This is a genomic window from Stenotrophomonas sp. YJH_SMC_133 (assembly GCF_059370655.1).
The window spans coordinates 339,181-395,922 of sequence record NZ_JCAFTW010000001.1; the positions used below are offsets into that span (position 1 = coordinate 339,181).

Below are 56,742 nucleotides of genomic sequence, written 5' to 3' on the forward strand. Positions count from 1 at the left end.
GCAGGCGCTCGCCATCGTCGTGCAACCACTGCTGGCGGCCCAGCGCCTGCAGCCTGGCATCAATGGCGTCGTGCAGTGCGAACAGGTGCTCGACATCGTCGGCGGCGTACTGCAGCTGCGACTCGGACAGCGGGCGGCGCATCCAGTCCGAGCGGGTCTCGCCCTTGGCCAGCGCCACTCCGGTGATCTCCGCCACCAGCTTCTGGTAGCCCATGCCGCCGCCGATGCCGGCCAGCGACGCCCCGATCTGGGTGTCGAACAGCGGTCGCGGCAGCACGCCGCAGGCCCACTTGAAGGCAACCAGGTCTTCGCTGGCGCTGTGCATTACCTTGGTGATGGATTCATCGGCCAGCCAATGCGCAAGCGCCTCGGTCATGCCGGGAATCAGCGGGTCGATGAGCAGGATGTCCTGCCCGACCGCCATCTGCACCAGGGCCAGCTGCGGCCAGAAGGTGCGTTCACGGATGAATTCGGTGTCCAGGCCGATGCGGGTCGGGCGCTGCTGGAAGTACGCATCCAGCTCGGCGGGGGTGGTGATCCAGGTTGCCACGGGTCAGGGCCTACTACTCGGGTTTGCTCAGGCAGGGGAGAATAGCCTAACGTCGGTCCGCGTCTGTGCCGAAGGAGGCTCTGCTTGCGTTTTCCGTTGTCGCCCGTGTTGTGCACCGCCCTGGCCGTGGCCCTGGCCGGCTGCACGCCGTCGCCGTCCGCGCCGGCGGAACGGGCCGCCAGCGAAGAGGCGCGCGCGGCCGAGGGCGCCGACACCGGCGCCAATGCCAGTTCGCAGGCCGGGCAGGGCAGCGTGACCATCGCCGGTGAAGATGCCGCCGAGGACGTACAGCAGTGGACGCCGCCACGGGTGGACCGCCAGGGCCGCAGCCTTGCCCAGTTGCGGCGCGCCGCCGAGCAGGCGTTCGCTGAAGGCCGGCTCTATGAAGATGCGGATGCCGCCATTCCGCTGTGGCTGGCGGTGCAGGAAGAAGACCCGGATGACCGCCAGGCCCGGCTGGGCCTGCAGCGTGCCCGCCAGCGACTGCAGCAGCTGGCCGATGCCCTGCTGGTGCGGCCGCTGAAGCAGCGCGAGGCGCTGGCCGAGGCCAGCCGCCAGGCACTGGTGTTGCTGACCCTGTCGCCGAAGGACGAGCAGGTGCGTGCGCTGCAGGCGCGGGCGGAGCTTGCGCAACGGGTGGTGGCCTACAACCGTGCTGGCGAGGAGGACCTGCGCTCGGACCGTATCGGTGAGGATGGCGACGGTGCCATCGGCAACTTCCGTGAAGCGCTGGCGCTGGATGAAGACAACAGCCGCGCACGGCAGGGCCTGGCCGCAGCCGAGAGCGGGTTGATCCGCCGTGCCGAACAGGCTGCTCGGGCGCGCGATTTTGCCAGTGCGGGTACCTGGCTGGCCGAAGCCAGCAAAGTGCGCGATTCGTCACCGACGATCGCCGATGCCTTCGAACGCATCGAGCAGATCCGCGCCGCCACGCTGCTGCAGCTGCGTGATGACGGACTGCGTGACCTTGCCACGCCACAAGGCCTGAAGCCGGCGCGCGAGAAGCTGGCCGAGGCGCTTCGCATCGCTCTGCCGGGTGATGCAGTGGTGGGACAGCTTCGCGAGCGCATCGACCTGGCCACCCATTACGGGAGCTTCCGGCCGGGACAGGTGTTCAGTGATGCGATGCGCGATGGGGGGCGCGGACCGCAGATGGTGGTGGTGCCCCACGGTGGCTTCCAGATGGGTGCAGGCGATGCCGAGCCGGGCTCGAGTGATGCCGAGCGTCCGTCGCACTACGTGCGCTTCGATCGCGGCTTTGCCATGGCGATCACCGAGATCACCGTCAGCGATTTCGAGCGCTACGTGAAAGCCTCCAATGCGCGCCCGCGCGCGACCCGGCGTGGCCATTCGGTGGTCTACGACGAACGCAGCGGCAATTTCATCCGCCGCAGCGGCGTGGACTGGCGTTCCGACTACGACGGCGGTCGCGCGCTGGGCAACTCGCCGGTGATGCACGTCAGTGTGCGTGATGCCGAGAATTATGCAGCGTGGCTGTCCGAGCAGACTGGCCGCAGCTACCGGCTGCCCAGCGAAGCCGAGTTCGAGTACGCGCTGCGCGCTGGCAGCAGTGGCCGCTATCCGTGGGGCGATGCCGGCGTGCCGCCGCCAGGCAGCGGCAACTTCACCGGCAGCAAGGACGTTTCGCCTTCGGGACGGCACTGGCACAACGCGTTTATCGGGTACGGCGATGGCTGGTGGGGGCCGGCGCCGGTGGCCAGCTTCCAGGCCAATGCCTTCGGTCTGCACGACATGGGCGGCAACCTCAGCGAATGGGTGGCCGACTGCTGGCATGCCAGCTACCGCCGCGCACCGTCCGATGGCGTCGCCTGGTTCAACCCGGGCTGCCGGTCGCGGGTGATCCGCGGTGGCAACTGGGCCAATGCCCCCGAGCAGACCCGCGCGGCCTGGCGGCAATCCCAGGATTCGGATACCACCAACGCCCGCATCGGCTTCCGCCTGGTGCGCGGCATCTGAGCGGCACCCGGCTTCACCCGCTGCGGGCAGCGGCGCACTAAGATTGCGCCGTGCCCGCCAGCCGGCGGGGCCAGCAGGAAGTCCCCCGATGCGCAACGATCCCTTCTCCCGCTCGTCGCAAGGCCCACAGCGGCGTGGCCTGTTCGGCAACATCCGCTGGTGGGTGCTGCTGCTGGCCGCCGGCTATGCGCTGTTCTACTGGTTCTCCAACCGCACGGTCGATCCGTACACCGGCGAGAAGGTGATGATCGACAGCAGCCTGGACGCGCGCCAGGAAACCGCGCTGGGGCTGCAGGCCTACCAGCAGATCCTGTCGCAGGAACGGCCGATGGACCCCAATGCACCGATCGCGCGCGACGTGCGCGATATCGCCCAGCGCCTGATTGCCAAGGTCGATGTGGTGGAGACCGCGCTGGCCCAGGAGCACGGCGTGCAGCCGGCGCATTTCGCGCGGGATTTCCAGTGGGAAGTGAATGTGATTCCGTCCGACCAGGCCAATGCGTTCTGCCTGCCGGGCGGCAAGATGGCGGTCTACACCGGGTTGGTGCCGGTAGCACGCACCCGCGATGCGATGGCGGTGGTGATGGGGCATGAGATCGCCCATGCGCTGCTGCGCCATGGTGCACAGCGCATGGCCCAGCAGAAGCTGACCCAGATCGGGCAGGTGGCCGGCGCCGCCAGCGGCATGGATGCGCAGCAGCAACAGATGATGATGTCGGCGATGGGCTATGGGTATCTGCTGCCGTATGCGCGCAGCCACGAGACACAGGCGGATGAAGTGGGGCTGATGCTGGCCGCAGCGGCGTGCTTCGATCCCCGCGAGGCGGTGCCGCTGTGGCAGCGCATGGGCCAGGCCAGCGGCGGCCAGTCGCCACCGGAGTTTGCCTCCACCCACCCGAACCCGGGCACCCGCATCCAGAACCTGCAGGCGCTGATGCCGAAGGCGCTCGAGTACCGGCAGAAATTCTGCGAGCAGGCAAAGTAAGGGGGGCGGCAGGGCTTGCAGCCCTGCACCCGCGGTAGTGCCGGCCGCTGGCCGGCAGCAGCAACAGCAACAGCGTGCATTCCGTGGGATGGCGGGGTGGGTCCGGTTGCGGGAGGCGCCGCAAGTACGTCCGTGTAGGCTTGGCCGCGGCATCCATGCCGCGGACACTCCCGCAACCGGACCCACCCCGCCTTCGACAGATTCTCGCGATCTGTCGGAATGGCGTGGGGTCAGATCCGTTTTCCTACGGAAAACGGATCTGACCCCGAATTGATTCGATATCTGACAGAGATTCATCCACGCATGGCGTGGATCTACCGACCGTCATCGGGAAACTGTCGAGGGTGGGGCGGTGTGGCTGTGCAGGACCGTTGGCGCCATGGATGGCGCCATCGAGCCCCCAGGGATGGGTTTACGGCGTGTCCTGCACAGCCACACCGCCCCGCCAAACCATCAGCAATCCAGAGCCGCTTTGGCTGTTGCTTCGGCCGTTGCTTGAAGCCTCTGCAGGTGCAGGGCGCAGCCCTGCCGAACACCCCTCTACTTGACCTGCACGTCGATCACGCCGTCGCCAACGCGGGCCTGCAGCGCGTCACCGGGCTGCACCTGGTCGACCTTTCGTACCAGCGTGCCATCGTCAGTGCGGGTCAGGATGCTGTAGCCACGGGCCACGGTGGCCAACGGGCTCACCGCTTCCAGTGAACGCGCCAGTCCGCGCAGTCGCAGTGCATCGCGCTCCAGCAGACGCTGCATCGCTGCCTGCGGCCGCCCGCGCAGGGCAGCCAGGCGGCGCTGCATCGCGTCGAGCTGGCGTTGCGGATGGTGCCCGCGCAGTACCGCGGCCGCATGGCGCAGGCGTGCGGCACGGCGCTCCTGCTGCTGGTTGAAGACCGCATGCAGGCGCCGGCCCAGATCGAGCTGGCGGCGGCGCAACAGGTCCAGCCGCGCCTGCGGGCTCTGTGCGTTCAGGCGCAGCAGGGCGCGGTCGGCACGCTGCATCGCCTGCTGCATCGCATGCCGTTGCAGCTGCACCATGCGCGCGGCCGTACGGCGCAGGCGCAGGGCCAGTTCGCGCTGGTCCGGTACCAGCAGCTCGGCTGCCACCGACGGCGTTGGTGCGCGCAGGTCGGCGGCAAAATCGCTGAGGCTGAAGTCGGTTTCATGGCCCACCGCCGACACTACCGGGGTGCGGCTGGCGGCGATCGCGCGGGCCAGTGCTTCATCGTTGAAGGCCCACAGGTCTTCCAGTGAACCGCCGCCACGGGTCAGCAGGATCACGTCGTAGCGGCCACTGGCATCGGCGGCCTGCAGCAGGCGGGTGATCTGCGCCGCGGCGCTGCTGCCCTGCACCAGGGTCGGCAGCAGGTCGACCTCCAACAGCGGGAAGCGGCGGCCGAGCACGCTCAGCACGTCGCGCACGGCGGCGCCGGTGGGCGAGGTGATCACCGCCAGGCGCTGCACGTGCGCCGGCAGCGGCCGTTTGCGTGCCGGGTCGAACAGGCCTTCGGCCTCCAGGCGTGCCTTCAGCTCTTCGAACGCGCGGCGCAGCGCGCCTTCGCCGGCTTCCTCCATGTGGTCCAGCACCATCTGGTACTCGCCACGGGCGTCGTACAGGGTCACCTTGCCGCGCACCAGCACGCGCATGCCTTCGCGCGGCACGAACTTCAGGTACTGCGCCTTCATCCGGAACATTGCCGCGCGCAGCTGCGCACGCGCATCCTTCAGGGTGAAATACAGATGCCCGGAGGCGGGACGCGCCACGCTGCCCAGTTCGGCCTCGACCCAGATCGCCGGGAAGCTGCCTTCCAGCAGGTCGCGGGCCAGGGTGTTGAGCTGGCTGGGGGTGAGGATGTCGTTGTTGCGTGGCTGCATGGGAACGGCGTGCTGCGGGCGGAACGGGGGCTCAGGATCGCACGTCAGCGCACCGTGTGCTGGCCCAGCGCCCACTGCACGTGTTCACGCACCAGCGGCGAGGGATCATCGACGCGGGTATGCAACGCGGCCAACGCTTCGGCCGAGGACGGTGCATTGCCCAGTGCCACGGCGATGTTGCGCAGCCAGCGTTCATGGCCGCTGCGCCGGATCGGGCTGCCTTCGGTACGGCGCAGGAATTCAGCTTCGTCCCAGGCAAACAGCTGGTCCAGACGGGCAGTGTCGAGGTTGTTGCGAGCGCGGAAATCGGCTTCGTCGGTACGCTTGGCGAACTTGTTCCAGGGGCAGACCAGCTGGCAGTCGTCACAGCCGTAGATGCGGTTGCCGATCAACGGCCGCATGTCTTCGGGGATGGCACCGTCGTGCTCGATGGTCAGGTAGGAAATACAGCGCCGCGCGTCCAGCCGCTGCGGGCCGGTGATGGCCTGGGTCGGGCAGACATCGATGCAGCGCGTGCAGGTGCCGCAGTGTGCCGTGGCCGGTGCATCGATCGGCAGCGGGATATCGATGTAGATCTCGCCGATGAAGAACCAGGAGCCGCCACGGCGGTCGATCAGGCAGGTGTGCTTGCCGATCCAGCCCAGGCCGGCATTGCGCGCCAGTGCGCGTTCCAGCACGGGCGCCGAATCGACGAACACGCGGTAGCCCAGCGGTGCCACTTCATCGTTGATCTGCGTGGCCAGCTTCTGCAGGCGGTTGCGCATCAGCTTGTGGTAGTCGCGGCCCAAGGCGTATCGGGCCACGTAGGCGCGGCCCGGGTCGGCCAGGGTTGCCCAGGCTTCGGTGTCGTCCTTGTGGCTGTAGTCCATGCCCACCGAGATCACCCGTACGGTGCCGGGCAGCAGCTCGGCCGGGCGCGCACGCAGGGTGCCGTGGCGCGCCATCCAGTCCATCGTGCCGTACAGGCCCTGGCCCAGCCAGTCGGCCAGGTGCGCCTCGTCCTCGCCCAGCTCGATGCCGGCGATACCGCAGCGCTGGAAGCCATGCGCACGCGCCAGTTCGCGTATGCGCTGCACGGCCTGGGCCGGATCGACAGGGACGGGGGCGGGGGACATGTGCACCAGTATAAAATCCCTGCATGGCCAACCTTGCCGATCTTTTCGATTCCGCTGCCGCGCGTGCGCTTGATGCGCAGGCCTCGGCGCTGGCCGCCGAGGGTGGTTGGGGCCTGATGGCGCAGGCCGGCCAGGCCGCCTGGCAGTGCCTGCTGCAGCATTGGCCGCAGGCGCAGCGGATCGGCGTGGTGGTCGGAGCAGGCAACAACGGCGGCGACGGCCTGGTGCTGGCCCGCCATGCACGGAAGGCCGGGCGCGCGGTGACGGTGATCGCCTTGCCGGGCAAGCCACCGGCGACGTCGCTGGCACAGCGTGCAGCATCGGAATTCACGTCCGACGGCGGCACCATCACCGATTTCGACGGCGCGCTGCCCGAGGCCGATTTCTGGGTTGATGCCCTGTTCGGTCTGGGCTTCGATCGCGCGCCGGAAGGCGTGGCGCAGGCGCTGATCGCCGCCCTCAACGCGCAGACGGCACCGGTTCTGGCGCTGGACGTCCCCAGTGGCGTCGATGCCGACCGGGGCGCCGTACCGGGCGAGGCGGTGAAGGCTGCTTTGACCCTGCAGTTCATCGTGCCGCATCGCGGGCTGTATACCGGCGATGCGCTGGATCATTGCGGGCGGAAGGCGTTGGCGCCGCTGCAGCTACCCACGGCCGCATGGCAGGGCGTGTCACCCGCCGCAGAGCACTGGACCCAGGCTCGCTTGCGGGCACTGCTGCCGCCGCGTCGTGCCAATACCCACAAGGGCGAATCCGGGCACGTGCTGTGCGTCGGCGGCAACCATGGCAGCGGTGGGGCCATCGCGATGGCGGCCGAAGCGGCACTGCGTGCCGGCGCGGGACTGTTGAGCCTGGCCACCCGGCGCGATCACGTCGGCCCGTTGCTGGCCCGGCTTCCCGAGGCGATGACCCATGCGCTTGAAGATGGCGATGTGCTGCCGGCGCTGCTGGACAAGGCCAGGGTGGTGGCGATCGGCCCCGGCCTGGGCCAGGACGAATGGGCACGCGCACTGTTTGCGCAGGTGCTGGACAGCGGCAAACCGCTGGTGGTTGATGCCGATGCGCTGAATCTGCTGGCGCAGGATCCGCGCGCGCTGCCGGAGGCGATCCTTACGCCACATCCGGGCGAGGCCGCGCGCCTGCTCGACTGCAGTACCGCTGACATCCAGGCCGATCGCTACCGCTGTGCGCAGGCGTTGGCCGAGCGCTTCCACGCCGTGGTGGTGCTGAAGGGCGCGGGCAGCATCGTGACGGCGCCCGGGCAGGTGCCACGGCTGATTGCTGCAGGCAACCCCGGCATGGCCGTGGGGGGCATGGGCGACCTGCTCACCGGCATCATTGCCAGCCTGCGCGCGCAGGGCCTGGCCGCCTTCGACGCTGCCGCCACTGGCGCACTGCTGCACGCGCTCGCCGGCGACGCTGCGGCCGCCGACGGCGCGCGCGGCATGCTTCCCACTGATCTGCTGGTGCCGCTGCGGCAACTGGCCAACCCGGAACGCTCTTCATGACTGAATTCTTCCTTGCCGACAGCGATGCCACCGAACTGCTCGGGCAGTGGCTGGCGGCGACCCGACCGCCGCAGGCGCTGATCGAACTGCGCGGCGACCTGGGCGCCGGCAAATCCACCACCGCACGCGCACTGCTGCGCGCGCTGGGCGTGCAGGGCGCCATCCGCAGCCCCACTTACACCCTGGTCGAGCGCTATCCGCTGGCCACCGGTGGCGAGGCCTGGCACCTGGACCTGTACCGGATCGGCCAGGCCGGCGAACTCGATTTCCTGGGCCTGGACGAGGGCAGCGCGGTGTTGTGGCTGGTGGAATGGCCGGAACGCGGCGCTGGCGCGCTGCCGCCGACCGACCTGGTGGTGGCGTTGGAGATCGAGGGGCAGGGGCGCCGCGTCCGTCTCACCGGAGCCAGCGACGTCGGACATGAGTGGCTGAAGCGGCTTCCCCAAGGGGGCGACTTGCAGGCCATTTCTGTCGGCTGACGAGAACAAAGACCGGCAGGTTACGGATTATTAAGGAAAAAGGTGTTGCATTCCGTTCAGCGCGGTGATTGAATCCTGAGCCATGCGCCCGGGGAACCGTCTCATCGCTATCTGTGCCGCCGTCGGACTGGGTCTGGCGAGCGTCAGTGCGTGGGCCGGTGAAGTCCGCCAGGTCCTGCTGAATACCGGCGCCACTGGCACCCGTGCCGAGATCTCGCTGGTCGGCAGTGGCGGCTACAAGACGCTTTCTCTGGCCGGTCCGAACCGTCTGGTCGTCGACTTCCCTGACTCCAGCGCCATACGCAACCTGAAGATGCCGGCTGCGCAGGGCGTGGTCACGGCGGTGCGTACCGGACAGCCGGTGCCGGGGACCTTCCGTGTCGTTTTCGACCTCGCTGAATCGGTGGCGCCGTTCCGCCCGCAGATGCAGCGGGAGGGCAATGAATCCAAGCTGGTGATCGAATGGCCGGGCGATGGCCCGGCCGTGGCCGCCAGCCGTCCGGCAGCGACACCGGCGGTGCAGCCGCAGGCACCGGTGGCGACGCCCGGGCCGACCCCGGCTGAAAGCGCACAGTCGCGTTCCGATGCCGCACGTGCGACCGCACTGCTGACCGCGCAGGTGCGGCAGCAGGCCAGTGCCACTGCCGCCGCACCGGCCACGCCGACCCCGGCGCCGTCCACCGCGCCGGCCCAGGTTGCGGCGGCCGGTACCGTGGCCAGCAGCTCACCTTCTTCCTCGCCGGCCGCGATCCTGGCCGGCCAGCGCACCGCCGCCGTGGTGACCACGCCGCCGGCTACCGTGCCTGCACCGGCGCCGACGCCGGTGGAACCGCCGCGCCCGGCCATGCCCAGCGATGCCTCGCGCATCCGCATGCAGGCCGGCATGCGTCATCTGGTGGTCGCCATCGATCCCGGCCATGGTGGCCAGGATCCCGGCGCGATCGGCCCGACCGGCAAGCGCGAAAAGGATGTCACCCTGGCGGTGGCGCGTGAGCTGGCCCGCCAGGTCAATGCGACGCCGGGCCTGAAGGCCTATCTGACCCGCGACAGCGACGTGTTCATCCCGCTGCCGATGCGTGCGCAGAAGGCACGTGCAAACAAGGCCGACATCTTCATTTCGATCCATGCCGACGCGGCCGAAAACCGTTCGGCCACTGGTTCGTCGGTATACGTGCTGTCGACCAAGGGCGCCTCTTCGCAGCGCGCCCGCTGGCTGGCGGACAAGGAAAACGCGGCCGACCTGGTGGGTGGCGTGCGCCTGCAGCAGACCGAAGGCACGCTTGCCAACGTGCTGCTGGACCTTGCCCAGAGCGGTTACATGAAGGCATCTGAAGATGCCGCCGGCCACGTGCTGGGCGGCCTGAAGCGGATCGGCAACAACCACAAGCCGAACATCGAACGTGCGAACTTCGCCGTGCTGCGCACCTCGGACATGCCGGCGATGCTGGTGGAAACCGCGTTCATCTCCAACCCGGACGAAGAGCGCCGCCTGATCGACCCGGCCTACCAGCGCAAGATCGCCGGCGCCGTGCTCGATGGCGTGCACACCTTCTTCAGCCGCCAGCCACCGCCGGGCACGCTGTACGCAGCCCGTGCCCAGGCCGAGATCGACGCTGCCGGGACCATGGCCGGCGGCAGCAAGTAACCCGCCGAAGGCAGGTTACTGCTTTCTGTAGCGTCGACTGTCAGTCGACTACGCGCGCAGCGCGGGGTTTTCGCCGCCCGGCGGAGGGCAGTCGACTGACAGTCGACTCTACACGGGGCGGCTCCGCTATCATCAACCCATGAAGTCTGCTGCCCATCCTCTCCCATGAGCGCGCCCGGACCGCGCCCGATCCGGCCGTTGCCGGAAATCCTGATCAACCAGATCGCCGCCGGCGAAGTGGTCGAACGTCCTGCGTCAGTGGTCAAGGAGCTGGTCGAGAACGCGATCGATGCCGGTGCCAGCCGCGTTGATATCGATCTTGAAGAGGGTGGTGTCCGCCTGATCCGCATCCGCGACAATGGCAGTGGCATCGCGCCGGAACAGCTGCCGCTGGCGGTCTCGCGCCACGCCACCAGCAAGATCGCCGATCTGGACGACCTCGAATCGGTGGCCACGCTCGGGTTCCGTGGCGAAGCGCTGCCGTCGATCGCCTCGGTCAGCCGCTTTACCCTGTCCTCGCGTCGCGCGCATGACGAACACGGTTCGGCACTGCAGATCGAAGGCGGCAAGATCGGCGAAGTGACGCCCCGTGCGCATGCACCCGGCACCACGGTGGAAGTGCGCGAGCTGTTCTACAACGTACCGGCGCGGCGCAAGTTCCTGCGCGCCGAGCGTACCGAACTGGGCCATATCGAAGAGTGGTTGCGTTCGCTGGCGCTTGCGCGACCGGATGTCGAGCTGCGCGTGTCGCACAACGGCAAGGCCTCGCGCCGCTACAAGCCGGGCGATCTGTATTCCGATGCGCGCCTGGCCGAAACGCTGGGCGAGGATTTCGCCAACCAGGCCGTGCGCGTCGACCACAGTGGTGCCGGCCTGCGCCTGCACGGCTGGATCGCGCAGCCGCATTATTCGCGCGCCAGCGCCGACCAGCAGTACCTGTACGTCAACGGCCGTTCGGTGCGCGACCGCAGCGTCGCCCATGCGGTGAAGATGGCTTACGGCGATGTGCTGTACCACGGCCGCCAGCCAGCCTATGTGCTGTTCCTCGAGCTCGACCCGACCCGCGTTGACGTCAACGTGCACCCGGCCAAGCACGAGGTTCGCTTCCGTGATTCGCGGCTGGTGCACGATTTCGTCTACCGCACGCTGAAGGACGCGCTGGCTGATACCCGCGCCGGCATGTCGTCGCAGGAGATCGGTGCGGGTCCGGTGCATCCGGTGGACGCCGCTGCTGCACCGATGACATCGAGCGCGGGCGCATCGGGTTTCGGGCTGGCGCGTGGACCTGCGCCCGGTGCCGGCTCGGGTGGCGGTGGTGGTGGTTTTTCCGGCTGGCGCCCGCAGCAGCCCCTTGGACTGCAGGTGGCCGATGCACCGGCGGCCTATGCCGCACTGTATGCCGCACCGGCCGGTGCCGAACGCGGTGCTGCGCTGCCGCCGATGCCGGCCGAGAACGGACTGCCGGTGACCAGTGCCGACGCCGGCGTACCGCCGCTGGGCTACGCGATCGCGCAGCTGCACGGCATCTACATCCTGGCCGAGAACGCAGAAGGCCTGATCGTGGTCGACATGCATGCCGCGCACGAGCGCATCGGCTACGAGCGCCTGAAGAACGCGCACGACGGTATCGGCCTGCAGTCGCAGCCGCTGCTGGTGCCGATCACACTCGCCGTGGGCGAGCGCGAAGCCGACACCGCCGAAAGTGAAGCCGAAACGTTGGCGGCGCTCGGCTTCGAGGTGACCCGTGCCGGTCCCGGATCGCTGCACGTGCGCAGTATTCCAGCGCTGTTGGCGCATGCCGAACCGGAGGGGCTGCTGCGCGATGTGCTGACCGACCTGCGCGAGCACGGCCAGAGCCGCCGCGTGGCCAGCGCGCGTGACGAACTGCTGTCGACCATGGCCTGTCACGGTGCGGTGCGTGCCAACCGGCGCCTGACCGTGCCGGAAATGAACGCGCTGCTGCGCGACATGGAAATCACCGAACGGTCTGGCCAGTGCAACCACGGCCGGCCGACCTGGGCCCGTTTTTCGCTGGCGGAGATCGACCGCTGGTTCCTGCGCGGACGTTGAGGGGAGCATCGATGCGTTATCGGGGAATGGGCGGTCTGCTGGCCGCCTTGCTGTTGGCCGCGTGCAGTCCGGCAACACCGCCGGCGCCGAAGGTTACCGAAGATCCGGCCTATGCGGCCGCGCAGCAGCAATGGCGGGTGGCCCGCTACCAGGACCTGACCCGACCCGATGGCTGGACGGCCCTGGTCGGCCTGCACTGGCTGCAGAACAAATCACACTTCGTCGGCAGTGGTGCCACCAACGGCATCCGCCTGACGGTCGGCCCGGACAAGCTGGGCCTGCTGCGTCGCGAGGGCAGCCAGTGGTGGTTCACGCCCGAAGCCGGTGTGGATGTCAGCCATGATGGCCAGCCGGTGCGCGGCCGTATCCGCATCGACACCGACAAGGATCCGCAGCCAACCCTGTTGGCCTTCGACGGTGGCAAGGGCCAGCTCAGCATCATCCGGCGCGGGCCGCGCGATGCGCTGCGGGTCAAGCATGCCGATGCGCCGGCGCGCCGTGATTTCGCCGGGCTGGAGTACTGGCCGGGTGGCCCGGACTGGCAGGTGCAGGCACGCTTCATCCCGCATCCGGCGGGCAAGACCCTGCCCATTGTCGACATCACCGGCCTGACCACCGAGATGCCCAATGCGGGGGCGGTCGAATTCGAACGCGACGGCCGCACATGGCGGCTGGAGGCGATCGGAGCCACCGGGCAGCCGCTGTTCCTGATCTTTGCCGACCGCACCAGTGGCCGCGGCAGTTATCCGGCCGGGCGCTACCTGGATACCGATGCGCCGGCAGCCGACGGCACGCTACGCATCGATTTCAATCATGCCTACAACCCGCCGTGTGCATTCACCGCCTATGCCACGTGCCCGCTGGCGCCGCCGGAAAACAGGCTGGACCTGCGCATGGAAGCGGGCGAGAAGGCCTACCACCTGTCTGAAGGAGAGGGCTGAGATGCCGTTGAAGGGACTGTTCCGTGCAACGCTGCTGATGGCAGCGTTTGCAATCGCACCGCTGGCACCGGCGCGCAATGCACCGGCCACCGACGCCGCGGCCACGGCGGCGGCCAAGCCGCCGGTGCCGCTGCTGTGGAAGGTGACCGGCCCGGGTGATTCACGCGTATACCTGCTTGGATCATTCCACCTGTTGAAACCGCAGGACTACCCGCTGTCGCCCGATGTCGAGCAGGCCTTCGAGGCCTCGCAGCGGGTCGTGTTCGAACTGTCACCGGAGGACATGCAGTCGCCGCAGCTGGCCAGCCGCATGGTGCAGGCTGCCGTGCGCACCGATGGCAGCGAGCTCAAGCGCGATCTCGACGCGGCCACCTGGCAGAAGCTGCAGGCGTTCGCATCCGAGAACAAGCTTCCGTTGGCACAGATGCAGGGCATGAAGCCTTGGTTCGTCGGCCTGAGCATTTCGGTCGGGCAGATGCAGAAGATGGGCCTGGACCCGGCGCTGGGCCTGGACCGTCATTTCATGGAGCGCGCGCAGAAGACCGGCCGCAGGACCGCTGGGTTGGAAGACATCGATACCCAGATCGGCATGCTCGACGGCATGACCGTGCAGGAGCAGCGACAGATGCTGTCCGAGGCGCTGGATCAGGCGGGCAAGGGCGATGAGCAGGCGCGCCAGCTGCATGACGCCTGGCGGCGAGGCGATGAGCGCGTGTTGTGGACGAAGATGGCCGCGGAAATGCGCCAGCAGTACCCGCAGCTTTACCAGCGAATCAACACCGGGCGCAACGATGCGTGGGTACCGAAGCTGCTGCCGTACCTGCAGGCCGGGCAGGGTGGCACGCTGGTGGTGGTCGGTACGCTGCACCTTCTGGGAGGTGACGGCGTGGTCGAGAAGCTGAAGGCGAAGGGCTACAAGGTCGAACGCGTATGCACGGGGTGCAAGGCGAAACGTTGATGCTCCGCCGGGGGCACAAAACAAAACGGCGCGCCATCGGGCGCGCCGTTTTCGTATCCGCCGGTACAGCGGCTCAGCGGCGGGTCTTGCCGCCGGTGCCGGTACCGGGTTCGTTGGGCTTGTTGCCGGTACCGGTACCGGTGCCACCCGGTCGCGGACCACCGAAACCGGTGCCCATGCTGCGCTGGAATTCCTGCCACAGCTCCAGGTTGCGCTCGGTCAGCTGATTCATCATCGCCCACGGGGTCTGGCCCAGCAGGTTGCCCATCTGCTGGCGGAACTGCTGCTGCTGGTCGAGGAAGACCTGCATGCTGCGCTCCAGGTAGTTGCCCATGAAGCCCTGCAGGGAATCGCCGTAGAAGCGGATCAGCTGGCTCAGCAGCTGGGTGGACAGCATCGGTTCGCCGTCCTGTTCCTGGTCGGCGATGATCTGCAGCAGGACCGAACGGGTGAGGTCGTCGCCGCTCTTGGCGTCACGGACTTCGAAGTCTTCACCGTCCAGGATCAGCTGGCGCACGTCCTCGATGGTGATGTAGCTGGAGATCTCGGTGTCGTAGAGACGGCGGTTCGGATACTTCTTGATGATGCGGGTCGCAGCCATTGAAGCGGTCACTCGTCACAGTAGATGCGAAGCATGGCGCAGTGCAGCAGCCGTTGCAACCGCCTCAGCCCCCGCCAGGCTTGGCTTTCACAGGGGATCATGTTGCGCAACAAGGGTTTGCGTGCTGCGCAGCATGGCCATCGGCAGGGGCGGCGGGTGTGCGCCGCCGAGGCCGGCGCGGCCGCCGGCGCGGCTTACCAACCCATATGGTGGCCGCCATTGATGTCCAGGTTGCTGCCGGTGATCCACGAGGCTTCCTCCGCCACCAGGAAGGACACCCCGTAAGCGATTTCCTCCGGCTTGCCGAGGCGCCCGGTGGGAATGTCGGCGACGATCTTGGCGCGCACTTCTTCCGGCACCGCCATCACCATGTCGGTCGCGACGTAGCCGGGCGAAATGGTGTTGACGGTAATGCCGAAGCCGGCGTTCTCGCGTGCCAGCGAGATGGTGAAGCCGTGCATGCCGGCCTTGGCCGCCGCGTAGTTGGCCTGGCCGTACTGGCCCTTCAGGCCGTTGATCGAACTGATCTGGATGACCCGGCCCCAGCCGCGGCGGCGCATGCCCTCGATGACCGGGCGGGTGACGTTGAACACCGAATTGAGGTTGGTGTTGATCACATCGTGCCACTGGTCCGCGCGCATGCGATGGAACGTGGTGTCGCGGGTGATGCCCGCGTTGTTGACCAGGATCTCGACCGGGCCCAGCTCGGCCTCGACGGCGCGCACCAGCGCTTCGGCGCTGCCTGGATCGGAGACATCGCCCGGGAAGATCGACACGCTGTAGCCGCGTTCGGTCATTGCCTGCTGCCAGGCGCGGGCCTTGGCCTCGTCGCGGTAGTTGGTGGCGACCCGGTGGCCCTGGTCGGCCAGGCGTTGGCAGATGGCGGTGCCGATGCCGCCGGTTCCGCCGGTGACCAGTGCGACGCGAGATGTCATGGAGTGTTGTCCGGGTGTCGGGTGGGGGAAGGGGGATTCTGCAACATCGGCGCGGAAAGTGCGCCGGCTGGCAACAGGATGTCGGTCCGCGGCAGTCGTGCCGGGTCGAAGGTCTGCCGAGCGGTGGCCAGCAGCGTATCCAGGTCGTGCGCAGGTTCCAGCGCCCCAGGTGCCTGGCCGAGCAGCTTCCAGAGCTGGCGCAGCACGGGCAGCGGGTGCGAACTGTCCACCGGCAGCGCCGCCAGCGACTTGGACAGTTTGTGGCCCGGCGCATCCAGCAGCAGCGGCAGGTGCCAGTAGCGCGGCACCGCCAGCCCCAATGCCTGCTGCAGCAGGATCTGCCGCGCCGTGGAGTCGAGCAGGTCGGCGCCGCGCACCACTTCGGTCACTCCTTGCGCGGCGTCATCGACCACCACCGCCAACTGGTAGGCCCAGCAGCCATCGGCGCGGCGCAGCACGAAGTCGCCGACTTCGGCGTGCACGTCCTGCTGCTGCGGGCCGCGCAGGCCATCGTCGAAGTGCACGATGCTGCCCGGTGGCACGCGGAAGCGGACGGCAGGGTCCGGTCGAGGTTGCCGGGCGACGCAACGATGGTGGATGCCGCCGTTGGCGGCCAGGTCGCTGCGGCTGCAGTGGCAGACAAAGGCCTGGTCGCTGGCCAGCAGCACGTCCAGCGCGGCCTGGTAGGCCTCGCCGCGGGTGCTCTGCCAGAGGATCGGGCCATCGTGGACCAGGCCGAACGCTGCCAGCGCCTGCAGCTGTGACTCGGCGGCGCCGGGCACGGTGCGTGGTGGATCGACGTCTTCGATGCGCAGCCGCCACAGGCCGCCGTTATGTCGCGCGAGCAGCCAGCTGCCGAAGGCGGCGAGCAGGGATCCGGGATGGAGCAGGCCGGTCGGCGAGGGCGCGAAACGACCGCAGGGAATGGGGGAGGTCATGCTGGCTGAATCGTCGGTCAGGTTGGCGCTTGAATTCAAGCTGACCACACCGCAAATTGACCGGTATCGACCCCTTCCGAGCCGGATTTTCCCATGTTTACCCGCATTGCCCTGTTCCTGGCGACCAACTTCGCGGTCCTGATTCTCGCCAGCATCGTGATGTCGTTGCTCGGGGTCAATCCAAGCCAGATGAGCGGCCTGCTGGTCATGGCCGCGATCTTCGGCTTCGGTGGCTCCTTCATCTCGCTGCTGCTCTCCAAGTGGATGGCCAAGCGCTCCACCGGTGCGGTGGTGATCACCGAGCCGCGCAACCAGACCGAGCGCTGGCTGCTGGCCACCGTCGAGCGCCAGGCCAAGGCGGCCGGTATCGGCATGCCCGAAGTAGCGGTGTACGAAGGCCCGGAGATCAACGCCTTCGCCACTGGCGCCAACCGCAACAACGCGCTGGTGGCGGTGTCCACCGGCCTGCTGCACAACATGAGCGAAGACGAGGCCGAAGCGGTGCTGGGCCACGAGATCGCCCACGTCGCCAACGGTGACATGATCACCATGGCGCTGCTGCAGGGCGTGCTGAACACCTTCGTGATCGTGCTGGCCCGCGTGGTCGGCGGCATCATCGACAGCGCGCTGTCGGGTAACCGCGAAGGCGGCGGCCGTGGCTTCGCCTATTACATCATCGTGTTCGTGCTGGAGATGGTGTTCGGCCTGTTCGCCACCATGATCTCGATGTGGTTCTCGCGCCACCGCGAGTTCCGCGCCGACGCCGGCGGTGCCTCGCTGGCCGGCCGCCAGAAGATGATCGCCGCGTTGGAGCGGCTGCAGCTGAACCACGGCCAGAGCACGCTGCCGACCCAGATTGCCGCTTTCGGTATTGCTGGTTCGACGGCGAAGAAGCTGTTCATGAGCCATCCGCCGCTGGAAGAGCGCATCGCCGCGCTGCGGGCGTCGACGGTGGCGTAAGTCTCCGTACTTCTACGGTAGTGCAGGAACGCCTGGCCCCGCGCCGGGCGTTTTTGTTTGCGCGGTGCATTGCTGATGCCGGATCGTGCCCGGCGGATCGTTTCCGCGCCTGCGGGGAGGTGTCACTTTCTTTGCTCGTGCAAAGAAAGTAACCAAAGAAACACGCCGCCAGGGCGCGAGCCGACGTGCTGCGCACGCCGGTACCCTGCGCTCCTCGGCCCGTCGAGGGACGGTGCGGGAACTCGCTGCGCTCAGACACCCGCACCTCTCCGCCCTCGCCGGACCTGCGGTGCTCGGCTCGCTCAAGGCGGACCCAAGGTCAAATGCCACAGCGGCACCCGGTTGATCCATGCCACGCGTGCATGCTGTTGCCCTTGATCTTGACCTTCCAGTCCGCCTTGAGCGAGCCGAGCATCGCAGGGGAATCAGGGGCGAAGAGGCGCCGGTGTCTGAGCGCAGCGAGTTCGGCGCCGTCCCCTGATTCTCCGAGAAGCGCAGGGAACCGTCGCGTAGCGACGGCTCGCGGCTGGCGGAGCGTTTCTTTGGTTACTTTCTTTGCGCGCAAAGAAAGTGACACCCCTCCGCGGTCGCGGAAATGACTCTTCGTGCGCACAAACGAAAACGGCACCTTCGCAGGTGCCGTCTCCATGAACCGCTTCAGGCGAAACCTCAGAACTTCGCGTCGAACTCCGCCGCGTAGCCCGTGTTCACCAGCACCTTCTGCAGCGACTCGGCCACCTTCAGGTTGCCGGCAACGATCTGGTGGGTCTCCGGGCCACGGTTGTCCATCCGGCCCAGGGTCGCGCCCTTGAAGTCGCAGACCTTGCCACCCGCCTCGCGGACCAGCAGCAGCCCGGCAGCGATGTCCCACGCCTTCACGCCGGCTTCGAAATAGGCGTCGGCGCGGCCGCAGGCCACGTAGGCCAGGTCCAGCGCGGCCGAACCGGTGCGGCGGATGTCCTCAGCCTGGACCAGCAGGGTGTCGACCGACTTCAGCTGCGCGCTGGCGCGGCTGCGTTCGCGCGGGGCGAAGCCGGTGTGGATCATCGTGCCTTCCAGATCCTTGCGGTCGGCCACGCGGATGCGGCGGTCGTTCAGCACGGCGCCGGCGCCACGGCTGGCGGTGAACAGTTCATTGCGCAGCGGATCGAAGATGACGGCATCGGTCGGCTCGCCGTTCTCGACCAGGGCGATCGACACGCAGTAGTGCGGCACGCCGCGCAGGTAGTTGCTGGTGCCATCCAGCGGGTCGATGACCCACATCTGGCGGCGCTCGCCCTGCACGCCACCTTCTTCACCGAAGATGCCGTAATCCGGGTAGGCGCGCTTGAGTTCCTTGACGATGACCTTTTCCGCGTCCGCATCCACTTCGCTGGCGTAGTCCATCCGGCCCTTCTGCACCACGTTCAGTGCCTCGAGCTTGTTGATGTTGCGCAACAGGACGTTGCCGGCGAGGCGGGCGGCCTTGACCATGACGGTGACGGCGGGTTTCTGCATGGCGTGGGCTCCCGGAAAGGCAGAAGAGATGGACTGGCGGGGGAAAAGAGCGGGTCCGGCGCAGTGGCCGGCCGCACAGTTTACCATTGGTCATCGTCCAGCTCGACCTTTTCCCTGTTCATGTCCCAGTTTCCCGCCGCCACCCGCCTCCGATTCGTCCTGGTCGGTACCCAGCACCCCGGCAACATGGGGGCTGCCGCCCGCGCCCTGAAGACCATGGGCCTGGCCCGCCTGGTGCTGGTCGCCCCCGAAAAGCCGCTGGACGAGGAGGCCTTCCGCCGCTCGGCCGGTGCCGAAGACGTGCTGGGGGACGCTCCGGTGGTGGCTACCCTGGCCGAGGCCGTGGCGGATTGCCGCCTGGTACTGGGTTGCACGGCCCGTGCCCGCCGCGTCCAGCTGGAGGAGTACCTGCCGGCCGATGCCGCTGCCCGTGCGGTGGCCAAGGCGGGCGAAGGTGCCGAGGTCGCACTGGTATTCGGCCGCGAGCGCACCGGCCTGACCAACGAGGAGCTGCAGCTCTGCCACGCCGCAGTGCACATCCCGTCAGACCCGGAGTTCAGCTCGCTCAACCTGGCCGCCGCCGTGCAGGTGCTGGCGTACGAAACGCGCATGCAGCTGCTGGGCGCGCAGCCGGCCGCCGACGCCGAGCCGGGCTTCCGCGAACAGGCCGCCAGCCATGAGCAGATGGAGAGCTTCTTCGCCCAGCTCGGCGACACCCTGGACGAGATCGATTTCCACAAGGGCCGCGCGCCGGAATCGGCGATGCGCAAGCTGCGCCGCCTGTTCCTGCGCAGCGAGCCGAGCGAGCAGGAAGTGCGCCTGTTGCGTGGCATCCTCGCCGACACCCAGCGCATGGCGCGTCTGGCCCAGGCCGGCAGCAAGGACAGCTGACGACGTTCTCATTTTTTCGGGTAGTCTGTCTGGATACCCAGGGGGGGATGACGTCTGTGTCGGGTCTGCGAAAGGCAATGCAGGGGGGACTGCTGAGCCTGGCCATGGTCCTGCTGGCCGGAGCCGTGCATGCAGCACCGGATCCGGTGCTGGTGCTGGGCCGGATCAGCGATGACCCCCAGGCTCACTACGAGCAGCTGCAACCCCTGCTGGACTACGTGGTGGCGCGCATGCATGACGTCGGCATCCAGGAGGGGCGGGTACTGATGGCCCGCGACCCGCAGCAGATGGCCAGCTATCTGCGGCGGGGACGGGTCGACTGGGTCACGGAAACCTCCGGTACGGCGGTGGCACTGGGCCAGCGCAGTGGTGCGCGGCCGCTGCTGTTGACCGAGCGCAACGGGGTGCGCGAATACCAGACGGTGTTCTTCGTGCGCAGCGACAGTCCCATCCAGCGGGTGCAGGATCTGCGCGGCCATCGCCTGGCCCTGCAGAACACGGCATCCACCAGCGCCTACCTGGTGCCGGTGATGACTCTGCTGAACCATGGCCTGTCGCCGCAGATCCTGGCCGGGGTCTGGGACGTGCCCGGGCGTGACAGCGTGGGGTATGTGTTCGCGCGCAGCGAGTTGAACATCGCGACGTACGTGCACAAGGGGATGGCGGATGTGGGGGCGGTGAGCAGCGTGGACTGGAACGACGAGCGGCGGGTGCCGGCTGCATTCCGGCGCGATTTCCGCGAACTGCTGCGCACCGAACCCTACCCGCGTGCGGTGGAGATGGTCCGCGCCGACCTCGATGCCCGGGTGCGCGACCGCCTGCAGGAAGTCCTGCTGCAGGCCGCCAGCGACCCGCAGGCACAGGGTGCGTTGCATCGGTTTTTTGGCACTTCCGGTTTCCACCGTGTCGATGCGCATGCGCAGCAGCGGTTGGATGAATTGAAACAAGGATTGACGCGCGTGCGGATGGAAGTGGAATGAAGTGGCTCGGCTCGGGGATGCAGGCCCGGTTCCTGCTGGCGATGGGCGGAGCGATGGTCGTGGTGGTCGCCATCCTGGCGGTGCTGCTGGGGCGCCAGACGGCGATGCAGAGCGAGGTGCGCACCCTCAGCGGTGGCGTCATCCATGAGTTGTTCGACCGCAGCGTGCGCAGCCGCGGCGAGGCGATGGCACGCGAGTTGTCCGATGCGCTGGCCAACCCGCTGTATTACCGCGACCTGGACCAGGTCGGCGTGCTGGTGCGCAGCACGGCGCGACAGCCGGTGGTGCGCTATGTACTGGTGTTCGACGAGCGCGGCCGGCTGGTGCACGACGGCTCGGTCGAGGTCCCGGGATTCGGCCAGCCGATGGCCGATCCCCTGGCACCCAAGGCTGCGGCGGCGCAGGCCTTGCTGGTGCAGGAATCGCCGAAGGTGCTGGACAACACGATGCCGATCATGGTTGGCAACCAGCGCATCGGCGGCGTCCGCGTCGGCATGGCGCTGGACGAAGTGCAGCAACGCGAACAGGCGGCCAACGCCACCCTTGGCGAGCGCCTGCAACTGGTCGGCAGCCGCCACCTGGGTTGGTTGCTGCTGATGCTGGGGTTGCTGGTGGTGATCGGCGTGGTGGTGATCCTGTACGTGCAGCGCACGCTGGTCGCGCCGATCCGCGATCTGGCCGCGGCCGCGCGCCGCATCGAGGCCGGTGACTACCAGACGCCCCTGGCCGAGAACACCCGTGACGACGAAGTGGGTGAGCTGGTGCGCGGCTTCGCCCGCATGCGCGATGCGATCGCCCGCCATGACCGTGAAGTGCGGCGCATGGCCTATACCGACGCGCTGACCGGGCTGACCAACCGGCTGGCATTCCGCGAAGCGCTGGACCATCGGCTGATGGCGGCGCGTGCCGCCAATCACCGGTTGGGCCTGCTGTTCGCCGACATCGACGATTTCAAGCGGGTCAACGACACGCTTGGCCATGAGGCCGGTGACGAGGCGTTGCTGCAGTTCGCACAGCGCATCGGCCGCGCCGTTGCGGAGGCAGGCGGCGACGAGGCCCTGCTGGCCCGCTTCGGCGGTGACGAGTTCGTGATCCTGGTGGGCGACGGTGATGTGGCCGCCAACGCGCGGCTGCTGGCCGAAGTGCTGGTGCGCGAGCTGGGCAGGCCGCTGGTGGTGCAGGGCAGGGAGCTGTTCCTGGGCACCTCGATCGGCGTGACCCTGTTCCCCGACGATGCGGCCGATGCGACCACCCTGTTGAAAAACGGCGACATCGCCATGTACCAGGCGAAGATGGCCGGCAAGAACTGCTATCGCTACTACAGCCGGGCGATGGACCACGCGGTCGAACGTCGCGTGCATATGGAACAGGAGCTGCGCGGGGCCTGGGAGCGAGGCGAACTGCGCCTGGCCTACCAGCCGATCTTCCGCATGCGCGACCGCCGCATGGTCGGCGTCGAAGTGCTGCTGCGCTGGCAGCATCCGACCCTGGGCACGATACCGCCATCGGTGTTCATCGAGGTGGCCGAGCAGAGTGGTCTGATCGAGATCATCGGCCCGAAAGTACTGCGTGCGGCCTGCATGGAGGCCTCGCAATGGCCACGTGGCGTGGCAGGCGACGACCTGTTCGTGTCGGTGAACGTGTCACCGCGGCAGCTGCGCGGCGGCGAACTGCCGGCGCTGGTCGCGCAATGCCTGCATGAGTCCGGGCTGCCAGCGTCGCGCCTGCATCTGGAGCTGACCGAGACCGCGGTGATCGGTGACGAGATGGTCGCCGCGCAGCTGCTGGACAAGCTGCACCGCACCGGCGTGAAGGTATGGCTGGACGACTTCGGCACCGGCTTCTCCGGGCTCAGTCATCTGCGCCAGGTGCCGGTGGACGGCGTGAAGATCGACAAGAGCTTCGTGGCCGACATGCAGCGTGATCCCGACGACCTCGCATTGACCACGGCGATCATCGCCATGGCCCACGCGCTGGGCATCACGGTGGTGGCCGAGGGCATCGAGCAGCAGGCGCAGTTCGAACTGCTGGCGCAGCGCGGCTGCGATCTGGGGCAGGGCTACTGGCTGAGCCACCCGGTCACCGCCACCGAAGTGGTGCGGATGATCGAATCGGGCGTTTGACCGATTGACGTTGTGCCGGGGGTCATCCCTTTTCCGCAGGAAAAGGGATCTGACCCCGCTACGGAATTACACCGGGCGCTTGCTCGGGTCGCCGGGCAGTTCGCGCACCAGCTTCGGGACCAGATAGCCGGACAGGCGCGCGGTCAACCCGGCAATCAATGCCTTGGCCCGGGTGTCGTCCACTTCGAAGTGGGCCACGCCCTCGACCCGGTCCAGCTGGTGCAGGTAGTAGGGCAGCACGCCGGCGGCGAAGCTGCGCTCGCTCAGGTCCTGCAGGGCCTGCACGCTGTCGTTGACCCCGCGCAGCAGCACCGCCTGGTTCAGCAGCTGGGCGCCGATGCCGCGCAGGCGCGCCATCGCGGCGTCCACGCTGGCGTCGAATTCGTTGGCGTGGTTGGCGTGGACCACGATGGCCAGCGGCCACGGCAGGCCACCCAGCCAGGCCAGCAGTTCCTCGTCCACGCGCTCGGGCAGCACGATCGGCAGCCGGGTATGGATGCGCAGGCGGCGGATATGCGGGATCGCGCGCAGGGCGTCGGTCAGCTCGACCAGCTTGTGCGTGGCCAGCGACAGCGGGTCACCGCCGGACAGGATCACCTCGTCGATGTCCGGGTCGGCGGCGATGGCGGCTACGGCCTCCTGCCAGCCGCCCTTGGCAGCGTTTTCCGCGCCATAGTCGAAGTGGCGGCGGAAGCAGTAGCGGCAGTTGATCGCACAGCTGCCCGTCGCCACCAGCAGGGCGCGGCCACGGTACTTCTGGATGACGCCGGTGGCCTTCTTGGCGGCACCATCACCCACCGCATCGAAGCTGAACCCGGGCGCCGGGCGCATTTCCTCGTCGATCGGCAGCACCTGCCGCAGCAGCGGATCGGCCGGATCGCCCTTGCGCATGCGGGCCACGAACCCCTCCGGCACGCGCAGCGCGAACTGGGCCATGGCCGCTTCGGAGACGCCCAGTGCCGCCGGGTCCAGCTGCAGCCGGGCCAGCAGCGCCTGCGGGTCGCGCAGTGCCTGGCGCCAGAGCTGCTGCCAGCGCGCGGGCGCGCCTGGCGACTGGGGCCGGGGGAAGGCGGAAAGCTGCATGGAGAGGGGGCCTGCGGTTATCATGGGGGCAGAAAAACAGTCGCCCACCGGCATCCGGTGGGCTTTCCATTCTAACGGCTCGCCGCACCCGCGGCGTTTTTGCCACTCAGGAGTTTACGCATGGCCAGCTACGGCATGAACGACGTCAAGAACGGGATGAAGATCCTGGTCAACAACCAACCGGCCGTCATCATCGACACCGAATACGTCAAGCCGGGCAAGGGCCAGGCCTTCACCCGCGTGAAGTACCGCCTGATCAAGGACGGCCGTACCCAGGAAGTGACCATGAAGTCGACCGACTCGCTGGATGCAGCCGACGTCGTCGATACCGACATGAACTTCATGTACAGCGACGGCGAGTACTGGCACTTCATGGACCCGGAATCCTTCGAGCAGGTCCAGGCCACCAAGGCCGGCATGGGCGGCGCCGAGAAGTGGCTGAAGGGCGAGGAGTCCTGCGTGGTCACCCTGTGGAACGGTGAGCCGATCTTCGTGCAGCCGCCGAACTTCGTCGAGCTGAAGATCACCGAAACCGATCCGGGCGTCCGTGGCGACACCTCGGGCGGCGGCGGCAAGCCGGCCACCCTGGAAACCGGCGCCGTGGTCCGCGTGCCGCTGTTCGTGAACCAGGACGAAGTGATCCGCGTCGACACCCGTTCGGGCGAATACTCCGCACGCGTCAAGTAATCCGGCGCAGCCGGATTACGGTAGTGACGGCCGCTGGCCGGATACGCGCCATCGCATTCGCGCTGGCGCTCCCATGATCTGCTTCGGCAGATCATGGGCCCCCGCTTCACGGGTCTCCAGACCCCGCCGCTTCGCGGCAGCCCCTGACTCAGGGGCGTGTCCCCCAGAAGTATCTCGCCGCCCCCCAGCCAGTGAGCCCGCATGAGCGATAGCCCGCACCTCCCCGAAGCCTGCGACCTGCTCATCGAAGCCGGTTACGTCGTTCCGATCGAGCCGCATGCGGTGGTGCTGGAAGACCATGCCGTTGCCGTGCGTGGCAGCGAGATCGTGGCCATCCTGCCGCGTGCCGAGGCGCGCGCACGGTTCCGCGCCACCCAGGTGGTCAGCCGCCCCGAGGCGGCGCTGATGCCGGGCCTGGTCAATGCGCACACGCACAACCCGATGACCCTGCTGCGCGGCGTCGCCGACGACCTGCCGCTGATGACCTGGCTGCAGCAGCACATCTGGCCGGTGGAAGCGGCGGTGATCGGCCCCGAATTCGTCGCCGACGGCACCACCCTGGCCATCGCCGAGATGCTGCGCGGCGGCACCACCTGCGCCAACGAGAACTACTTCTTCGGCGATGTGCAGGCCGCCGTCTACAAGAAGCATGGTTTCCGCGCGCTGGTCGGCGCGGTCATCATCGATTTCCCCACCGCCTGGGCCAAGACCGACGACGAGTACTTCGCCAAGGCCGGTGAACTGCATGACCAGTGGCGCACCGATCCACTGATCGGCACCGCGTTCGCGCCGCATGCGCCGTATACGGTCAACGATGCCAACTTCGAGCGGGTGCGGATGCTGTCCGACCAGCTCGACATGCAGGTGCACCTGCACACCCACGAGACCGCGCAGGAGATCAACGATTCGATCAGGCTGCACGGCCAGCGCCCGCTGGCGCGGCTGGATCGCCTCGGCCTGGTCAACGACCGCCTGATCGCGGTGCACATGACCCAGCTGACTGATGCGGAAATCCACCTGTGCGCCGAGCGTGGCGTCAGCGTGGTGCATTGCCCGGAATCGAACCTGAAGCTCGCCTCCGGTTTCTGCCCGGCCTGCGCCCTGCAGCGCGCCGGCGTGAACCTGGCGATCGGCACCGACGGCTGCGCCAGCAACAACGACCTGGACATGTTCAGCGAGAACCGCACCGCGGCGATTCTGGCCAAGGCCGTGGCCGATGACGCCACCGCGCTGGACGCGGCGACCACGCTGCGCGCGTCCACCCTGGGCGGTGCCCGCGCGCTGGGCTTCGGCGAGCGCATCGGTTCGATCGAAGTCGGCAAGCAGGCCGACCTGGTCTGCGTCGACCTGTCCGCACTGGAAACCCAGCCGCTGCACAACGTGCTGTCGCAGCTGGTGTACGCCACCGGCCGCCAGCAGGTCAGCGACGTCTGGATCGCCGGCAAGCCGAAGCTGGTGCAGCGCGAGCTGGTCGGCATGGACCTGCCGGGCATCATCGCCAACGCGCGCCAGTGGCGCGAGCGCATCCGTCATATCCGCGCCTGAACCCCGGCGCCGCAAGGACTCCCTCATGACTGCCCCCCACGCTTCCTCCAATTTCGATCAGGCCGAGCTGGACAAGTTCGCCGCGCTGGCCAACCGCTGGTGGGACGCTGACGGCCCGCAGAAGCCGCTGCATGCGCTGAACCCGGTGCGCCTGAAATACGTGGCCGACCGCGTTCCGCTGCGCGGCGCACGCGTACTCGACATCGGTTGCGGTGGCGGCCTGTTGAGCGAAGCGCTGGCCCAGGCCGGCGCCGACGTCACCGCCATCGACCTGGCCCCGGAGCTGGTCAAGGTCGCGCGCCTGCATGCGCTGGAAAGCGGCGCCAAGGTCGATTACCGGGTGCAGGCCGCCGAGGACCTGGCCGCCGAGCAGCCGGGCAGCTTCGATGTGGTGACCTGCATGGAAATGCTGGAGCACGTGCCAGACCCGGGCGCGATCATCGAGGCCTGCAAGCGCCTGCTGAAGCCGGGCGGCCACCTGTTCCTGTCGACCATCAACCGCACCGCTGCCGCCTTCGCAGTGGCGATTGTCGGTGCCGAGTACGTGGCGCGGCTGCTGCCCAAGGGCACGCACCACTACCAGGAATTCATCAAGCCGGCCGAGCTGGCGCGCTGGCTGCGCGAGGCCGACATGCAGCTGGTGGACGTCAGCGGCATGGCCTACGAGCCGTGGCGCAACCACGCCCGCCTGAGCAGCCGCACCGACATCAACTACCTGGCCTACGCGGTCAAGCCGGCATGACCTCCGCCCGCTTCCCGCGTGCGGTGCTGTTCGACCTGGATGGCACGTTGCTGGACAGCGCGCCGGACTTCGTCGCCACCTGCAACGCGATGCTGGCCGAACGTAGTCGTGCACCCATCGATCCGGCCGCACTGCGCCCGGTGGTGTCGAAGGGCTCGCGGGCGATGGTCTCGGCCGCGTTCCCGGACCTGGATGCCGCTGCGCGCGATGCACTGATCCCGGAATTCCTGCAGCGCTATGAAGCGTCGATCGGCCAGCACGCAGTGCTGTTCGACGGCGTGGCCGGCATGCTCGCCGCGCTGGATGAGGCCGGTACGGTGTGGGGCATCGTCACCAACAAACCCGAGTACCTGGCGCGCCTGATCCTGCCGCAGCATGGCTGGCAGCAGCGCTGCGCGGTGCTGGTCGGCGGTGACAGCCTGGCCGAACGCAAGCCGCACCCGCTGCCGCTGCTGCACGCTGCGCAGGCCATTGGCATTGCCGCCGAAGACTGCGTGTACGTGGGTGACGACGAGCGCGACATCATCGCCGCACGCGCTGCCGCCATGCCGTCGGTGGCGGCGCTGTGGGGCTACCGCCTGCACAGCGACGACCCGCTGGCCTGGCAGGCCGACGTGCTGGTCGAGAACGCCGAACTTCTGCAACTGGCCAGTCTCTGGCCGACCCGGCCGGCAGCCCCGGCCCAGCCGTAAGGAATCACGTAGTGAGCAGTACCGCGCTGGACAGTTTCCTCGACAAGTGGCGCAGCCGTTGGCCGGAATGGTCGGTGGCCGCCCCGTTCGTGGCCGAATCGCAACGCGAGCTTGCCGTGGCGTGGTTCGCGCTGCTGCAGGAGTTCGACGACATGCTCAATACCGGCGGCGATCCGCTGCCGGCCGATGCCAAGCTGGCATGGTGGGGCGAGGAGCTGCGCAGCTGGGCCGGGCATCGTTCGCGCCATCCACTGGGCCGCCTGCTGGAGCCGGTGCGTGCGCCGTGGGCGCAGTTGGCCGAGGCGCTGCCGGATCTGGTTGAAGCACGCACCGTCGCGCTGGACGCCGCCAGTGCCGAGCGTGCGCTGGCCAACTACGCTGAAGCCGTGGCCGCGGTCGAGGCGGCCTTGTTCGCGGACAAGCCGCGCACCGGTGCCGGTCGCGCGGTGCAGCTGCAGACCCTGGCCCAGCGCCTGCAGGATGCCGGCGTGGCCGGTGTGCCGCGCAGCCTGCTGGACGGTGATGCCAGCACGGCTGCACAGCGCTGGGCGCAGCATCTGTTGAAGGGCTGGGGCACGCGCGTGCCCGGCCCGCGCCCGCGCCGTGTGTGGTCCAGCCTTGCGCGCGCCCGCGTTGCCGCGCAGGCCGCAGGCAAGCCGATTGAAGCGACCCCGGTGCGCACCTTGTTGCGCGTGTGGTGGGCCGCGCGCGGTTGATCGATCGGCGCTGTTGACTGCTTCTGGTGGGTGCGGACCTTGGTCCGCACGCTCTGTGAGGTTGTGCCGACCAAGGTTGGCACCCACCAAAGCGCATTGCGCGCGTTACTTGCGTTCCAGTACCAGCAGCGGATCGATACGGGTATCGAACCAGTTCATGCCCCAGTGCAGGTGCGGGCCGGTGGCACGGCCGGTGGCGCCGACTGCGGCGATCACCTGGCCTTGTTCCACACGGTCGCCAACTTTTACGTCGATGCGCGACAGGTGCAGGAAGTTGGAGCTGACCCCGAAACCGTGGTCGAGCAGCAGCGTACCGCCGGTCAGGTACAGGTCCGGCCCGGCGAAGGTGACGATGCCGGCGGCCGGTGCCTTCACCGGCGTGCCGGTCGGTACCGCGATGTCCATGCCGGAATGACCGGCACCGGGCTGCCCGTTGTACACGCGCGCATTGCCGAAGCGACCGCTGATGCGGCCCTGCACCGGCCAGATGAAGGTCTGGGTGAAGTCGGTGCGGTCGTCATCGCGGGCACGCACGGCGGTCACCTGCGCCTGTTCGCGTTTGATCCGCTCGGCAATCGCCGGCGGCGGATTGACCGTCTTCGGCGGCACGCCGTTGACCCGCTCGGTGGGCCAGTCGCGCGGCGTCACCGCAATGGTCGCGGTCTCGCTGCCGCCATCAGGGCGCTGCACCTGCACGCGCAATGGTCCCTTCTCGTCGCGGCCGATGCCGAACACCACGCTGCCGTAGCCGCTCACCCGCAGCTGGCGACCGGCGTACTGCACGCGGCTGCCGGCGGGCACCTTGCCGATCACCAGTGCGCCCTGCGACGCACTGGCCGGGAACACCACGCGGCTGTCGATCAGGCTGCCGATGCCATCCTGCGCGTGAGCCGACGGTACGCTGAGCAGGGGTGCCGCCAGCAGCAGCGCCCCGGTAAATAGAGCCGCGCGCATCAGCGGTCGTAGGTCATGCGCTGGCCGGCGGGCTCGCCCACCAGTTTGCTGCCGTCCCACACCAGCTGGCCGTTCACCCAGGTGGAGGCCACGCGCGAACGGAAGGTCGTGCCTTCGAACGGCGACCAGCCGCACTTGGACAGCACGTCCTCGCGCTTGACGGTGAACGGCACGTCTTCCACAAGCACCAGGTCGGCGAAGTAGCCTTCGCGCAGGAAGCCGCGTTCTTCCACGTCGAACAACTGTGCCGGCGCGTGGGCGAATTTCTGCACCACCTGTTCGCGGGTCAGCTTGCCTTCGTGCACGCGCTCCAGCGCGGCCACCAGCGCGTACTGCACCAGCGGCAGGCCCGACGGTGCCTGCGCGTACGGCTTCTGCTTCTCTTCCCAGGTGTGCGGCGCGTGGTCGGTGGCCAGCACGTCCAGCACGTCGTCGGCCAGCGCAGCGGTGATCGCCTCGCGGTCGGACACTTCCTTGATGGCCGGGTTGCACTTGATCAGGTTGCCCTTGGTCGCATAGTCCGGGCGCGCGAAGTGCAGGAAGTGCACGCAGGTCTCGGCGGTGATCTGCTTGCGGCTGCCGTCGGCGCGGATCAGCGGGCCCTTCTCGAACAGCGCCAGCTCGTCGGCGGTGGAGATGTGCAGCACATGCAGGCGGGTGCCGTGCTTGCGCGCCAGCGACATCGCCAGCCGGGTCGACTTGATGCAGGCCTCGCGCGAACGGATGTCCGGATGCATGTCAGGGGTCAGCGCATCGCCGTACTTTTCCTGGAAGGCCTTCAGGTTGGCATCGATCATCGGCGTGTCTTCGCAGTGCGTGATGATCGGGGTCGGGCAATCGCGGAAGATCGCATCCAGCGTTTCCGGGTTGTCCACCAGCATGTTGCCGGTCGAAGCACCCATGAACACCTTCACGCCCGGGGCCTTCTTCGGATCCAGGGCACGGATCGCGTCGAGGTTGTCATTGCTGGCGCCGTGGTAGAAGCCATAGTTGGCCCAGGCGCGGCCGCGCGCGAGCTCGTACTTGGCTTCCAGGATGGTCGAATCCAGCGTCGGCGGGTTGGTGTTGGGCATGTCCATGAAGCTGGTCAGGCCACCGGCCACGGCCGCGGCCGATTCGCTGGCGATGTCGCCCTTGTGGGTCAGGCCCGGTTCGCGGAAGTGCACCTGGTCATCGATCATGCCGGGCAGCAGCCAGCGTCCGGCCGCATCCACCACCTGTTCGCCGTCGCGCGGCGCCAGCCCGCTGCCGATCTGCGCGATGCGGCCGTTCTCGATGCGCAGGTCGCCGTCGAAGGTGCGGCCTTCGTTGACCATCCGGGCGTTGGTGATGAGGGTGGAGGACATGTCAGTGTTTTCCTGTGCAACGGCAAGAGGGGGCGTTGGGAGACTCGGGCACGGGGTCGAAGCCGCCGGGATGGAACGGGTGGCAGCGACCGAGCCGTCGTGCAGCCAGCCAGCTGCCGCGCAGCGGGCCGTGCCGCGAGATGGCTTCCATCGCGTATTCAGAACAGCTCGGCACGAAACGGCAGCGTGGCCCCAGCAAGGGGCTGATGAAGCGCTTGTAGAAGCGCAGCAGGGCAATGAGCAGGCGCGAGATCACCCAGTCATCTTATGCCAGTTGGCATGAAGGCCGCATTTGTGCAGGATGGGCCGTTGGTCGCATGTCGCCGATGGCCTGCGACCGGTACCAGCACCTGCGGGTGCTGGCCAGGTTCCGTACCGCGCAAGGCGGTCCGTGTTCGTCGGACTGCCTCCAAGGGCGCCTTGACTCCAGGACTGAATGGAGCAGGGTGCCGAGGTTGCTGCTGCGGGTCGGGTAGGCTATAAAGGCCCGCTTTCCCGGGCCCCGGGGAATCCAAGGAAGAGCGTTTCGTGGCTGCTAAAAAAACTGCAAAGAAGGCCGCAACGGCCGCCAAGAAAACCGCCAAGCCTGTTGTGAAGAAGTTGGCGGCAAAGCCCGTTGCCAGGAAACCGGCCAGCAAGCCGGCGACCAAGGCAGCGTCCTCGCAACCGGCGGCCAGGAAGGCCACCGCAAAGAAAACGCCGGTCAAGGCAACCAAGCCGGTGGCCAAGAAGGCTGCTGCGCCCGCCAAGGCCAAGCCTGCCGCTGCCAGCAAGAAGGCGCCGGTGGTGAAGAAGGCCGCCAGCAAGGCCGCGCCGGTGAAGAAGGCTGCCGCCAAGCCAGTGGCGAAGAAGGCAGCAACCAAGCCGGCGCCGAAGGCGGTGGTGAAGAAGGCTGCAGCCAAGCCGGTCGCCAAGCCCGCAGCAAAGAAGGTCGCTGCGGCCAAGCCGGTCGCCACACCTGCCGCTGTAAAGAAGGTTGCCAAGAATGTTGCCGCGCCGGCCGTAAAGCCGACCCCGGCCCCAGTAGTGAAGTCCGCACCGAAGCCTGCTGCCAAGCCGGCTCCGGCCAAGCCTGTCCCGGCCAAGACCGTGGCAGTGGCAGCAGCCCAACCGGCCTCCAAGCCGGCCCCGGCCGCCGCTCCTGCCGCCTCGAAGGCCCCGCAATCCAAGAATCCCGTGCCCGTTTCGAAATCGCCTGCCAAAACCGCCGTGAAATCCGATTCCGCCCCGAAGACCGTGTCGCGCCCTGTCGGCAAGGTTGCCGTGGCCGTCGCCGCCCGCTCGGCGGCACCGGCCCCGCGCAGCAAGTACAAGGTGGTCGAGTACAAGACCGACGAGGCCACCGGCCGCCCGATCCTGCCGGCTGGCTACAAGCCGTCCTCGGAAGAGGAATACATGAGCCCGCTGCAGCAGGAGTACTTCCGCCAGCGCCTGCAGAACTGGCGCGCGGACCTGGTGGAAGAGTCCAAGCAGACCATCGAGAACCTGCGCGAGGAAGTGCGTGACATCGGCGACGAAGCCGAGCGTGCGACCCGCGAGACCGAGAACTCGCTGGAACTGCGTACCCGCGACCGCTATCGCAAGCTGATCGGCAAGATCGACAGCACCCTGAAGCGCCTGGAAGCGGGTGACTACGGTTACTGCGTCGACACCGGCGAGGAAATCGGCCTGGAGCGCCTGGAAGCGCGCCTCACCGCCGAACGCACCATCGACGCCCAGGAGCGTTGGGAGCACCTGCAGAAGCAGCAGGGCGACTGATTCCTGATCGTTGTCTGGTCATGCGAAAAACCCGGCCTCGGCCGGGTTTTTTGTTGGGGGATCGTCGGTAAGCGACCGTGGCTGGCACGGGCAGTTGTGGCCGTTGACTTGGGTCCGCCTTGTAGCGAGCCGAGCACCGCAGGGGAATCGGGGGCGAAGAGGCGCCGCTGTTTGAGCGCAGCGAGTTCGGCGCCGTCCCCTGATTCACCGAGGAGCGCAGGGCACCGGTGCGCAGCACCGGCTCGCGGATGGCGGCGCGTTTCTTTGGTTACTTTCTTTGCGCGCGCAAAGAAAGTGACAAACCCATTCATCGAGGGAAAGTGACGTGGCCAGCCAAACGCCCGGCGCCGCCGAATCCGCTGTTCGCAGGCTCACTGCAGGTCGCGAAGATTCAACTTCCGCAGCGTCGGGTTCTTCCACGCGGTGATCCCGGCCACGCTCAGCACCGCAAACCCACCCAGCACCACTGCAGGCACCAGCCCCAGCAGACGGGCCATCGTGCCGGCATAGAACGCGCCCAGCTCGTTGGACGAACTGATGAAGATGCCGTTGATCGACGACACCCGTCCGCGCATTTCTTCCGGCGTGGCCAACTGCAGGATGGTCGAGCGGATCACCACCGAAACGCCATCGAAGGCCCCATAGAACAGCAGGATCAGCGCCGACAGCCAGAAGTGCTGCGACAGCCCGAAGCCGATCACGCACAGGCCGAACCCCGCCACCGCGAACAGCAACACGCGGCCGGCATTGCGGTGCAGCGGGTGGCGGGCCAGCCACAGGCCCACGCACACCGAACCGAGCGCCGGCATCGCGCGCAGGATGCCCAGGCCTTCGGGGCCGTGGTGCAGGATTTCGTGCAGGAAGGCCGGCAGCATCGCCACCACGCCGCCCAGCAGCACCGAGAACATGTCCAGCGCCATCGCGCCGACCATGATCCGGTTGCCGACCACGAATCGCGCGCCTTCGGCGATGCTCTTGAAGATCGGCGCGGCCGGACCGGTGTGCACCGGCTCCTCCACTTTCAGCGTGGCCAGGCAGGCCATCGCCACCAGCGCAAAGGCCGTAGCCACCGCGTAGGACAGGCCCTTGCCGCCGAAGCCAACCAGCACGCCGCCCAGCGCCGGGCCGGCCACCATGCCGGCCTGGAACACCACGGCACCCAGTCCGGCGCCACGCGCGAACTGGTCGCGGGCCAGCACGCGGGCGAACAGTGCGTTGTAGATTGGCGACAGGAAGGCGCGGACCATGCCGGTCAGCGCGATGGCCGCATAGATGGGCCACACGCCCTCGAACGGCAGCCAACCCGTCGCAACGCCGGTCAGCACCAGCGCCGTGGCGATCAGCCCGGAACAGGCGACCATGCCCAGCCGGCGGCGCGGCAGGTGGTCGACCAGATAGCCGGCGAACGGTGCCACGCAGAAGAACGGCAGCACCTCGGCCAGGCCGACCAGGCCCAGCGAGAACGGATTGCGGGTGACTTCGTAGATGTGCCAGCCGACGGTGACCGCCACCACCTGGTAGGACAGCATCGCGAAGATGCGGTAGGCCAGCAGCTTGGCGAAACCGGGCCGGGACAGCAGGCCCAGCGCGGTGTCTTCGGCTGTGGCAGGCTCGCTCACGACGGGTCGCGCTGCAGCTGGGCCTGCGCGGTCTCGCGGATGAAGGCCAGCATCGCCGCCACGCCGTTGCTGCGGGTGGGGGAGAGGTGACGGGCCAGGCCGATGTCCTGGATGTAGCTGGGCTCGGTGTCCAGGATTTCCTGTGCCGAGCGCCCGGAGTACACGCGCAGGGCCAGGAAGATCAGGCCGGAAACGATGGCCGAATCACTGATGGCATGGAAGCGCAGCGACTGCGCGTTGCCTTCCGGCACGATCCAGACCATCGACTGGCAGCCGAGCAGGCGGTGCTCTTCGGTCTTCCATTCGTCCGGGAAGGCGGGCAGCTTGCGGCCGAGGTCGATCAGGTACTGGTAGCGCTCGGACCAGTCGCCGAAGAAGCCGAATTCCTCGGCGATGGCGGTCTGGGCCTCGGCGGCGGTAGGTTCAAGCGGGAACGGGGAGTCGGTCACAACAGTCTCTACAGTGGGGGCGTGGCCGGCGGGCCGGCCACGGGGCAGGGCAGGTCAGCCGCGCTTGCGCGACCAGCGCACGCCCTGCGGGGTGTCTTCCAGCACGATGCCTTCGGCGGCCAGCTGGTCGCGGATGGCATCGGAACGGGCGAAATCACGCGCCTTCTTGGCCGCAGCACGCTCGTCGATCAGGCCCTGGATGCGGGCATCGTCGCCGTCATCGCCCGCAGCGGTACCGAACCACTGCGCCGGATCGGCCTGCAGCAGGCCCAGCGCCAGGCCGGCGCCGAGCAGCTCGCCCTTCAGCCGTGCCTGTTCGGCCGGGTCGGTGGCGCGGCGTGCATCGGCGGCGATGCGGGCCACTTCGGCCAGCGCCTGCGGGGTGTTCAGGTCGTCATCCAGGGTCGCCTCGACGCTGGCCGGGATCACCGCGCTGGCTTCGATCGACGCCAGCTCGCGCAGCGTGCCGTACAGGCGGTCCAGGGTGCGCACCGACTGCTCGATCAGGCCATCGGACCAGTCCAGCGGCTGCCGGTAATGGGCCGACAGCAGGGCCAGGCGCAGCGCTTCCGGCGGATGCTGGCGCACCAGGTCGTGTACGCGCTCGATGTTGCCCAGCGACTTGCTCATCTTGGCGCCGCCGAAGTTGAGCATGCCGTTGTGCAGCCAGTAGCGGGCAAAGATCCTGCCGCCATGCGCGCATTCGCTCTGCGCGATCTCGTTCTCGTGGTGCGGGAACTGCAGGTCGACACCGCCGGCATGGATGTCGATGGTCTCGCCCAGATGGGCGGCCGCCATCGCCGAGCATTCGATGTGCCAGCCCGGGCGGCCGCGGCCCCAGGGCGATTCCCAGCCGGGCAGGTCGTCGCTGGACGGCTTCCACAGCACGAAATCGCCCGGATCACGCTTGTAGGGGGCGACATCGACGCGGGCGCCGGCCAGCATCTCTTCCGGATCGCGTCGCGAGAGCTTGCCGTAGCCGTCGAAGCTGGCCACCGCGAACAGCACGTGGCCTTCGGCGGCATAGGCATGACCATTGGCGATCAGCTGCTCGATCATGGTGATGATCTGCGGCATGTGCGCAGTCACTTCCGGCTCGATGTCCGGCGGCACCACGCCCAGCGCGGCCATGTCTTCACGGTAGGCGGCGGCGAACCTGTCGGTGATGGTGCTGATCGGCACCCCCTGCTCGCGTGCAGCGGTGTTGATCTTGTCGTCCACGTCGGTGATGTTGCGCGCGTAGCGCAGGCCACCGAAACGTCGCCGCAGCAGATCGGCCAGCACCCCGAACACCACCGGGCCACGGGCGTTGCCGATGTGCACGTAGTTGTAGACCGTGGGGCCGCACACATACAGGGTCGGACAGGCCGGATCGAGCGGGGTGAACGGTTCGAGCTGGCGAGTCAGGTTGTTGTGCAGGCGCAGGGTCATGGGGCTGTGGCTGGGGGACAAGCCTGTGATTTTAGAACGTGTCGGCCCGCTTTGGGGCGCCGATTGCCACCGGTGGACGCCGGCTCCACCCAAGGTGGGGTGGGCAGGAGCGGCGTGGACGGGTAATGTTCAGCCCCTTGCGCTCGTCACTGCCTACACTATTGCCGTGTCCTTGCTCCCGTCGCCACTGAAATCCACCGCGTTGCTGACCCTGGCCTGCCTGTCGGCGACGGCCGCCGTGGCCCAGGCGCAGGAGGCCGAGCCGCGCAACCGGGTGGTGATCGTCGAGAACGTGAAGTTCGACTATGCGCAGGTGCTGAACGTCGAGCCGGTGTTCCAGACCCTGCGCGCGACCCGCACCGAGGAGCATTGCGAGCCGATCTCGACCCGCACCCTGGCCCCGGTCAACGTCACCGGTGAAGAGCCGGTCGAGGACAAGGGCCGGATCAGCCGCTTCTGGGACTCGGTGCGCTCGATGTTCAAGCGCAGCGATGAAGAGGTCTCCGAGGAGACCGCCGCCGAGACGCCTGCCCCGGCACCGGCCAACAACGGCCCGATGCTGACCCGCGACTGCCGCATCGTGCCGGTCGGGCGTGAATTCCGCCGGCCGATCGCCTATGACGTGGATTACGTCTACAAGGGCACCAAGTACCGGTCGCGCCTGCCGGAGGACCCCGGCAACCGGCTGAAGATCCGGGTTTCGATCACCCCCTGGGTCGGCCCCGAGCAGGGCGCCGCCGGTAATCCCTGATTCTGCGACCCCGGCCCCTTGCGTCGGCCCCGGCCGCATGCAAAGATTGGCGGCCATGAAGCTCACCGACTTCCAGCACGACAGCAGCGCAGCCCGACAGGCGTCGGGCATGACCTCGCGTGCGCGTCGACCGGAACCCCACATCCTCGCTGGGTAACCGGAGCTTTCTGCTGTTCGTCCGAAAAAAACCCAGCCCGCCGGCTGGGTTTTTTCGTTTCCGCGCTTCAAAAATGCATGTGCTGAAAGCTGCAACTGCAACCTTTTCGATCCACCTTTGCTTCCTGCTTTTCCCTTCCACCGCGTCGAACCCGGCGCCGCCACGCAAGGAAAGATGATGTCCCCCAAGCACTTCCTGAACACCCAGGACTGGAGCCGCAGCGATCTTGACGCGCTGCTGACCCAGGCCGCGCTGTTCAAGCGCAACAAGCTCGGCGACCAGCTCAAGGGCAAGTCGATCGCGCTGGTGTTCTTCAACCCCTCCATGCGCACCCGCACCAGCTTCGAACTGGGCGCGTTCCAGCTCGGCGCCCACGCGGTGGTGCTGCAGCCGGGCAAGGATGCGTGGCCGATCGAGTTCAACCTCGGCACGGTGATGGACGGCGATACCGAGGAGCACATTGCGGAAGTGGCCAAGGTGCTGGGGCGTTACTGCGACATCATCGCCGTGCGTGCGTTCCCCAAGTTCATCGACTGGGCCTACGACCGCCAGGACATCGTCCTCAACAGCTTCGCCAAGTATTCGCCGGTGCCGGTCATCAACATGGAGACCATCACCCACCCGTGCCAGGAACTGGCCCACGTCATGGCCCTGCAGGAGCACTTCGGCACCCAGGACCTGCGTGGCAAGAAGTACGTGCTGACCTGGACCTACCACCCCAAGCCGCTGAACACCGCCGTGGCCAACTCGGCACTGACCATCGCCACCCGCATGGGCATGGACGTGACCCTGCTGTGCCCGACCGCCGACTACATCCTCGACGATCGCTACATGGGCTGGGCCGAGCAGAACGTGGCCGAGAGCGGCGGTTCGCTGAAGATCAGCCATGACATCGACAGCGCCTACGCCGGCGCCGACGTGGTCTACGCCAAGAGCTGGGGCGCGCTGCCGTTCTTCGGCAACTGGGAGCCGGAGAAGCCGATCCGCGACCAGTTCAAGCACTTCATCGTGGACGAGCGGAAGATGGCACTGACCAACAACGGTGTGTTCAGCCACTGCCTGCCGCTGCGCCGGAACGTGAAGGCCACCGACGCGGTGATGGATTCGCCGCAGTGCATCGCCATCAACGAAGCCGAGAACCGCCTGCACGTGCAGAAGGCGATCATGGCGGCGGTTGCCGGGCGCTAGATCGAACAAGGGGTAGAGCCGACCGTTGGTCGGCTGCTCCCGCAGCGGCGCATCCATCATTCCAGCCGACCAACGGTCGGCTCTACCGAATTCCCATCCCCCAAGTGGACCTGACTCCCATGAGCAACAAAGACGTCGTTCTCGCCTTCTCCGGCGGCCTGGATACCAGCTTCTGCGTGCCGTACCTGCAGGAGCGCGGCTACAACGTGCACACCGTGTTCGCCGACACCGGCGGCGTGGATGATGAAGAGCGCGATTTCATCGAGAAGCGCGCCGCCGAACTGGGCGTGACCAGCCACGTCACCGTCAACGGTGGCCCGGCCATCTGGGAAGGCTTCGTCAAGCCGTTCGTGTGGGCCGGCGAAGGCTACCAGGGCCAGTACCCGCTGCTGGTCTCGGACCGCTACCTGATCGTCGATGCCGCGCTGAAGCGTGCCGCCGAACTGGGCACCAACATCATCGCCCACGGCTGCACCGGCATGGGCAACGACCAGGTCCGCTTCGACCTGGCCGTGAAGGCGCTGGGTGACTACCAGATCATCGCGCCGATCCGCGAGATCCAGAAGGAACACACCCAGACCCGCGCCTACGAGCAGAAGTACCTGGAAGAGCGCGGCTTCGGCGTGCGCGCCAAGCAGCAGGCCTACACCATCAACGAGAACCTGCTGGGCCTGACCATGTCCGGCGGCGAGATCGACCGTTGGGAAGCCCCGGGCGAGGGCGCCCGTGGCTGGTGCGCACCGCGCAGCGAGTGGCCGGAGCAGGCGCTGACCGTCACCCTGAAGTTCGTTGAAGGCGAAGCCGTTGAACTGAACGGCAAGGCGCTGCCGGGCGACCAGATCCTGGCCCAGCTCAACAAGCTGTTCGCCCCGTACGGCGTCGGTCGCGGCGTCTACACCGGCGACACCGTGATCGGCCTGAAGGGCCGCATCGTGTTCGAGGCCCCGGGCCTGGTCTCGCTGCTGGCCGCACACCGCGCGCTGGAAGATGCGGTGCTGACCAAGCAGCAGAACCGCTTCAAGCCGGACGTTGCACGCAAGTGGGTGGAGCTGGTGTACGAAGGTTTCTACCACGACCCGCTGAAGACCGACATCGAAGCTTTCCTGAAGTCCTCGCAGGCCAAGGTGAACGGTGAAGTGGTGCTGGAAACCCGCGGTGGCCGCGTCGATGCAGTGGCGGTGAAGTCGCCGCACCTGCTCAACACCAAGGGTGCCACCTACGCGCAGTCGGCCGACTGGGGCGTGGAGGAGGCCGAAGGCTTCATCAAGCTGTTCGGGATGAGCTCCACTGTCTATGCGCAGGTCAATCGTGGTTGACCTGTGACGGGGTGCCGGCCGCTGGCCGGCGCCTCGCAACGTCGATGGAGGGTAGTGCCGGCCGCTGGCCGGCTCGTGGCACGGCTGGATCATTGCGGAGCCGGCCAGCGGCCGGCACTACCGATTTCGAACCCTACGGATATTCAGACACATGCTTGAACAGACGCTCGATCACCTGCAGGCCCTGGTGTCTTTCGACACCCGCAACCCGCCGCGTGCGATCACCACCGGTGGCATCTTCGATTACCTGCGCGCGAACCTGCCCGGCTTCAACGTCGAGGTGATCGACCATGGCGCGGGCGCGGTCAGCCTGTACGCCGTGCGTGGTACGCCGAAGTACCTGTTCAACGTGCACCTGGATACGGTGCCGGACTCGCCGCACTGGAGTGCCGACCCGCATGTGATGCGGCGCCTGGACGACCGCGTGGTCGGCCTGGGCGTGTGTGACATCAAGGGCGCGGCCGCTGCACTGGTGGCTGCGGCCAATGCCAGCGATGGTGATGCCGCGTTCCTGTTCTCCAGCGATGAAGAAGCCAACGATCCGCGCTGCATCGCCGCGTTCCTGGCCCGCGGCATTCCGTACGAAGCGGTGCTGGTGGCCGAGCCGACCATGAGCGAAGCGGTGCTGGCGCATCGCGGCATCAGCTCGGTGCTGATGCAGTTCGCCGGTCGTGCAGGGCACGCCTCGGGCAAGCAGGATGCGGCTGCCAGCGCGCTGCACCAGGCGATGCGCTGGGGCAATCGCGCGCTGGACCATGTGGAATCGCTGGCTTCGGCGCGCTTCGGTGGGCTGACGGGCCTGCGCTTCAACATCGGCCGCGTCGAAGGCGGGATCAAGGCCAACATGATCGCGCCCGCTGCCGAAGTGCGCTTCGGCTTCCGGCCGCTGCCGTCGATGAACATCGACGCGTTGCTGGCCACCTTCGCCGGTTTCGCCGAGCCGGAAGCGGCGGTATTCACCGAAACCTTCCGTGGCCCCAGCCTGCCGGCCGGCGACATCGCCGAAGCCGAGAACCGCCGCCTGCTGGCACGTGACGTGGCCGATGCGCTGGAACTGCCGATCGGCAACGCGGTGGACTTCTGGACCGAGGCCTCGCTGTTCTCGGCCGGTGGTTACACCACGCTGGTGTTCGGCCCGGGTGACATCGCCCAGGCCCACACCGCCGATGAGTTCGTGACGCTGGAGCAGTTGCAGCGCTACACCGAAGCCGTGCACCGCATCATCGCCGCCGGCGCCTGATTCTTCCCTTTCCGACGAAACCGAAATGTCTCCTGCCCTCCAGCCCCATCGCCAGACCCGCCAGACCATCGTGCGCCTGCTTTCCAGCATGGCCAGCGCGAAGGAGATCAGCCAGTACCTCAAGCGCTTCTCGCAGCTGGATGCCAAGCGCTTCGCCGTGGTCAAGGTCGGCGGCGCGGTGCTGCGCGACGACCTCGACGCGCTGACCTCTTCGCTGTCGTTCCTGCAGGAAGTCGGGCTGACCCCGATCGTGCTGCACGGCGCCGGCCCGCAGCTGGATGCCGAACTGTCGGCCGCCGGCATCGAGAAGCAGACCGTGAACGGCCTGCGCGTGACCTCGCCGGAAGCGCTGGCGATCGTGCGCCGGGTGTTCCAGCAGTCCAACCTGCGGCTGGTCGAGGCGCTGCAGCAGAACGGCGCGCGCGCCACCTCGATCACCGGCGGCGTGTTCGAAGCCGAGTACCTGGATGTGGATACCTACGGCCTGGTCGGCGAGGTGAAGAAGGTCAACCTGGCACCGATCGAGGCCAGCCTGCGCGCCGGCTCGATCCCGGTCATCACCAGCCTGGGCGAGACCGCCGGCGGCCAGATCCTCAACGTCAACGCCGACTTCGCCGCCAACGAGCTGGTACAGGAACTGCAGCCGTACAAGATCATCTTCCTGACCGGCACGGGCGGCCTGCTGGACGAGGCGGGCAACGTGATCGATTCGATCAACCTGTCCACCGAGTACGACCACCTGATCGCGCAGCCGTGGATCCACGGCGGCATGAAGGTGAAGATCGAACAGATCAAGGATCTGCTCGACCGCCTGCCGCTGGAATCGTCGGTGTCGATCACGCGCCCGGCCGACCTGGCCAAGGAACTGTTCACCCACAAGGGTTCGGGCACGCTGGTGCGCAAGGGTGAAAAGGTGCTGCGCGCCACCGCCTGGAACGAACTGGACCTGCCGCGCCTGAAGGGCCTGATCGAATCCAGCTTCGGCCGCGCGCTGGTGCCGGACTATTTCGAGAAGACCAAGCTGTTGCGCGCCTACGTCAGCGAGAACTACCGCACCGCGGTCATCCTCACCGACGAGGCAGAGGGCGTGTACCTGGACAAGTTCGCCGTGCTCGACGACGCGCAGGGCGAGGGCCTGGGCCGTGCGGTCTGGAACGTGATGCTGGAAGAGACGCCGCAGCTGTTCTGGCGCTCGCGCCATGGCAACCCGATCAATCACTTCTACTACGCCGAATCCGACGGCTGCTACAAGCAGGACCACTGGAAGGTATTCTGGTTCGGTGCCGATGGCATCGACCGGATCAAGACCTATGTCGATCATTGCGCGCAGCGCACCCCGAGCCTGCAGGGCTGAGCAATGAGCAACCTCGATGCCTGGAACACGGTTCCTACCCTGCGCGGCCAGCACGTAACCCTGCAGCCGCTGCAGATGGAACACGTGCCCGGCCTGCGCGATGCGCTTGAAGGCAGCGGCCTGGACCAGCTCTGGTACACCCAGGTGCCGTCGCCGGAACAGGCCGAGACCTATGTGCGGGCCGCGCTGCAGGCGCAGAGCGAAGGCAAGGTGCTGCCGTTCGTGATCCGTGATGCGGCTGGCGGAATCGTCGGCAGTACCCGTTTCTATGACATGGATGCCGGTGTGCCGAAACTCAGCCTCGGCTACACCTGGTATGCGCCGCGCGTGCAGCGTACCGGCGCCAACACCGAAGCCAAGCTGTTGCTGCTGCAGCACGCCTTCGAAACGCTGGGCTGCATCAGCGTGGTGCTGGAAACCAGCTGGTTCAACGCCACCTCGCGCACTGCCATCGCCCGCCTCGGCGCCAAGCAGGACGGCGTGCTGCGCAATCACAAGCGGCATGCCGACGGCACGCCGCGCGACACCGTCATCTTCTCCATCATCGATGCGGAATGGCAGGGCGTGAAGCGCCACCTGCAGTACCGCCTGGACAGCCACGCATGAACGATTCGACCTTTACCCTTGGCATCGTCGGTGCCCGCGGCCATACCGGTGCCGAGCTGATCAAGCTGGTGGCCGCCCATCCGCGGCTGGAACTGGCTTTCGTCTCCTCGCGCGAGCGCGCCGGGCAGCGCCTGTCCGACCATCACCCGGAATTCCAGGGCGATCTGCAGTACGAGAACCTGGACGCCGACGCGGTGGCGGCCAAGGGTGTGGACGCAGTGATCCTGGCCCTGCCCAATGGCCTGGCCGCACCGTTCGTGGCTGCGCTGGAAGCGGCGAAGCCGGACACCGTCATCGTCGATCTCTCGGCCGACTATCGCTTCGACAACAGCTGGTACTACGGCCTGCCGGAGCTGACCCGCGGCCGCTACAACGGCCAGAAGCACATCAGCAACCCGGGCTGCTATGCCACGGCGATGCAGCTGGCGGTGCATCCGCTGCTGGACCTGCTGGCCGGTCCGCCGCAGTGCTTCGGTGTCTCCGGCTACTCCGGCGCCGGTACCACGCCGTCGGACAAGAACAACGTCGAACTGCTGGCCGACAACCTGATGCCCTACGCGCTGACCAACCACGTGCACGAGCGCGAGGTGTCGGTGCAGCTGGGCGTGGCTGTTGAATTCATGCCACATGTCGCGCCGCATTTCCGGGGCATCACGCTTACCGCCAACCTGTGGCTGAACCGCGTGCAGACCCGCGAACAGATCGTCGAGCGCTTCCAGCAGGCCTATGCCGGCGAACCCCTGATCGACGTGGTGGATGACGCGCCGTGGGTCAGTCGCATCGCCGGCCGACACGGTGCCCAGGTCGGTGGCTTCACGCTCGCGCCGGGCGGCAAGCGGGTCGTCGTGGTGGCGACCCTGGACAACCTGCTCAAGGGCGCGGCCACCCAGGCCATGCAGAACCTCAACCTCGCGCTGGGCATCGATGAACTGATGTCCATCCCGCACTGAACACGCCTTCCGGAGCCCCCATGGCAGACCTTCTTTGGCAGAAGCCCGGCGTCGCTGTCGACGCCCAGATCCAGACCTTCCTCGCCGGCGACGACGTGATCCTCGACCGCGAGTTCTTCCTGCATGACATCGCCGCCAGCGCCGCACATGCACAAGGCCTGCAGCACATCGGCATCCTCAGTGCCGACGAGCTGGACGGCCTGCTGCGCGAACTGGAGGTGCTGGCGCAGGACTTCCGCGAAGGCCGCTTCGTGCTCGATACCCAGTATGAGGATGGCCACTCGGCGATCGAAGCGCGCCTGACCGAACGCCTCGGCGATGCCGGCCGCAAGATCCACACCGGCCGCAGCCGCAACGACCAGATCCTGGTCGCCACCCGCCTGTGGCTGAAGGAGAAGCTGCAGCGCGTGGCACAGCTCAGCGCCGAAGTGGCCAAGGTCGCGCTGGACCGCGCACAGGCCGAGAAGGACCTGCCGATTCCCGGCTACACCCACATCCAGCGCGCCGTAGTGTCCTCGGCCGGCATGTGGTGGGCGGGCTGGGCCGAGGCCTTCATCGACAATGCCATCCGCGCGCGTGACACCCATGCGCTGGTCGATGCCAATCCGCTCGGCACGGCTGCCGGCTACGGCGTGAACCTGCCGCTGGACCGCGAACACACCACGGCCGCGCTCGGTTTCGCGCGCATGCAGATCTCGCCGATCTACGCACAGCTGTCGCGCGGCAAGTTCGAGCTGGCCGCGCTGGAAGCGCTCGGTGGTGCCACGCTGGACCTGCGCCGCATCGCCTGGGACCTGTCGCTGTTCACCAGCGCCGAGTTCGGCTTCGTCGCGCTGCCGGCGCAGTACACCACCGGCAGTTCGATCATGCCCAACAAGCGCAACCCGGACGTGATCGAGCTGATGCGTGCGACCCACGCCAGCGTCGCCGCAGCGCGCACCGAGATCGAGCAGCTGCTGTCGCTGCCGTCGGGCTACCACCGCGACCTGCAGTCGTCCAAGGGTGCCATCTTCCACGGCTTCGGCCGTGGCCTGGCCGCGCTGGAGCTGCTGCCGGCGCTGCTGGCCAACCTGGAATGGCGTGACGACAAGCTGCGTGCGGCCATCGATTCGGGCATGTATGCCACCGACGTGGCGGTGGAAGCGGCCGTGGCCGGCGTGCCGTTCCGTGAGGCCTACAAGGCCGCTGCGGCCGGTGCCGACAGTGCAGGGCAGGGGCGTACCCCGGAAGGCAGCCTCGCCGCGCGCGTGTCGCCGGGTTCGGCCGCCGACCTGCGCCTGGACGAACTGCGCGCGCGCTGGCAGGCGCTGTCCTGATGGCGGGCACTGTCTACCTGGTGATGGCGATGCGCCGGCCGGACTTCAACGATGCAGCGGTGCAGCCGCACCGCGATTTCCTCGATGCGTTGCAGGCGCAGGGCAAGCTGCAGCTGACCGGTGGTTTCGCCGACGGCAGTGGTGGCGCCTATGTGCTGTGCAACGTGGACAGCCTGGCGCAGGCGCAGGCCATCGTCGCCACCGATCCGCTGGTGACGATGCAGGCCTCCGAGCTGACCGTGCACGAATGGAACACCCGCTGAGACACTGACTGATGACCCTGCACGCCGCCAACGCCGCTTCGCCGTTTCCGCAACAGGCGCTGCCGCCATGGCGGCGTGCGGTGCTGAAGGTCGGCAGCAGCCTGCTGGCAGCCGATGGCGGCGGCCTGTCACCACGCCACGCGCTGGGCCTGGCGCAGTTCGTCTCGGCCAATGTCCTGGCCGGGCGCGAGGTGGTGATCGTGTCTTCCGGCGCGGTCGCTGCCGGGCGCGCGATCCTGCCGCGGGCCGATGAGCCTGGCGCGGCGATGGCGGCGCGGCAGGCGCTGGCTGCGCTCGGTCAGGCCCAGCTGATCGGGCTCTGGCAGCGCTTCTTCGAGCGCCCGGTGGCGCAGGTGCTGCTGACCCATGACGACCTGCGCAACCGCCGCCGCTACCTCAACGCCCGCGCCACGCTCAACGAACTGCTGCGGCTGGGCGCGTTGCCGGTGGTCAACGAGAACGACACCGTGTCGGTGGACGAGCTCAAGCTTGGCGACAACGACAACCTGGCGGCGACGGTGGCGGCGCTGGTCGATGCCGATGCGCTGTTCATCGCCACCGATATCGATGGCCTGTACAGCGCCGACCCGCGCACCGTGGCCGACGCGCGGCCGCTGCACGACGTGCCGGAACTGAGTGACGAGGTGCTGGCGATGGCCGGCGGCGCCGGCTCGCGCGCCGGTACCGGCGGCATGCGGACCAAGCTGGAAGCGGCAGCGAAGGCGGGTCGTCTCGGCATCGAAACCTATCTGTTCAATGGCCGCAGCGGTGACGTGGTACGCGCGCTGGCCCAGGACCGCCTGTTCGGTACCCGTATCCACGCCGCGCGCAGCCGTGAGGCGGCCCGCAAGCACTGGCTGCGGCACGCGCCGCTGGTCGAGGGTGCGATCGTGATCGATGCCGGCGCGGCGCAGGCGATGCGCGAGAAGGGCGCCTCGCTGCTGCCCGGCGGCATCACCGGCGCGGAGGGCATGTTCCGCCGTGGCGACATGGTGCAGGTGTGCTGGAACGCGCCACAGGGCCGCGTCTGCGTGGCGCGCGGCGTCAGCCAGTACGCGGCCGATGATGTGCGCCGGATCGCCGGCCGCCATTCGCGCGACATCGAGGCCGTGCTGGGCTACAACTACGGTGGCAGTGTCATCCATCGCGACGATCTGGTGCTGCCATGACCGGTTTGAAGGACTCCCCGATGAGTGAAATCGAAGCGCAGGCGCGTGCCTGCCGTGACACGGCCCAGATCGTTGCCGGCCTCGACAGTGCGGCGCGCCGCACGCTGCTGCTGGCAATGGCCCAGGCGCTGGAAGTGAATGCCGGGCTGATCCTGGCCGGTAATGCGCGCGACCTTGCCGCTGCGCGCGAGAAAGGCATTGGCAGTGCCATGCTCGACCGTCTGGCGCTGGACCCGGCACGCCTGTTCGCGATGGCCGAAGCCGTGCGTGAGGTCGCCGCGCTGCCCGATCCCGTCGGCCAGATCACCCGCGACGATGTGCGTCCAAACGGCATCCGCGTGCAGAAGGTGCGCGTGCCGCTGGGCGTGATCGCGATGATCTACGAGGCGCGCCCGAACGTCACCGCCGAAGCGGCTGCGCTGTGCCTGAAGGCCGGCAATGGCGTGATCCTGCGCGGTGGTTCCGAAGCGATCCACTCCAACACCGCCATCGCGCAGGCGCTGGCCGGCGCCCTGCAGGCCAATGGCGTACCGGCGGCGGCAGTGACCGTGCTGACCGACCTGCGCCGCGAAGCAATGCTGGAGCTGCTGCAGCTGCATGAACTGATCGATCTGGCGATTCCGCGCGGCGGCGAAGGCCTGATCCGCTTCGTTGCCGAGCATGCGCGGGTGCCGGTGATCAAGCACTACAAGGGTGTCTGCCACCTGTTCGTGGATGCCAGCGCCGACCTCGGCAAAGCCATCGACCTTCTGGTGGACGGCAAGTGCAGCCGTCCGTCGGCCTGCAACTCGCTGGAAACCCTGCTGGTGCATCGTGATGTGGCCGAAGCCTTCCTGCCGCGCGTGGCGCAGGCGCTCGGTGAGCGTGGCGTGGAGCTGCGCGCCGACACGAACGCCCAGCCGCTGCTGCCGGGCAGCACCGCCGCCAGCGAAGACGACTACGCTGCCGAGTTCCTCGACCTGGTGCTGGCCGTGCGCGTGGTTGATGACCTCGAGGCGGCCATCGCGCACATCCGTGCCTATACCTCCGACCATACCGAAGTGATCGCCACCGAAGACGCCGGCCGTGCCGAGCGCTTCGTCAACGCACTGCGCTCGGCGGTGGTGATGGTCAATGCCTCGTCGCGCTTCTCCGACGGTGGACAGCTGGGCCTGGGCAGCGAGATCGGCATTTCCACCACGCGCCTGCATGCGTACGGCCCAATGGGCCTGGAAGCACTCACCGTCGAACGATTCGTCGTGCGCGGTGAAGGGCAGACGCGCAAGTAGATCCACGCGATGCGCGGATGCCCTTCGCGGTAGACCCCGGTGCCGACCAAGGTCGGCGCCCACCAGGCCCAAGCGCCGATCAGGGTCGGCAGCTACCCAAGCAAGCGCCGACCAGGGTCGGCGACTACCGGGACGTCACACCACCTCGCGGCGGATACCGATCGGCCGCGCGTGATCGTCCATGTGCAGCGTGGCGGCCTTGCAGCCCAGCAGGCGCTCGGCAAGGCCGGTGCTGGCACCCAGATCGGCCGCGACTTCATTGAGGCTGGCCAGCGGTCGCGGCAGGCGTCGCTCGTGGCCACGGAAGCGCGCGCGGTTGTACTCGGCCCAGCCGATCAGCAGCACGCTGGCACACAGCAGCATCAGCGGCAGTGCCACCAGCACATAGGGGTCGAACTGGCTTTGCCGTTGGTACAGCTGCTGCCAGGCCAGCTGGCCGCCGATCAGCCACGAGAACAGGGTTACCAACGGTGCCCACAGGTAGAAGTAGAACCCCCAGAACGCGAGGGTGACGAAGCCCCAGGCGGTGCGTTGGAAGCGTGGTTGGCGATGCGGCTTGCGGATCATCCGCGAGTCGAAGCGGTTGGACGGGCGTTGTGCGTTCATCGGATCCCCCGATCGGGACTGGTCCAGGTGGCGCGCTTGCTGCGACGGCGCAGCAGGGTCTTCGGCAACGCCACCAGGGTGGTGGAAAGACTGATCAACCAGTACGCCATCGGGTACCAGATGACCCAGAAGTAGTTGCGTCCAATCTGTGTTTCGTAACGACGGTCGATGATCAGGCTGCTGGCGAACTGCATCAGGCAGACCAGGGCCAGGATCACGCCATGCCATTGCGGCAGCAGGCTGGCGATGTACAGCTGCGGCGGCATGTCGATGAGCTTGCCCAGCACCCACAGCACCACGATGAACAACATGGTGTAGGCCCAGATCACGCTCAGTACGTACTCCAGCAGTACGCCCCACATGCGCCGTTCCTTCCAGTGCAGCAGTGAACGCGCATGCCGCAGCATCACTTCCACGCCACCCTGCGCCCAGCGCAGCCGTTGCCGCCACAGACCCTTCAGCGTTTCCGGCATCAGGATGAAGCACAGCGCGTTGGGTTCGTAGCGGATGTCCCAATGCGCACGCTGCAGGCGCCAGCTGATGTCGATGTCTTCGGTCACCATGTCGTCCGACCACCAGCCGACCTGGTGCAGGGCGGTGCGGCGAAAGCCGGCGATCACTCCGGAGATGGTGAAGATGCGCCCGTACACGCGCTGCGCGCGCTTGATCATGCCGATGATCGAGGAGAATTCGGCCACCTGCAGGCGTCCAAGCAGGGTGGAACGGTTGCGGATGCGCGGGTTGCCGGTGACCGCACCGACGCGGTTGCCGCTGACCAGGTGCCAGACCATCCAGTGCAGGGCGTGTTCCTCCAGCATGGCATCGCCATCGATGCACACCAGGTACTCCGAGCGGGCCGCCAGCGCACCCATGCGCAGCGCGTTGGCCTTGCCGAGGTTGCGGTCCAGGTGCAGCACGCGCAGCCGCGGATGCTTCGCCGCCAGCACGTCGAGCCGGGCGCCGGTGTCATCACTGCTGCCATCGTCGATGGCGATCACCTCGTAGTCGGCCGGATAGCGCTGTGCCAGCGCCGCGCCGAGTGTGTCGTCGAGGTTCGGGGACTCGTTGTGGCAGGGAATCAACAGGCTCGCGAACGGTGGATCGACCATCAGCGGCGGGTCGTTGCGTGGGCGCGAATGGCGTTCGCGCCGGAAGTAGTAATACAGGCCGCCCGACATCCAGAAGAACGCCATCACCATCGGGTAGTAGAAGGCGAACTGGAACAGGACCTGCAGCAGCGGGTGCATGTCCATGTCACTTCTCCGGGTACGGGAAGTTGCCGGCGGACATCGCCGCGCGGGCATCATGGGTGGAAGGCTGGCCGGCGATGAAGTCATCCGGGTACCAGGCGAAGTGGTGCACGCCGTGCGCCTGCAGCTGGCGGATCTGCGCGCGCAGCCGCTCGGCGGGAATCGGTTGCCCGCTGCGCCAATCGACGGTCTGCAGTTCGAACAGGGTGTGCTGCAACTGGGGATCGTGCGCACGCACCGCGGCCAGCAGCTGGTCGAGCCAGCGTTCCGGATGCCTGCTGCCTTCCATCCACGGCATCGCCATCAGTGCGGTCTGGTCGTAGGCCTTGTTGAACAGGTCCAGGCGCTGCGCGAACCAGGCCTCGCTCTGCGGACGCAGCACCGGCTCCGCGTACAGGTTGCGCACTGTGGCCAGCTTCGGCCGCCAACGCTGCGCACTGTCGCGCAGGGCCAGGGTGAAGTCGATCAGCGCCCGGGTGCGAGCGCTGCCATCGTCGCCGGCCGCCAGCGTGGGCAGTTCTGTGTCGCGCAGGTAGCCATCATCATGGAAGAGCAGGCCTTCGAAATACGAGTTGACGGCCAGATCCTCGTAGATGTCGAGCATGATCTGGCGTGCCTTCGGATTGGTGAAGTCCAGCCGGTACATGCCGTCGGCATCGCCGTTGTCGATCGCCAGTGCCTTGCGCTGCACGGGGTCGGGCAGCTCGAAGCCGAGCACCGGCAGCCATGCGTAGACCTTCACCCCCGCGCGCGACTTCAGCTGCCAGGCGACCCGGCTGAACAGGTCCGCGCGCATCGGCATGTGCCGGTTGGGGAAGTACAGTGCATCGGCGGTGTTGTTGCCGTCCGGATCGGCGAACGCCTGCAGGTAGACGTGGGTGGGCGAAATGCGCTTGACCCGCTCGATCAGCGCATCGAGGTTGCGCCCCTGCTGCGCCGGGTCCGGGTCGTACACATCATCCAGGTCGACCTGCAACGCGCGGATGCCGTCGAGCGCAACGTCGCGCCGCAGCTCGTAGGCCAGGCCCTCCACGGTCGGGTTGTCGCTGACCAGGAAGCGCGCCAGCCCATGCAGGTCGCTGGCCACTGGCGTGCTGCGGCCTTCCAGATCGAAGGACACCGGCATGCCCAGCTGTTCGGCGATGTCGTTGCTCAACTGGTTGTAGGCGGCGTACGGCCAGACGATGGCGCGCGGGCGCACGCCCAGGTGCTGCTGGATGCGCTGCACGCTGCGGCCGAGATCGGCGCGCAGGCGCTGCTCGTACTGCGCCTCGCTCTCATAGCTGCGCGTGGCCGGCCGGTAGATGCGGGTGACCACCGCTGGCGTCGAATTGCCCTGCGGATTGGCAAGCACTCCGTGGTGCAGGTCGTCGGTATGGCTGGCCACTTCGATCAGGCCGCTGTCGTGCATCTGCTTCAGCTGCGCCCAGGTAACGAAGTCATCGTGGCCGAACGGCCGGTAGCCATAGTCGATCGTGCGCCCGGGCGCCATGTCCACGTAATCGGTGATCACTGCCACCAGCGCCGGGTAGCGGTACGCCTGCAGCAGCGGGAACGCCTTGTCGTAGACGCTGCGCAGGCCATCATCGAAGGTCAGCAGTACCGGTTTCGGTGGCAGCGTGGCGCGTCCCTGGGAGGCGTCGATCACCTGCGACAGCGACACCGGGTGGTAGCCGTGTGCCCCCAGCCAATCCAGGTGCGCGGCGAAGTTCTGCGTGCTCACCGCGTAGGTATCGGCGTCGCCCTTGGCCGCGACCCGGTCGCGGATGTCGTGGTAGCTGAGGATCAGCAGGCCGTTGTCAGTGGCATCGAGATGCAGGGCCTGCTGCGCGAACGCCGGCGGCGTGGCGGCCAGCAGCAGGAGCACGATCAGTCGCAGGATGCGGGCCATGTCACTCTCCCCAGCGCAGTGCGGCTTCGAAGCCGATATGACGCTCGCGGTGGCCGTCGTAGACCGGCCGCGACCAGCGCACGCCGTACTCGAACACGCGGCCCTGGCCCAGCTGCCATTCGTGCATGTAGGACACCGAAGGGACCAGAGCGCTGCCGAAGCCGTCCTGCCAGTAGTCACCCAGCGAGACCGTCAGGCGGTGCCGGAAGTGGCGCTCGTAGTGCCGCCACAGCTGCTGGTCGATGCGCAGCCCGATCTCGACCATGCGGTCGCGCTTCGGGTTGAAGTAGGGCGCGTCGTCGCGGCTGCCCCGGCTGGTGTAGGCACTGGCCAGGCCGTCGATCAACCAGCGCGGGCGGGTCAGCAGGCGCTGTTCGATGCTGGTGCTGAACAGCTCGCGGTGGTTGCCGTCGTCGTAGCGGAAGCGGCTGGCGCCGAACATCCAGTGGGTCAGCTCGCTGCGCCGGTAGTCGACCTGCGCGCTCACGCTGTCAGCGGTGATGCCCGCCACGCGCGCCTGCATCGAGGCTTCCGGGTCATTGCGTGCGGCCACCAGCCCGGCATGCCAGTAATCGTTGAACTGCCAACCCACGCCGATGCGCAGGCCGGTATCGCCAATGTGGTCGTTGGCGCGCAGTACCGCCGCTTCCGCATCCAGCTGGCCAAAGCGGTAGCGTACGCCCGCGCCCAGCCACAGCGGGTCGATGCGCTGGTCCTGGAAGTCGACCGAGCGCCTGTCTGCGAAGGCGAACAACCGCCAGCGGTCGTCGAGCACCGGTGTCTGCACTTCCATGCCGTAGTGACGGTCGTTGTTGCCCAGCGGCGAGGTGCCGCCACCGCCGGAGCTGCGACCAATGTCGGTCCATGCCTTCAGCTGCCAACCGCGATGCGCCCGCCAGGCCTGGTCCATGCGTTCGACGGCGGGTTGGGTCGGGTAGCGTGCGACAAGATCGTCGTGCAGTGGCCTTGCCAGGTCATCGCGCTGCAGGGCGACGTAGGCCTCCTCCATGCCCAGCCGCGGCTCGATGTCGCGAGGGTCCAGCGCATGTGCCATCTGCTGGCGCTGCAGTGCCATGCGTGGCCATCCGCGCATCATGTACACGCTGCCCAGCGCGCTCTGCAGGCCGCCGTTGCCCGGTGCGATGTCGACCATCGATTCCAGGTCGTGCTGTGCGGTGCGCAGGTCGCCGCTGTAGGCGCGTACCATCGCCAGATTCAGGTCGGCCTCGTAACGTGACCAGTTCGCGTACGGTGACTTGCCGTTGCTCCAGCGCCACGCCGGCTCCTTGTCACGCCAGGCCTGCAGCAGGTCGATCGCCTTTTCCTGCTGCTCGCTCTCCAGGTAGGCATAGGCCAGTTCCGAATGCGAGGCATCGCGTGCCGGGTCGCCGGCCACTGCCGCCTGCAGCACCGGTATGGCTTCTTCCGGATGCAGGGTGCCCATCAGCGAATCGCCGACCGCAGGCAGCACATAGTCGGGCAGGGCATGGCCTTCGGCCTGCAGTGCGCGGGCTTCCTCGCGCACCTGCGCATGGCGGCCCAGCCGGTTGAGCAGGATCAGCCGGTCCATGCGGACGCGAAGCGGCGCCTGCGCGGGCGGGGTGCCTTCGCTGCCCAGGTAGCGCTGCATGCGCGCCAGGGTCGATTCGGCTTCTTCCAGGCGGCTGTCTTCGCTGCTGCTGTAGGCCAGGCTCCAGACCACCAGCTTGGCCAGGTAGTCGCCTTCGATGCGTTGCTTCTGTGCAGCGTCGAACAGCTGCGGGCGCTGCTGGTACAGCTCCCAGGCGCGCCAGGCGTTGCCGATGTCGCCCAGGGTCAGTACGCGCAGCTTGAACAGCAGGTCGTCGTTGGGTTGCTCTTGGCTGGCGCGCTCGATCGCGCCGAGGGCATCCAGCCAGCGGGCCTGGTCGCGGTAGCGGCCGATCTCGGCCAGGGCCGCCTCGCGGTCAGGCGGGGCAGCGCTGCTGGCCCAGGCCAGGGAGGTACAGGCAAGGCCGACGCAGAGCGCCAGCCGGCGGTGGACAACCATTGGGGACCCCCTTGGCTTCCGAACCAGACAACCTGAGAAATGTGACGCACATCACATGCCAGCTTTTGGCGTGGCCGTGGCCCGCGTCACTCCCTTCGTGCATTCCCGTCCAGCAAGGACGGATACAAACCCGGACAGCGACCTGCAATGTCTTGTCTGAAACGAGAGTCCCCCGCACACCGAATGGCGGCCTGGGCGGCGCTGCCGCCCCCATGCCCGATGCCGGCACGCGGCAAGGATGGGCATTCGTGGGCACTATCCGCCCGGAATTGTCAGCCCGGTGTCAAAATGCGCAGACGGGCTGACGAGCGGTAGGTAGGGCCGGTTGCGAGGCCCTGCGCGGCTTACCAGAGGTCTTCCAGCTTGCGCGGCTTGCAGGCCACCCAGGAGGCGCACAGCATCAGGGTGGCGCAGCCGAACAGGAAGCTGAACGGGAGCGTCCAGCCGTTGCTGACCGTATGCAGCCAGCCGACCAGGAACGGCCCCAGACAGCTGAAGCTGTAACCCACGCCCTGCATGAAGCCGGACAGTGCCGCCGAGCCGGTGGGGGTGCGCGTGCGCAGGTTGATCAGGGTCAGCGCCAGCGGGAAGGTGGATGGACCGACGCCGAGCAGGCACGCCCACAGCAGGGGGGCCTTCATCGGTGCCAGCAGCAGGCCGGTGAAGGCGATCACGAACGAGAAGAAGCCGATCAGCACCAGCGGGAACGGGTTCTGCATGCGAACTGCCATGGATGGAATGACCAGCGACGGCAGCAGCCCGAGCGCCGAGAACACCGCCACCATCACGCCACCAAAGGCCGGTGTGCCGCCGGCCTCGACCACGATGCGTGGCAGCCAGGTGAACATCGAATAGGTCATCAGCGAAGTCATGCCGAACATCAGCGTCATGCTCCAGCCCAGTGAGGTGCGCCAGACTTTCCCATGCGGCTGTGCGGCCGGGTCGGTGGCATCTGCCTGCGGCTTCGGTGCGCGCCTGGCCAGAACCAGCCACGGCAATGCTGCGGCCAGTGCCAGCAGTGCCCACATGCCCAGCGACACGCGCCAGCCTGCGGCGTTGGCCACCGGCACCGCCAGCAGCGCCGGCAGCATGGTGCCCAGCTGCAGCACGCTGATGTAGAGCGTGCTCATGGTGCCGACCTTGTTGGCGAAGTAGCGCTTCACCAGCGGCGGCACCACCACGTTGCCGATGCCCATGCCGGCCAGTGCCAGCACCGAACCGAGCAGCAGCGTGCCGACGTTGCCGGCACTGGAGCGCAGCAGCAGGCCGGCCATCGCCATCACCATCGCCAGCAGCGTGGTGCGCTCCAGGCCCAGGCGCCGCGCCAGCGCCGGCGTGGCCACGCCGAACAGCGCGAACGAGGCGGTCGGCAGCATGCCCAGCACGCCGGTCATGGTGGTGCCGAAGCCGAACTGCTGGCCGAGCACGTCCAGCAGCGGGGTGATCGAGGTGACCGCAGTGCGCAGGTTGACCGCTGCCAGCAGGATCGCGGCAAACGCGAGGACACGACCGTGCAGCAGCGACGGCGAATCGGAAGTGGAGGAACTCATCGGTGGTCCTTGCAGGTGTCGCATGCCGGGGCAATGGCATGCAGCGCCGGCATCGGTCTACGCCGAAGCGGCAGGTGGGGGTGGGGGCTGCAGGCGGGCCGGCAGCGCGGCCATTGTACGTGCGCTGCCTGGCAAGGTCCCGTCATGCGGGAGGCCTGGCGCCTGGTACAAAAAAACCCGGAGGACAGTGATGTCTTCCAGGCTTCTTGGTGACCACCGAAGTGGTCGGGGAGACAGGATTCGAACCTGCGACCTCTACGTCCCGAACGTAGCGCTCTACCAGACTGAGCTACACCCCGAAGGGAGCCGCCTATTCTAGCGATTCACCCCGATGGCGGCAAGGGGTGAATGCTGTTTTCTTCACACTGCCGAAGCAGTGCCACTTCAGGGAACAAAAAAGCCTGGACGACTTCACCAGGCTTCAATGCGACCACGTGAGTGGTCGGGGAGACAGGATTCGAACCTGCGACCTCTACGTCCCGAACGTAGCGCTCTACCAGACTGAGCTACACCCCGAAGGAGCCGCCTAAGATACCGTGTGAAGGCCAAGGCGGCAAGGCTTTTTTACAGCTCAGCGACGATTTTCCTTCTCGATGCGGTTCTGCTCGCGGGCTTCGAACCACATGCCGTTGAGGATGGCCACCGTCGAGGCGAGGCCGGCACCGAGAATCCAGGCGAAATACCACATGATCAGTCTCCTTCATTCCGGGTAGGTGCCGACCGTTGGTCGGCACACGTGCAAGCAATCAATATGCGTTCGGGTTGTTGCCCATCTCTTCGGTGGTGGTCTTGCCCTTCAGCACGCGGTACACCCAGGTGGTGTAGGCGAGGATGATCGGCAGGAACACCGCCGTGGCCAGCAGCATGATCCACAGGGTCAGGTGGCTGGACGAGGCGTCCCACACGGTCAGGCTGGAGGTGGGCTGGCTCGAGGACGGCAGCAGGAACGGGAAGATCGCAAAGCCGACGGTCAGGATGATGCCGGCGATGGCTGCCCCGGAGGCGATGAAGGCCAGGCCGCCGCGACGGGTCCGCAGCAGTACCGCACTGGCCAGCAGTCCGGCCAGGCCCAGCAGCGGCGCCAGGATCGTGGCCGGCATGGCGCTGTAGTTGCGCATCCAGCCACCGGCGGCGCCGAGTTCGGCGGTCTTCAGCAGCGGATTGGTGGCGCCGTCGGTGACCACCTGCGAGGTGATCTGGTAACCCGGCAGGCCGAAGGCCACCCAGGCACCGCCCACCGCGAACAGCACGAAGGCGATGATCGCGGCGATGCTGCCGAAACGGGCCGCACGTTCGGCCACCGGGCCGTCGGTCTTCAGCACCAGCATGGCGGCACCGTGGGCGACCAGCATCGACACGCTGAGCAGGCCGGCCAGCAGCGCGAAGGGCATCAGCAGGCCGAAGAACGAGCCGGTGTAGAAGATGCGCATGCTGTCATCGAAGTGGAACGGCACGCCCAGCACCACGTTGCCCACCGCCACGCCCATGATCAGCGCCGGGATGAAGCCACCGATGAACAGCGCCCAGTCCCAGGTGTTGCGCCAGCGCTCGCTGGGCATCTTGCTGCGGAACTTGAAGCCGACCGGTCGCAGGATCAGCGCGAACAGGATCACGAACATCGCCAGGTAGAACCCGGAGAAGCTGACCGCGTAGAGCGGCGGCCATGCGGCGAAGATCGCACCGCCGCCCAGGATCAGCCACACCTGGTTGCCTTCCCATACCGGACCAATGGTATTGATCACCAGCCGGCGCTCAGCGTCGTTGCGGGCGACGAAGGGCAGCAGGGTGCCC

General features: G+C 67.6%; 50 protein-coding genes and 2 tRNA genes (2 of these 52 cut by a window edge). 29 read left to right on the forward strand and 23 right to left on the reverse strand.

Features of this window, described 5'->3' with window-relative positions:
* Positions 1-550, reverse strand: partial view of a ribonuclease D gene (gene rnd, locus AC5P78_RS01540; protein WP_059034936.1) — the 5' portion only. Its footprint begins 530 nt before the window's first position; only the first 550 of its 1,080 coding nucleotides appear in the window; the start codon lies at positions 548-550; its stop codon lies beyond the left edge, outside the window.
* 84 nt (positions 551-634) lie between these two features.
* Here rnd and AC5P78_RS01545 point away from each other — a divergent pair, with 84 nt between their 5' ends.
* On the forward strand, positions 635-2,527 hold the full coding sequence (locus AC5P78_RS01545) for a formylglycine-generating enzyme family protein (RefSeq protein WP_099527712.1): 1,893 nt from the start codon (positions 635-637) through the stop codon (positions 2,525-2,527).
* Between the two features lie 88 nt (positions 2,528-2,615).
* The gene (locus AC5P78_RS01550; RefSeq protein ID WP_049448381.1) at positions 2,616-3,512 is read left to right on the forward strand and encodes a M48 family metallopeptidase; all 897 of its coding nucleotides are present in this window, start codon (positions 2,616-2,618) and stop codon (positions 3,510-3,512) included.
* A 540-nt stretch (positions 3,513-4,052) separates the two neighbouring features.
* Here AC5P78_RS01550 and xseA read toward each other — a convergent pair.
* Positions 4,053-5,384, reverse strand: a complete 1,332-nt coding sequence (xseA, locus tag AC5P78_RS01555) for an exodeoxyribonuclease VII large subunit (protein ID WP_005410399.1) — start codon at positions 5,382-5,384, stop codon at positions 4,053-4,055.
* Between the two features lie 44 nt (positions 5,385-5,428).
* Positions 5,429-6,499: a tRNA epoxyqueuosine(34) reductase QueG gene (gene queG / locus AC5P78_RS01560; protein ID WP_111198511.1), complete on the reverse strand. Its 1,071-nt coding sequence runs from the start codon at positions 6,497-6,499 to the stop codon at positions 5,429-5,431.
* 23 nt (positions 6,500-6,522) lie between these two features.
* Between queG and AC5P78_RS01565 the strand changes: the two genes are divergently transcribed.
* The 6 genes from AC5P78_RS01565 (at position 6,523) to AC5P78_RS01590 (ending at position 14,100) form a co-directional block, all read left to right on the forward strand.
* The gene (locus AC5P78_RS01565) at positions 6,523-8,007 is read left to right on the forward strand and encodes an NAD(P)H-hydrate dehydratase (RefSeq protein ID WP_138969929.1); all 1,485 of its coding nucleotides are present in this window, start codon (positions 6,523-6,525) and stop codon (positions 8,005-8,007) included.
* Complete coding sequence (gene tsaE / locus AC5P78_RS01570; RefSeq protein WP_088435934.1) at positions 8,004-8,486, forward strand: tRNA (adenosine(37)-N6)-threonylcarbamoyltransferase complex ATPase subunit type 1 TsaE; 483 nt, start codon at positions 8,004-8,006, stop codon at positions 8,484-8,486. Before AC5P78_RS01565 ends, tsaE begins: the two co-directional genes overlap by 4 nt.
* 82 nt (positions 8,487-8,568) lie before the next feature.
* Positions 8,569-10,131 carry an N-acetylmuramoyl-L-alanine amidase gene (locus tag AC5P78_RS01575; protein WP_049441585.1) on the forward strand — a complete coding sequence of 521 codons (1,563 nt, stop codon included), beginning with the start codon at positions 8,569-8,571 and terminating at the stop codon, positions 10,129-10,131.
* Between the two features lie 165 nt (positions 10,132-10,296).
* A complete protein-coding gene (gene mutL / locus AC5P78_RS01580; protein ID WP_138969928.1) occupies positions 10,297-12,201 on the forward strand; it encodes a DNA mismatch repair endonuclease MutL in 1,905 nt (634 codons plus the stop codon).
* Between the two features lie 11 nt (positions 12,202-12,212).
* Positions 12,213-13,142, forward strand: coding sequence for a DUF1684 domain-containing protein (locus AC5P78_RS01585; protein ID WP_005410393.1), 930 nt, complete (start codon positions 12,213-12,215; stop codon positions 13,140-13,142).
* Position 13,143: 1 nt separating this feature from the next.
* On the forward strand, positions 13,144-14,100 hold the full coding sequence (locus AC5P78_RS01590) for a TraB/GumN family protein (RefSeq protein WP_024958298.1): 957 nt from the start codon (positions 13,144-13,146) through the stop codon (positions 14,098-14,100).
* A gap of 73 nt (positions 14,101-14,173) precedes the next feature.
* On the opposite strand, the gene phaR is transcribed toward AC5P78_RS01590, so the two are convergent.
* The 3 genes from phaR to gluQRS form a co-directional block, all read right to left on the reverse strand.
* Entirely contained in the window at positions 14,174-14,701 is a 528-nt protein-coding gene (phaR, locus tag AC5P78_RS01595) for a polyhydroxyalkanoate synthesis repressor PhaR (protein WP_005410391.1), read from the reverse strand.
* Between the two features lie 194 nt (positions 14,702-14,895).
* Positions 14,896-15,636, reverse strand: coding sequence for an acetoacetyl-CoA reductase (phbB, locus tag AC5P78_RS01600; RefSeq protein WP_005410389.1), 741 nt, complete (start codon positions 15,634-15,636; stop codon positions 14,896-14,898).
* Complete coding sequence (gene gluQRS / locus AC5P78_RS01605) at positions 15,633-16,574, reverse strand: tRNA glutamyl-Q(34) synthetase GluQRS (RefSeq protein WP_049397338.1); 942 nt, start codon at positions 16,572-16,574, stop codon at positions 15,633-15,635. Before gluQRS ends, phbB begins: the two co-directional genes overlap by 4 nt.
* A gap of 93 nt (positions 16,575-16,667) precedes the next feature.
* Between gluQRS and htpX the strand changes: the two genes are divergently transcribed.
* Positions 16,668-17,534, forward strand: coding sequence for a protease HtpX (gene htpX / locus AC5P78_RS01610; protein ID WP_005410387.1), 867 nt, complete (start codon positions 16,668-16,670; stop codon positions 17,532-17,534).
* A gap of 669 nt (positions 17,535-18,203) precedes the next feature.
* Here the strand turns inward: htpX and AC5P78_RS01615 are convergent.
* Entirely contained in the window at positions 18,204-19,031 is an 828-nt protein-coding gene (locus AC5P78_RS01615) for an inositol monophosphatase family protein (RefSeq protein ID WP_005410386.1), read from the reverse strand.
* A 120-nt stretch (positions 19,032-19,151) separates the two neighbouring features.
* Between AC5P78_RS01615 and AC5P78_RS01620 the strand changes: the two genes are divergently transcribed.
* Genes AC5P78_RS01620 through AC5P78_RS01630 form a run of 3 tightly spaced genes read left to right on the forward strand, consistent with a single transcriptional unit; the run spans position 19,152 to position 23,025 of the window.
* Complete coding sequence (locus AC5P78_RS01620) at positions 19,152-19,922, forward strand: RNA methyltransferase (protein WP_005414025.1); 771 nt, start codon at positions 19,152-19,154, stop codon at positions 19,920-19,922.
* 47 nt (positions 19,923-19,969) lie between these two features.
* The gene (locus tag AC5P78_RS01625; RefSeq protein WP_049404638.1) at positions 19,970-20,902 is read left to right on the forward strand and encodes a phosphate/phosphite/phosphonate ABC transporter substrate-binding protein; all 933 of its coding nucleotides are present in this window, start codon (positions 19,970-19,972) and stop codon (positions 20,900-20,902) included.
* Entirely contained in the window at positions 20,899-23,025 is a 2,127-nt protein-coding gene (locus AC5P78_RS01630; RefSeq protein WP_049430192.1) for a putative bifunctional diguanylate cyclase/phosphodiesterase, read from the forward strand. Before AC5P78_RS01625 ends, AC5P78_RS01630 begins: the two co-directional genes overlap by 4 nt.
* Before the next feature lie 66 nt (positions 23,026-23,091).
* Here the strand turns inward: AC5P78_RS01630 and epmB are convergent, their stop codons facing one another.
* Positions 23,092-24,132: an EF-P beta-lysylation protein EpmB gene (gene epmB, locus AC5P78_RS01635; protein WP_099470238.1), complete on the reverse strand. Its 1,041-nt coding sequence runs from the start codon at positions 24,130-24,132 to the stop codon at positions 23,092-23,094.
* 96 nt (positions 24,133-24,228) lie between these two features.
* Here epmB and efp point away from each other — a divergent pair, with 96 nt between their 5' ends.
* From efp to AC5P78_RS01660, 5 genes are all read left to right on the forward strand, one after another.
* Entirely contained in the window at positions 24,229-24,795 is a 567-nt protein-coding gene (efp, locus tag AC5P78_RS01640) for an elongation factor P (RefSeq protein ID WP_005410381.1), read from the forward strand.
* 201 nt (positions 24,796-24,996) lie between these two features.
* Positions 24,997-26,340, forward strand: coding sequence for a TRZ/ATZ family hydrolase (locus AC5P78_RS01645; RefSeq protein ID WP_049397343.1), 1,344 nt, complete (start codon positions 24,997-24,999; stop codon positions 26,338-26,340).
* 25 nt (positions 26,341-26,365) lie between these two features.
* Positions 26,366-27,082 carry a bifunctional 2-polyprenyl-6-hydroxyphenol methylase/3-demethylubiquinol 3-O-methyltransferase UbiG gene (ubiG, locus tag AC5P78_RS01650; RefSeq protein ID WP_005410379.1) on the forward strand — a complete coding sequence of 239 codons (717 nt, stop codon included), beginning with the start codon at positions 26,366-26,368 and terminating at the stop codon, positions 27,080-27,082.
* On the forward strand, positions 27,079-27,774 hold the full coding sequence (locus AC5P78_RS01655) for a phosphoglycolate phosphatase (RefSeq protein WP_043035353.1): 696 nt from the start codon (positions 27,079-27,081) through the stop codon (positions 27,772-27,774). Before ubiG ends, AC5P78_RS01655 begins: the two co-directional genes overlap by 4 nt.
* 11 nt (positions 27,775-27,785) lie before the next feature.
* Positions 27,786-28,490, forward strand: a complete 705-nt coding sequence (locus tag AC5P78_RS01660) for a squalene/phytoene synthase family protein (RefSeq protein ID WP_012480837.1) — start codon at positions 27,786-27,788, stop codon at positions 28,488-28,490.
* 105 nt (positions 28,491-28,595) lie between these two features.
* Here the strand turns inward: AC5P78_RS01660 and AC5P78_RS01665 are convergent, their stop codons facing one another.
* Genes AC5P78_RS01665 through yidD form a run of 3 tightly spaced genes read right to left on the reverse strand, consistent with a single transcriptional unit; the run spans position 28,596 to position 31,046 of the window.
* On the reverse strand, positions 28,596-29,444 hold the full coding sequence (locus tag AC5P78_RS01665) for a M23 family metallopeptidase (protein ID WP_175422413.1): 849 nt from the start codon (positions 29,442-29,444) through the stop codon (positions 28,596-28,598).
* Complete coding sequence (locus AC5P78_RS01670) at positions 29,444-30,790, reverse strand: dihydroorotase (protein WP_005410375.1); 1,347 nt, start codon at positions 30,788-30,790, stop codon at positions 29,444-29,446. Before AC5P78_RS01670 ends, AC5P78_RS01665 begins: the two co-directional genes overlap by 1 nt.
* 1 nt (position 30,791) lies before the next feature.
* Positions 30,792-31,046, reverse strand: a complete 255-nt coding sequence (yidD, locus tag AC5P78_RS01675) for a membrane protein insertion efficiency factor YidD (RefSeq protein ID WP_005414016.1) — start codon at positions 31,044-31,046, stop codon at positions 30,792-30,794.
* 272 nt (positions 31,047-31,318) lie between these two features.
* Between yidD and dksA the strand changes: the two genes are divergently transcribed.
* A complete protein-coding gene (gene dksA, locus AC5P78_RS01680; protein ID WP_005410374.1) occupies positions 31,319-32,548 on the forward strand; it encodes an RNA polymerase-binding protein DksA in 1,230 nt (409 codons plus the stop codon).
* A gap of 371 nt (positions 32,549-32,919) precedes the next feature.
* Here the strand turns inward: dksA and AC5P78_RS01685 are convergent, their stop codons facing one another.
* The 3 genes from AC5P78_RS01685 to cysS are packed head-to-tail and all read right to left on the reverse strand — an operon-like array spanning position 32,920 to position 36,047.
* Positions 32,920-34,167, reverse strand: a complete 1,248-nt coding sequence (locus tag AC5P78_RS01685) for an MFS transporter (protein ID WP_005414014.1) — start codon at positions 34,165-34,167, stop codon at positions 32,920-32,922.
* Positions 34,164-34,616, reverse strand: a complete 453-nt coding sequence (locus AC5P78_RS01690) for a SufE family protein (RefSeq protein WP_005410372.1) — start codon at positions 34,614-34,616, stop codon at positions 34,164-34,166. Before AC5P78_RS01690 ends, AC5P78_RS01685 begins: the two co-directional genes overlap by 4 nt.
* Positions 34,617-34,670: 54 nt before the next feature.
* On the reverse strand, positions 34,671-36,047 hold the full coding sequence (gene cysS, locus AC5P78_RS01695) for a cysteine--tRNA ligase (protein ID WP_005410371.1): 1,377 nt from the start codon (positions 36,045-36,047) through the stop codon (positions 34,671-34,673).
* A gap of 187 nt (positions 36,048-36,234) precedes the next feature.
* On the opposite strand from cysS, the gene AC5P78_RS01700 reads away from it, so the two are divergent.
* The 11 genes from AC5P78_RS01700 (at position 36,235) to AC5P78_RS01750 (ending at position 47,625) form a co-directional block, all read left to right on the forward strand.
* The gene (locus tag AC5P78_RS01700) at positions 36,235-36,798 is read left to right on the forward strand and encodes a glycine zipper 2TM domain-containing protein (protein WP_024958440.1); all 564 of its coding nucleotides are present in this window, start codon (positions 36,235-36,237) and stop codon (positions 36,796-36,798) included.
* 334 nt (positions 36,799-37,132) lie between these two features.
* Complete coding sequence (locus AC5P78_RS01705; protein ID WP_005410369.1) at positions 37,133-38,143, forward strand: N-acetylornithine carbamoyltransferase; 1,011 nt, start codon at positions 37,133-37,135, stop codon at positions 38,141-38,143.
* A gap of 119 nt (positions 38,144-38,262) precedes the next feature.
* Positions 38,263-39,459 carry an argininosuccinate synthase gene (locus AC5P78_RS01710; RefSeq protein WP_005410368.1) on the forward strand — a complete coding sequence of 399 codons (1,197 nt, stop codon included), beginning with the start codon at positions 38,263-38,265 and terminating at the stop codon, positions 39,457-39,459.
* Positions 39,460-39,610: 151 nt separating this feature from the next.
* Entirely contained in the window at positions 39,611-40,699 is a 1,089-nt protein-coding gene (locus AC5P78_RS01715) for an acetylornithine deacetylase (protein ID WP_099484817.1), read from the forward strand.
* Positions 40,700-40,724: 25 nt separating this feature from the next.
* The gene (locus AC5P78_RS01720) at positions 40,725-42,053 is read left to right on the forward strand and encodes an acetylglutamate kinase (RefSeq protein WP_005410366.1); all 1,329 of its coding nucleotides are present in this window, start codon (positions 40,725-40,727) and stop codon (positions 42,051-42,053) included.
* A 3-nt stretch (positions 42,054-42,056) separates the two neighbouring features.
* Positions 42,057-42,659, forward strand: a complete 603-nt coding sequence (locus tag AC5P78_RS01725; protein WP_049418141.1) for a GNAT family N-acetyltransferase — start codon at positions 42,057-42,059, stop codon at positions 42,657-42,659.
* Positions 42,656-43,609: an N-acetyl-gamma-glutamyl-phosphate reductase gene (gene argC, locus AC5P78_RS01730; RefSeq protein WP_049395390.1), complete on the forward strand. Its 954-nt coding sequence runs from the start codon at positions 42,656-42,658 to the stop codon at positions 43,607-43,609. The genes AC5P78_RS01725 and argC overlap by 4 nt, the downstream gene beginning before the upstream one ends.
* Positions 43,610-43,629: 20 nt before the next feature.
* A complete protein-coding gene (argH, locus tag AC5P78_RS01735; RefSeq protein WP_005414004.1) occupies positions 43,630-44,925 on the forward strand; it encodes an argininosuccinate lyase in 1,296 nt (431 codons plus the stop codon).
* Positions 44,925-45,188 (forward strand): YciI family protein, encoded by a 264-nt coding sequence (locus tag AC5P78_RS01740; RefSeq protein WP_005414003.1) that lies wholly within the window; start codon positions 44,925-44,927, stop codon positions 45,186-45,188. The genes argH and AC5P78_RS01740 overlap by 1 nt, the downstream gene beginning before the upstream one ends.
* An 11-nt stretch (positions 45,189-45,199) precedes the next feature.
* On the forward strand, positions 45,200-46,357 hold the full coding sequence (gene proB, locus AC5P78_RS01745; protein ID WP_171956648.1) for a glutamate 5-kinase: 1,158 nt from the start codon (positions 45,200-45,202) through the stop codon (positions 46,355-46,357).
* On the forward strand, positions 46,354-47,625 hold the full coding sequence (locus tag AC5P78_RS01750) for a glutamate-5-semialdehyde dehydrogenase (RefSeq protein ID WP_099530642.1): 1,272 nt from the start codon (positions 46,354-46,356) through the stop codon (positions 47,623-47,625). Before proB ends, AC5P78_RS01750 begins: the two co-directional genes overlap by 4 nt.
* Positions 47,626-47,760: 135 nt before the next feature.
* On the opposite strand, the gene pgaD is transcribed toward AC5P78_RS01750, so the two are convergent.
* The 9 genes from pgaD to cydB form a co-directional block, all read right to left on the reverse strand.
* A complete protein-coding gene (gene pgaD / locus AC5P78_RS01755) occupies positions 47,761-48,231 on the reverse strand; it encodes a poly-beta-1,6-N-acetyl-D-glucosamine biosynthesis protein PgaD (RefSeq protein WP_012480823.1) in 471 nt (156 codons plus the stop codon).
* Positions 48,228-49,484: a poly-beta-1,6-N-acetyl-D-glucosamine synthase gene (gene pgaC / locus AC5P78_RS01760; RefSeq protein WP_138969925.1), complete on the reverse strand. Its 1,257-nt coding sequence runs from the start codon at positions 49,482-49,484 to the stop codon at positions 48,228-48,230. The genes pgaD and pgaC overlap by 4 nt, the downstream gene beginning before the upstream one ends.
* 1 nt (position 49,485) lies before the next feature.
* Positions 49,486-51,372 (reverse strand): poly-beta-1,6-N-acetyl-D-glucosamine N-deacetylase PgaB, encoded by a 1,887-nt coding sequence (gene pgaB, locus AC5P78_RS01765; RefSeq protein ID WP_062607436.1) that lies wholly within the window; start codon positions 51,370-51,372, stop codon positions 49,486-49,488.
* A gap of 1 nt (position 51,373) precedes the next feature.
* A complete protein-coding gene (gene pgaA / locus AC5P78_RS01770; RefSeq protein WP_495217144.1) occupies positions 51,374-53,401 on the reverse strand; it encodes a poly-beta-1,6 N-acetyl-D-glucosamine export porin PgaA in 2,028 nt (675 codons plus the stop codon).
* A 344-nt stretch (positions 53,402-53,745) separates the two neighbouring features.
* Positions 53,746-54,951: a CynX/NimT family MFS transporter gene (locus AC5P78_RS01775; RefSeq protein ID WP_111687495.1), complete on the reverse strand. Its 1,206-nt coding sequence runs from the start codon at positions 54,949-54,951 to the stop codon at positions 53,746-53,748.
* Positions 54,952-55,173: 222 nt separating this feature from the next.
* Positions 55,174-55,250: transfer RNA gene (locus tag AC5P78_RS01780), tRNA-Pro, on the reverse strand.
* Positions 55,251-55,390: 140 nt separating this feature from the next.
* Positions 55,391-55,467: transfer RNA gene (locus AC5P78_RS01785), tRNA-Pro, on the reverse strand.
* A 55-nt stretch (positions 55,468-55,522) separates the two neighbouring features.
* Positions 55,523-55,639, reverse strand: coding sequence for a cytochrome bd-I oxidase subunit CydX (gene cydX / locus AC5P78_RS01790; RefSeq protein ID WP_005410354.1), 117 nt, complete (start codon positions 55,637-55,639; stop codon positions 55,523-55,525).
* A gap of 58 nt (positions 55,640-55,697) precedes the next feature.
* Positions 55,698-56,742, reverse strand: partial view of a cytochrome d ubiquinol oxidase subunit II gene (gene cydB, locus AC5P78_RS01795; protein ID WP_138969924.1) — the 3' portion only. It continues 107 nt past the right edge of the window; the window shows 1,045 of its 1,152 coding nt (coding positions 108-1,152); its start codon lies off the right edge, out of view — the gene reads right to left on this strand; it ends in the stop codon at positions 55,698-55,700.

Bases quoted from the DNA above. Each gene is read 5' to 3' on its own strand.
- AC5P78_RS01550 (WP_049448381.1), top strand. From the start codon at position 2,616: ATGCGCAACGATCCCTTCTCCCGCTCGTCGCAAGGCCCACAGCGGCGT.
- xseA (WP_005410399.1), bottom strand. From the start codon at position 5,384: ATGCAGCCACGCAACAACGACATCCTCACCCCCAGCCAGCTCAACACC.
- queG (WP_111198511.1), bottom strand. From the start codon at position 6,499: ATGTCCCCCGCCCCCGTCCCTGTCGATCCGGCCCAGGCCGTGCAGCGC.
- AC5P78_RS01565 (WP_138969929.1), top strand. From the start codon at position 6,523: ATGGCCAACCTTGCCGATCTTTTCGATTCCGCTGCCGCGCGTGCGCTT.
- tsaE (WP_088435934.1), top strand. From the start codon at position 8,004: ATGACTGAATTCTTCCTTGCCGACAGCGATGCCACCGAACTGCTCGGG.
- AC5P78_RS01575 (WP_049441585.1), top strand. From the start codon at position 8,569: ATGCGCCCGGGGAACCGTCTCATCGCTATCTGTGCCGCCGTCGGACTG.
- mutL (WP_138969928.1), top strand. From the start codon at position 10,297: ATGAGCGCGCCCGGACCGCGCCCGATCCGGCCGTTGCCGGAAATCCTG.
- AC5P78_RS01585 (WP_005410393.1), top strand. From the start codon at position 12,213: ATGCGTTATCGGGGAATGGGCGGTCTGCTGGCCGCCTTGCTGTTGGCC.
- AC5P78_RS01590 (WP_024958298.1), top strand. From the start codon at position 13,144: ATGCCGTTGAAGGGACTGTTCCGTGCAACGCTGCTGATGGCAGCGTTT.
- phaR (WP_005410391.1), bottom strand. From the start codon at position 14,701: ATGGCTGCGACCCGCATCATCAAGAAGTATCCGAACCGCCGTCTCTAC.
- phbB (WP_005410389.1), bottom strand. From the start codon at position 15,636: ATGACATCTCGCGTCGCACTGGTCACCGGCGGAACCGGCGGCATCGGC.
- gluQRS (WP_049397338.1), bottom strand. From the start codon at position 16,574: ATGACCTCCCCCATTCCCTGCGGTCGTTTCGCGCCCTCGCCGACCGGC.
- htpX (WP_005410387.1), top strand. From the start codon at position 16,668: ATGTTTACCCGCATTGCCCTGTTCCTGGCGACCAACTTCGCGGTCCTG.
- AC5P78_RS01615 (WP_005410386.1), bottom strand. From the start codon at position 19,031: ATGCAGAAACCCGCCGTCACCGTCATGGTCAAGGCCGCCCGCCTCGCC.
- AC5P78_RS01620 (WP_005414025.1), top strand. From the start codon at position 19,152: ATGTCCCAGTTTCCCGCCGCCACCCGCCTCCGATTCGTCCTGGTCGGT.
- AC5P78_RS01625 (WP_049404638.1), top strand. From the start codon at position 19,970: ATGACGTCTGTGTCGGGTCTGCGAAAGGCAATGCAGGGGGGACTGCTG.
- AC5P78_RS01630 (WP_049430192.1), top strand. From the start codon at position 20,899: ATGAAGTGGCTCGGCTCGGGGATGCAGGCCCGGTTCCTGCTGGCGATG.
- epmB (WP_099470238.1), bottom strand. From the start codon at position 24,132: ATGATAACCGCAGGCCCCCTCTCCATGCAGCTTTCCGCCTTCCCCCGG.
- efp (WP_005410381.1), top strand. From the start codon at position 24,229: ATGGCCAGCTACGGCATGAACGACGTCAAGAACGGGATGAAGATCCTG.
- AC5P78_RS01645 (WP_049397343.1), top strand. From the start codon at position 24,997: ATGAGCGATAGCCCGCACCTCCCCGAAGCCTGCGACCTGCTCATCGAA.
- ubiG (WP_005410379.1), top strand. From the start codon at position 26,366: ATGACTGCCCCCCACGCTTCCTCCAATTTCGATCAGGCCGAGCTGGAC.
- AC5P78_RS01655 (WP_043035353.1), top strand. From the start codon at position 27,079: ATGACCTCCGCCCGCTTCCCGCGTGCGGTGCTGTTCGACCTGGATGGC.
- AC5P78_RS01665 (WP_175422413.1), bottom strand. From the start codon at position 29,444: ATGCGCGCGGCTCTATTTACCGGGGCGCTGCTGCTGGCGGCACCCCTG.
- AC5P78_RS01670 (WP_005410375.1), bottom strand. From the start codon at position 30,790: ATGTCCTCCACCCTCATCACCAACGCCCGGATGGTCAACGAAGGCCGC.
- cysS (WP_005410371.1), bottom strand. From the start codon at position 36,047: ATGACCCTGCGCCTGCACAACAACCTGACTCGCCAGCTCGAACCGTTC.
- AC5P78_RS01705 (WP_005410369.1), top strand. From the start codon at position 37,133: ATGTCCCCCAAGCACTTCCTGAACACCCAGGACTGGAGCCGCAGCGAT.
- AC5P78_RS01710 (WP_005410368.1), top strand. From the start codon at position 38,263: ATGAGCAACAAAGACGTCGTTCTCGCCTTCTCCGGCGGCCTGGATACC.
- AC5P78_RS01715 (WP_099484817.1), top strand. From the start codon at position 39,611: ATGCTTGAACAGACGCTCGATCACCTGCAGGCCCTGGTGTCTTTCGAC.
- AC5P78_RS01720 (WP_005410366.1), top strand. From the start codon at position 40,725: ATGTCTCCTGCCCTCCAGCCCCATCGCCAGACCCGCCAGACCATCGTG.
- AC5P78_RS01725 (WP_049418141.1), top strand. From the start codon at position 42,057: ATGAGCAACCTCGATGCCTGGAACACGGTTCCTACCCTGCGCGGCCAG.
- argC (WP_049395390.1), top strand. From the start codon at position 42,656: ATGAACGATTCGACCTTTACCCTTGGCATCGTCGGTGCCCGCGGCCAT.
- argH (WP_005414004.1), top strand. From the start codon at position 43,630: ATGGCAGACCTTCTTTGGCAGAAGCCCGGCGTCGCTGTCGACGCCCAG.
- AC5P78_RS01740 (WP_005414003.1), top strand. From the start codon at position 44,925: ATGGCGGGCACTGTCTACCTGGTGATGGCGATGCGCCGGCCGGACTTC.
- proB (WP_171956648.1), top strand. From the start codon at position 45,200: ATGACCCTGCACGCCGCCAACGCCGCTTCGCCGTTTCCGCAACAGGCG.
- AC5P78_RS01750 (WP_099530642.1), top strand. From the start codon at position 46,354: ATGACCGGTTTGAAGGACTCCCCGATGAGTGAAATCGAAGCGCAGGCG.
- pgaD (WP_012480823.1), bottom strand. From the start codon at position 48,231: ATGAACGCACAACGCCCGTCCAACCGCTTCGACTCGCGGATGATCCGC.
- pgaC (WP_138969925.1), bottom strand. From the start codon at position 49,484: ATGGACATGCACCCGCTGCTGCAGGTCCTGTTCCAGTTCGCCTTCTAC.
- pgaB (WP_062607436.1), bottom strand. From the start codon at position 51,372: ATGGCCCGCATCCTGCGACTGATCGTGCTCCTGCTGCTGGCCGCCACG.
- pgaA (WP_495217144.1), bottom strand. From the start codon at position 53,401: ATGGTTGTCCACCGCCGGCTGGCGCTCTGCGTCGGCCTTGCCTGTACC.
- AC5P78_RS01775 (WP_111687495.1), bottom strand. From the start codon at position 54,951: ATGAGTTCCTCCACTTCCGATTCGCCGTCGCTGCTGCACGGTCGTGTC.
- cydX (WP_005410354.1), bottom strand. From the start codon at position 55,639: ATGTGGTATTTCGCCTGGATTCTCGGTGCCGGCCTCGCCTCGACGGTG.